Annotated in this window: 51 protein-coding genes and 1 pseudogene (1 of these 52 only partly in view); 11 read left to right on the top strand and 41 right to left on the bottom strand. The window is 60.0% G+C overall.

From position 1 onward, the window contains the following. Positions 1-204: 204 nt before the first annotated feature. From AC07VU_RS21765 to AC07VU_RS21745, 5 genes are all read right to left on the bottom strand, one after another. Complete coding sequence (locus AC07VU_RS21765) at positions 205-966, bottom strand: HvfC family RiPP maturation protein (RefSeq protein WP_495030462.1); 762 nt, start codon at positions 964-966, stop codon at positions 205-207. Beyond that, positions 959-1,843 carry an HvfB family MNIO-type RiPP peptide maturase gene (locus AC07VU_RS21760; protein WP_274306624.1) on the bottom strand — a complete coding sequence of 295 codons (885 nt, stop codon included), beginning with the start codon at positions 1,841-1,843 and terminating at the stop codon, positions 959-961. Before AC07VU_RS21760 ends, AC07VU_RS21765 begins: the two co-directional genes overlap by 8 nt. Positions 1,844-1,908: 65 nt before the next feature. Beyond that, positions 1,909-2,295, bottom strand: a complete 387-nt coding sequence (locus AC07VU_RS21755; RefSeq protein ID WP_101337749.1) for an EF-hand domain-containing protein — start codon at positions 2,293-2,295, stop codon at positions 1,909-1,911. 202 nt (positions 2,296-2,497) lie between these two features. Beyond that, positions 2,498-3,418 (bottom strand): GDP-mannose pyrophosphatase NudK, encoded by a 921-nt coding sequence (gene nudK, locus AC07VU_RS21750; RefSeq protein ID WP_495030461.1) that lies wholly within the window; start codon positions 3,416-3,418, stop codon positions 2,498-2,500. 37 nt (positions 3,419-3,455) lie between these two features. Next, positions 3,456-4,076, bottom strand: a complete 621-nt coding sequence (locus tag AC07VU_RS21745) for a TetR/AcrR family transcriptional regulator (RefSeq protein ID WP_053260883.1) — start codon at positions 4,074-4,076, stop codon at positions 3,456-3,458. Between the two features lie 153 nt (positions 4,077-4,229). On the opposite strand from AC07VU_RS21745, the gene AC07VU_RS21740 reads away from it, so the two are divergent. Continuing rightward, positions 4,230-4,670 carry a hotdog fold domain-containing protein gene (locus AC07VU_RS21740; protein ID WP_053260882.1) on the top strand — a complete coding sequence of 147 codons (441 nt, stop codon included), beginning with the start codon at positions 4,230-4,232 and terminating at the stop codon, positions 4,668-4,670. Between the two features lie 58 nt (positions 4,671-4,728). On the opposite strand, the gene fabV is transcribed toward AC07VU_RS21740, so the two are convergent. From fabV to AC07VU_RS21720, 4 genes are all read right to left on the bottom strand, one after another. Continuing rightward, on the bottom strand, positions 4,729-5,925 hold the full coding sequence (fabV, locus tag AC07VU_RS21735; protein WP_007921004.1) for an enoyl-ACP reductase FabV: 1,197 nt from the start codon (positions 5,923-5,925) through the stop codon (positions 4,729-4,731). A gap of 209 nt (positions 5,926-6,134) precedes the next feature. Further along, positions 6,135-7,424 (bottom strand): NAD(P)/FAD-dependent oxidoreductase, encoded by a 1,290-nt coding sequence (locus AC07VU_RS21730; protein WP_495030460.1) that lies wholly within the window; start codon positions 7,422-7,424, stop codon positions 6,135-6,137. After that, positions 7,424-9,013 carry an amino acid permease gene (locus AC07VU_RS21725; RefSeq protein ID WP_495030459.1) on the bottom strand — a complete coding sequence of 530 codons (1,590 nt, stop codon included), beginning with the start codon at positions 9,011-9,013 and terminating at the stop codon, positions 7,424-7,426. Before AC07VU_RS21725 ends, AC07VU_RS21730 begins: the two co-directional genes overlap by 1 nt. 436 nt (positions 9,014-9,449) lie before the next feature. Then, positions 9,450-12,041: an EAL domain-containing protein gene (locus tag AC07VU_RS21720; protein WP_495030458.1), complete on the bottom strand. Its 2,592-nt coding sequence runs from the start codon at positions 12,039-12,041 to the stop codon at positions 9,450-9,452. Between the two features lie 410 nt (positions 12,042-12,451). On the opposite strand from AC07VU_RS21720, the gene AC07VU_RS21715 reads away from it, so the two are divergent. From AC07VU_RS21715 to AC07VU_RS21695, 5 genes are all read left to right on the top strand, one after another. Beyond that, positions 12,452-13,393, top strand: coding sequence for a LysR family transcriptional regulator (locus AC07VU_RS21715; RefSeq protein WP_495030457.1), 942 nt, complete (start codon positions 12,452-12,454; stop codon positions 13,391-13,393). Positions 13,394-13,526: 133 nt separating this feature from the next. Further along, the gene (locus AC07VU_RS21710) at positions 13,527-15,176 is read left to right on the top strand and encodes a GMC family oxidoreductase (RefSeq protein WP_495030456.1); all 1,650 of its coding nucleotides are present in this window, start codon (positions 13,527-13,529) and stop codon (positions 15,174-15,176) included. A 16-nt stretch (positions 15,177-15,192) separates the two neighbouring features. Next, a complete protein-coding gene (locus AC07VU_RS21705; RefSeq protein WP_495030455.1) occupies positions 15,193-16,647 on the top strand; it encodes an aldehyde dehydrogenase family protein in 1,455 nt (484 codons plus the stop codon). Positions 16,648-16,703: 56 nt separating this feature from the next. Then, positions 16,704-17,696, top strand: a complete 993-nt coding sequence (locus AC07VU_RS21700; RefSeq protein ID WP_495030454.1) for an amidohydrolase family protein — start codon at positions 16,704-16,706, stop codon at positions 17,694-17,696. 177 nt (positions 17,697-17,873) lie between these two features. Then, positions 17,874-18,386 carry a nuclear transport factor 2 family protein gene (locus AC07VU_RS21695; RefSeq protein WP_495030453.1) on the top strand — a complete coding sequence of 171 codons (513 nt, stop codon included), beginning with the start codon at positions 17,874-17,876 and terminating at the stop codon, positions 18,384-18,386. 176 nt (positions 18,387-18,562) lie between these two features. Here the strand turns inward: AC07VU_RS21695 and AC07VU_RS21690 are convergent, their stop codons facing one another. The 3 genes from AC07VU_RS21690 to AC07VU_RS21680 form a co-directional block, all read right to left on the bottom strand. Further along, positions 18,563-19,453, bottom strand: coding sequence for an abortive infection family protein (locus AC07VU_RS21690; RefSeq protein WP_495030452.1), 891 nt, complete (start codon positions 19,451-19,453; stop codon positions 18,563-18,565). Positions 19,454-19,517: 64 nt separating this feature from the next. Continuing rightward, positions 19,518-21,383: a DUF7380 domain-containing protein gene (locus AC07VU_RS21685; protein WP_495030451.1), complete on the bottom strand. Its 1,866-nt coding sequence runs from the start codon at positions 21,381-21,383 to the stop codon at positions 19,518-19,520. Positions 21,384-21,900: 517 nt separating this feature from the next. Next, positions 21,901-22,803 carry a hypothetical protein gene (locus AC07VU_RS21680; protein WP_495030450.1) on the bottom strand — a complete coding sequence of 301 codons (903 nt, stop codon included), beginning with the start codon at positions 22,801-22,803 and terminating at the stop codon, positions 21,901-21,903. 410 nt (positions 22,804-23,213) lie between these two features. Here AC07VU_RS21680 and AC07VU_RS21675 point away from each other — a divergent pair, with 410 nt between their 5' ends. Then, complete coding sequence (locus tag AC07VU_RS21675) at positions 23,214-23,522, top strand: hypothetical protein (RefSeq protein WP_495030449.1); 309 nt, start codon at positions 23,214-23,216, stop codon at positions 23,520-23,522. A 171-nt stretch (positions 23,523-23,693) separates the two neighbouring features. Beyond that, the gene (locus AC07VU_RS21670; protein WP_495030448.1) at positions 23,694-24,266 is read left to right on the top strand and encodes a hypothetical protein; all 573 of its coding nucleotides are present in this window, start codon (positions 23,694-23,696) and stop codon (positions 24,264-24,266) included. A gap of 112 nt (positions 24,267-24,378) precedes the next feature. On the opposite strand, the gene AC07VU_RS21665 is transcribed toward AC07VU_RS21670, so the two are convergent. From AC07VU_RS21665 to AC07VU_RS21575, 19 genes and pseudogenes are all read right to left on the bottom strand, one after another. Next, on the bottom strand, positions 24,379-25,539 hold the full coding sequence (locus AC07VU_RS21665; protein WP_092422781.1) for an IS30 family transposase: 1,161 nt from the start codon (positions 25,537-25,539) through the stop codon (positions 24,379-24,381). A gap of 179 nt (positions 25,540-25,718) precedes the next feature. Then, positions 25,719-26,522, bottom strand: a complete 804-nt coding sequence (locus AC07VU_RS21660) for a hypothetical protein (protein ID WP_495030447.1) — start codon at positions 26,520-26,522, stop codon at positions 25,719-25,721. Positions 26,523-26,618: 96 nt separating this feature from the next. Beyond that, positions 26,619-27,566, bottom strand: a complete 948-nt coding sequence (locus AC07VU_RS21655; protein ID WP_495030446.1) for a hypothetical protein — start codon at positions 27,564-27,566, stop codon at positions 26,619-26,621. A 201-nt stretch (positions 27,567-27,767) separates the two neighbouring features. Continuing rightward, positions 27,768-28,388 (bottom strand): dihydrofolate reductase family protein, encoded by a 621-nt coding sequence (locus AC07VU_RS21650; protein WP_495030445.1) that lies wholly within the window; start codon positions 28,386-28,388, stop codon positions 27,768-27,770. A 195-nt stretch (positions 28,389-28,583) separates the two neighbouring features. Continuing rightward, positions 28,584-28,868: a DUF3077 domain-containing protein gene (locus AC07VU_RS21645; RefSeq protein WP_495030444.1), complete on the bottom strand. Its 285-nt coding sequence runs from the start codon at positions 28,866-28,868 to the stop codon at positions 28,584-28,586. Positions 28,869-29,304: 436 nt separating this feature from the next. After that, positions 29,305-30,102, bottom strand: coding sequence for a formyl transferase (locus AC07VU_RS21640; RefSeq protein WP_495030443.1), 798 nt, complete (start codon positions 30,100-30,102; stop codon positions 29,305-29,307). Between the two features lie 407 nt (positions 30,103-30,509). Then, a complete protein-coding gene (locus AC07VU_RS21635; RefSeq protein WP_150050710.1) occupies positions 30,510-30,794 on the bottom strand; it encodes a DUF3077 domain-containing protein in 285 nt (94 codons plus the stop codon). Between the two features lie 239 nt (positions 30,795-31,033). Beyond that, positions 31,034-31,444 carry a hypothetical protein gene (locus AC07VU_RS21630; protein WP_495030442.1) on the bottom strand — a complete coding sequence of 137 codons (411 nt, stop codon included), beginning with the start codon at positions 31,442-31,444 and terminating at the stop codon, positions 31,034-31,036. 24 nt (positions 31,445-31,468) lie between these two features. Further along, positions 31,469-31,858, bottom strand: a complete 390-nt coding sequence (locus AC07VU_RS21625) for a hypothetical protein (protein WP_274306603.1) — start codon at positions 31,856-31,858, stop codon at positions 31,469-31,471. Next, complete coding sequence (locus AC07VU_RS21620) at positions 31,855-33,315, bottom strand: PAAR domain-containing protein (protein WP_277588594.1); 1,461 nt, start codon at positions 33,313-33,315, stop codon at positions 31,855-31,857. The genes AC07VU_RS21625 and AC07VU_RS21620 overlap by 4 nt, the downstream gene beginning before the upstream one ends. A 188-nt stretch (positions 33,316-33,503) precedes the next feature. Further along, on the bottom strand, positions 33,504-33,743 hold the full coding sequence (locus tag AC07VU_RS21615; protein WP_274306601.1) for a pyocin S6 family toxin immunity protein: 240 nt from the start codon (positions 33,741-33,743) through the stop codon (positions 33,504-33,506). A gap of 87 nt (positions 33,744-33,830) precedes the next feature. Further along, a complete protein-coding gene (locus AC07VU_RS21610; RefSeq protein WP_274306600.1) occupies positions 33,831-34,070 on the bottom strand; it encodes a pyocin S6 family toxin immunity protein in 240 nt (79 codons plus the stop codon). 17 nt (positions 34,071-34,087) lie between these two features. Continuing rightward, positions 34,088-34,489: a pyocin S6 family toxin immunity protein gene (locus tag AC07VU_RS21605; protein ID WP_274306599.1), complete on the bottom strand. Its 402-nt coding sequence runs from the start codon at positions 34,487-34,489 to the stop codon at positions 34,088-34,090. Further along, positions 34,440-34,643: pseudogene (locus tag AC07VU_RS21600) on the bottom strand (pyocin S6 family toxin immunity protein). The gene AC07VU_RS21605 and the pseudogene AC07VU_RS21600 overlap by 50 nt, the downstream one beginning before the upstream one ends. Before the next feature lie 99 nt (positions 34,644-34,742). Continuing rightward, entirely contained in the window at positions 34,743-34,982 is a 240-nt protein-coding gene (locus AC07VU_RS21595; RefSeq protein WP_495030441.1) for a pyocin S6 family toxin immunity protein, read from the bottom strand. Between the two features lie 13 nt (positions 34,983-34,995). Then, positions 34,996-36,096 carry a colicin E3/pyocin S6 family cytotoxin gene (locus tag AC07VU_RS21590; RefSeq protein ID WP_495030440.1) on the bottom strand — a complete coding sequence of 367 codons (1,101 nt, stop codon included), beginning with the start codon at positions 36,094-36,096 and terminating at the stop codon, positions 34,996-34,998. A 139-nt stretch (positions 36,097-36,235) separates the two neighbouring features. Next, positions 36,236-36,739 carry an RES family NAD+ phosphorylase gene (locus AC07VU_RS21585; RefSeq protein ID WP_495030439.1) on the bottom strand — a complete coding sequence of 168 codons (504 nt, stop codon included), beginning with the start codon at positions 36,737-36,739 and terminating at the stop codon, positions 36,236-36,238. Beyond that, on the bottom strand, positions 36,739-37,335 hold the full coding sequence (locus tag AC07VU_RS21580; RefSeq protein ID WP_087087677.1) for an Xre family toxin-antitoxin system antitoxin: 597 nt from the start codon (positions 37,333-37,335) through the stop codon (positions 36,739-36,741). Before AC07VU_RS21580 ends, AC07VU_RS21585 begins: the two co-directional genes overlap by 1 nt. A 126-nt stretch (positions 37,336-37,461) precedes the next feature. Continuing rightward, positions 37,462-37,776, bottom strand: a complete 315-nt coding sequence (locus AC07VU_RS21575) for a hypothetical protein (RefSeq protein ID WP_495030438.1) — start codon at positions 37,774-37,776, stop codon at positions 37,462-37,464. Positions 37,777-37,976: 200 nt separating this feature from the next. Between AC07VU_RS21575 and AC07VU_RS21570 the strand changes: the two genes are divergently transcribed. Next, the gene (locus AC07VU_RS21570) at positions 37,977-38,810 is read left to right on the top strand and encodes a DeoR/GlpR family DNA-binding transcription regulator (RefSeq protein WP_023969102.1); all 834 of its coding nucleotides are present in this window, start codon (positions 37,977-37,979) and stop codon (positions 38,808-38,810) included. 18 nt (positions 38,811-38,828) lie between these two features. Here the strand turns inward: AC07VU_RS21570 and AC07VU_RS21565 are convergent, their stop codons facing one another. From AC07VU_RS21565 to ltnD, 6 genes are all read right to left on the bottom strand, one after another. Continuing rightward, positions 38,829-39,242: a hypothetical protein gene (locus tag AC07VU_RS21565; protein WP_274306595.1), complete on the bottom strand. Its 414-nt coding sequence runs from the start codon at positions 39,240-39,242 to the stop codon at positions 38,829-38,831. A gap of 166 nt (positions 39,243-39,408) precedes the next feature. Next, positions 39,409-40,191: a 2-oxo-tetronate isomerase gene (otnI, locus tag AC07VU_RS21560; RefSeq protein ID WP_007931860.1), complete on the bottom strand. Its 783-nt coding sequence runs from the start codon at positions 40,189-40,191 to the stop codon at positions 39,409-39,411. 19 nt (positions 40,192-40,210) lie between these two features. Beyond that, entirely contained in the window at positions 40,211-41,671 is a 1,461-nt protein-coding gene (locus AC07VU_RS21555) for a GntT/GntP/DsdX family permease (RefSeq protein WP_274306594.1), read from the bottom strand. A 193-nt stretch (positions 41,672-41,864) separates the two neighbouring features. After that, positions 41,865-42,515, bottom strand: coding sequence for a 3-oxo-tetronate 4-phosphate decarboxylase (otnC, locus tag AC07VU_RS21550; protein ID WP_274306593.1), 651 nt, complete (start codon positions 42,513-42,515; stop codon positions 41,865-41,867). Beyond that, the gene (gene otnK, locus AC07VU_RS21545; protein ID WP_495030437.1) at positions 42,512-43,804 is read right to left on the bottom strand and encodes a 3-oxo-tetronate kinase; all 1,293 of its coding nucleotides are present in this window, start codon (positions 43,802-43,804) and stop codon (positions 42,512-42,514) included. Before otnK ends, otnC begins: the two co-directional genes overlap by 4 nt. A 10-nt stretch (positions 43,805-43,814) precedes the next feature. Further along, complete coding sequence (ltnD, locus tag AC07VU_RS21540; protein WP_007931868.1) at positions 43,815-44,720, bottom strand: L-threonate dehydrogenase; 906 nt, start codon at positions 44,718-44,720, stop codon at positions 43,815-43,817. Positions 44,721-45,198: 478 nt separating this feature from the next. Between ltnD and AC07VU_RS21535 the strand changes: the two genes are divergently transcribed. Then, on the top strand, positions 45,199-45,552 hold the full coding sequence (locus AC07VU_RS21535) for a hypothetical protein (protein WP_007931870.1): 354 nt from the start codon (positions 45,199-45,201) through the stop codon (positions 45,550-45,552). 52 nt (positions 45,553-45,604) lie between these two features. Here AC07VU_RS21535 and AC07VU_RS21530 read toward each other — a convergent pair whose 3' ends face one another. From AC07VU_RS21530 to AC07VU_RS21515, 4 genes are all read right to left on the bottom strand, one after another. Continuing rightward, positions 45,605-46,642 (bottom strand): hypothetical protein, encoded by a 1,038-nt coding sequence (locus tag AC07VU_RS21530; RefSeq protein WP_277588585.1) that lies wholly within the window; start codon positions 46,640-46,642, stop codon positions 45,605-45,607. Continuing rightward, positions 46,639-47,628 (bottom strand): DUF2157 domain-containing protein, encoded by a 990-nt coding sequence (locus AC07VU_RS21525; RefSeq protein ID WP_495030436.1) that lies wholly within the window; start codon positions 47,626-47,628, stop codon positions 46,639-46,641. The genes AC07VU_RS21530 and AC07VU_RS21525 overlap by 4 nt, the downstream gene beginning before the upstream one ends. Positions 47,629-47,926: 298 nt before the next feature. After that, the gene (locus AC07VU_RS21520) at positions 47,927-48,199 is read right to left on the bottom strand and encodes a DUF4242 domain-containing protein (RefSeq protein WP_007931876.1); all 273 of its coding nucleotides are present in this window, start codon (positions 48,197-48,199) and stop codon (positions 47,927-47,929) included. Between the two features lie 108 nt (positions 48,200-48,307). Next, positions 48,308-48,586 carry a DUF3303 domain-containing protein gene (locus AC07VU_RS21515; protein ID WP_007931878.1) on the bottom strand — a complete coding sequence of 93 codons (279 nt, stop codon included), beginning with the start codon at positions 48,584-48,586 and terminating at the stop codon, positions 48,308-48,310. 358 nt (positions 48,587-48,944) lie between these two features. On the opposite strand from AC07VU_RS21515, the gene AC07VU_RS21510 reads away from it, so the two are divergent. Continuing rightward, on the top strand, positions 48,945-49,962 hold the start of the coding sequence (locus tag AC07VU_RS21510) for a hypothetical protein (RefSeq protein WP_495030435.1). It continues 2,540 nt past the right edge of the window; the window shows 1,018 of its 3,558 coding nt (coding positions 1-1,018); the start codon lies at positions 48,945-48,947; the stop codon falls past the right edge of the window.

The following is a 49,962-nucleotide window of genomic DNA, read 5'->3' as shown; positions in this document are numbered from 1 at the left end:
CACCGCCGATTGCTGCAAAACAGCCGCAGCTTGCGCTGCGGCTTTGGTGTTTCTGCACAGGGAACGTTCGATAACAGCCGCATATCCCCGCAGCCTGCGATCGGCTGCGCAGCAGACGCAAACCCGGGCAACGCGGTGTGCCAGGGACAACGTGCAATCAGGTTTTACGACGGCTACGCCGCCGATCGCAGGCTGCGCCAGCGGCTACACAGGGCCAATAACGCCCTGGCCGTGCATCTGTCGCAGCAGGCTCTGGCCATTGGCGAGAAAGGTGTCGAGGTCGTCGATGCCCGCTTCCAGGGCCAGGCCTTGCAACTGGTCGCGACCGTGGAGTTGGGGGAACGCCTCGATACGCTCCAGCAGGCGCCAGGCCAGCGGGCTGAGTTCGCAGAAGCGCACGCGGTAGCCGGCATCGCGGCAGATCAGCAACAAGGTAGGTGCTTCCCCGGGCTCGCTGGGACGCCAGGTCGGGCCCAGGCGCTGCACCGGCCAAGCGTAGGCCAGCGGCCAGGCCAGGGACGACAGGCGCAAGGGCTGGGTCAGCAGCCGTCGCGGGTCGCTGGCCGGCAGCGGTTCGGCCTCGGTCTGTTGCAGGGCCATTTCGATCCACTCGTAATGGCTCAGTTCGACCATGAAGGCCGGCCAACTGCCGTCCTGCAAACCGGCGGGCGTGGAAGCCATCCAGGCCACGAACTCGCCGGCGATCTCGCCGAACTTTGGCGTGGCGCAACGGTGCTCGCGCAGGAAAACCCGCAGCAGCCGGCGCCAGCCCGTCTCGCCGAGCACCGAACGCAGCACCGGAAAAGTACCGCTGAGCAACGACTGCAGGTTGTCGAACACCAGCTCGCGGTAAATCTCCACCCGCGCGCGGTCCATCCCGGCGGGCGGCGTCCGGTGCTCGGGGTCGCGCAGGTAGGCGGTCAGGGCCTGTTGCTGGGCGTCGAAGGCGATCATCGGCTTATCCATGGGCCAGCCTCCCCTGGGCCTGACAGGCGCTGGCCTGCAATTGGCGGATGCTGTCCAGCTCGCCCAGCAGCTCGGCGAATGGCGGGAAGTTGAAGTCCCGTTCCAGTAGCGTCGCCTGCACGCCGAACAACTCATAGGCCCGCGCCAGCAGCCCCCAGACCACCGGTTTGACCGGCGCGCCGTGGGTATCAATTTTCAGGCTTTCCGACTCGTCGTAATGCCCGGCCACATGCATCGCCACCACCCGCTCGGGCGGCAGGCCGGCAAGAAAGGCCTGGGGCTCGAACCCGTGGTTCACCGAGTTGACGTAGAGGTTGTTGACGTCCAGCAACAGGTCGCAATCGGCTTCGGCCAGCACCGCGTTGGTGAAGGCCAGCTCGTCCATGTCCTGGCGCGGCGCAGCGTAGTACGAGACATTCTCCACCGCCAGGCGCCGACCCAGCACCTCCTGGGCCTGGCGGATGCGCGCCGCGACATGGCGCACCGCCTCTTCGGTGAACGGCAGCGGCAGCAGGTCGTAGAGGTGCCCGTCGTCGCCGCAGTAGCTCAGGTGTTCGCTGTACAGCGGCACATTAAAACGCTCGAGAAACTGCCGCACTTCCCGCAGGAACCCCAGGTCCAGCGGTGCCGGGCCGCCGAGGGACAACGACAGCCCGTGGCAGGTCAGCGGGTAACGCTCGGCCAGGGCGCGTAACGCGGCGCCATGGGCACCGCCGATGCCGATCCAGTTTTCCGGCGCCAGTTCCAGAAAGTCAAAAGCGCCCGCTGGCGCCGTATGCAATGAGTCGAGCAAGGCACGACGCAAGCCAAGCCCCACGGTTGCCGAAACGGGCAGCCGCGGAGCCTGGGCAGATAACACGCTGTGAGAGGGTTGCATGGGCCAGTCTCCTGGTTGCCCCGGAAAAAACCGGGGGGCACCCGGGTGCCCCCCGCCACCGTCGATCAGGACTCGATCGCCGCGCCGCACTTGCCTTCGCCACATTTGCCTTCGGCCGAACCGGCCTTGGCTGCCAGGTACTGCTTGGCTTCGCTCAGGCTGATGGCGCCATCGTGGTTGGCGTCGATCTTGTCGAACTCGGCGGCGCGCTCGGGGGCGGCGGCGATGAACTCCTCGCGGGAGACCTTGCCGTCGTGGTTAGTGTCGGTCTTGGCGAACTTGTCTTCGCCGCACTTGCCTTCGGCCGGGGTCTTGACCCCGTCGGCCGCGGCCAGGGTGTAGCCCTGGGACAGCTCGGTCATGCTCAGCGCCGAAGCGGCGGTGGACAGGCCCAGGCCGCCGACCAGCGCCAGGCCGAGCGCGACGTTGGAAACATTGGAGAGTTTGAACATGCTGATACCCCTTCGATGGATTGATTAACGGTTCCCGCCACCGACACCGAGAAGCTCGGTGCTGGCGGGTGGGCGTAGTTAATCCTCGGGGTGTATCCGGGTTGTGTGCGCAACCGGCGCCAGAACAAGCAGGTGTATCAGCAGCGGGCCGATACACACTCCGATACAAGGCCGTCGGTCAGCCGGCCAGTTGAGCGCTGGCTCAACTGGCCGAAGTGCAACGCGGGATGTCCTGCAGCGAACGGTAGACCGGCAAGCCCAGGCGCTCACCCATGGCGACCAGGGCATCGGCACGGGCGCAGGCCCCGCCGATCCGCAGCAGCGCGTCGCAACGTTGCAACTGCTGCCGCGCACGCGCCTGGAACTCGTCGGCAGCGCTCGAAGCGTCCGCCGCCAACCCCAGCCACTGGCCGAACACGGGGCTGTGCCCGGCCTCGAACAACTGCGCGGCCCAGTCATCCAGGCTGGCGACCTGCTGCGCCAGCGCCGCCGCATCGTCGGTGGCCGAGTACCGAGGCGCGGCCACCAGGATCGTCAGGCGGCGCGGCGGAATCAGGCGCAGTTCCAGGTATTGCAGGAGCATGATGGTCTTGCCGTCGACGATCTCGCCGCTGCGCACCATGTCCAGCGCCTGCTGGTAACCCAGCTCCAGCACCTCGATGTCCTCGCCCTCTTCCTCCAGGCCGCCACCGTCGCCGATACGGTCGTCGGGGGAGTATTCGCCGATGAAAAAGTGGATGCGCTCGGTGACCGAGCCGGGGCTCATGAAGGCTTCATAGACCTTCTCGACCGCGCCGACGCGGTAGCCGGTTTCCTCTTCGGCTTCCAGGCGGATGCGCTCCTCCGGGCTGGCATTGTCCAGCAGGCCGGCGGCGGTCTCGATCAGGTAGCCGCTGTGGTCGTTGACGTAGGTCGGCATGCGGAACTGGCGGATCAGCAGCACCGTGCGCCGCTCGCGGTTGTACAGCAGGATGGTGGCGCCATTGCCGCGGTCGTAGACCTCGCGGGTCTGCGCCTGCCAGCTGCCGTCGCGGCGCTGCAGGTCGAAGCTGTATTTCTTCAGCAGGTACCAGTTGTCGGAGAGCATCTCCTCGGCGGTGATGCGCACGGGTGCGGCTTGCATGGTCTTCCCTCTTGGCAATGGGGTGTCGTTCAACTCGTCACTGATGGGTGCCGATCGAGCGCCAGGCAGCCTCGGCCAGTTCCTGGCGATAGCTGCTCGGGCTGCTCTGGACCCGGCCGGACAACCAGGCGCGGCAGTAGTTTTCCGCCTGCCCGACGATCAGCGACGGCAGCAACTCGGCCGGTATTGGCGGTAACTCGTCGGCCCGGGTGTGGGCTGTCAGCCATTCGCGTAACTGGCGGTTGCGTAGTTTGTTGCGGTTGACCAGCTCTTCGGCGAACGGGCCCTTGGCGACCGCATACCGCGCCTGGAACTGGAACCGCGCCCATTCGGGCTGGGCATCGACCCAATCCACATAGCTGTGCACCAGCGCCTGCACGCCCTGCTCCAGGGTCTGGGCGTCGCTCATGTAGCGCTCGCGCAGGCCGGCCTGATCGTCCAGCGCGGCGAAAAACAGCGCGGCCACCAACCCTTCCTTGTTACCGAAGTGGTGATAGATCGCACCGACACTGGTATCGCAGGCCGCGCGGATCATTTCGATGGTGGTGGCTTCGATGCCCTGTTCGTTGAAGCACGCCAGGGCTCGGCGGAGGATGTCGCGTTTGAGTTCGGCCCTGCGGCCGGGGTAGCAGCGTTCAAGCAGATCGATCGTGTCCATTGCCCATCACAAAACCAAGGTCCAGGGAACAAGGCGCGCACGCCTCAGTGAATGGTTGCGCCAGCTTGACATATTTCGCGAAAGCCGAATATTGTTCTTTTACAGAATATTATTCTGTAAATCCCAAAAACAATCCCGCTACGAGGCATCACCATGAGTCAGGTTCTCAGCATGTTCAGCGCCGCCGGCCCGGAAAAATTCACTCAGATGGCCTGCCAGATGGCCCCCTACTTCAGCACCATCAATCCGTTGATCGCCGAGCTGAGCGCGGGACGTTCGGTGGTGCAGGTGCCGTTTCGCAAGGAGATCACCAACCACCTGGGCACGGTGCACGCCATCGCCCTGTGCAACGCCGCCGAACTGGCGGCCGGGGTGATGACCGACGTGTCGATCCCGGCCGGCGCGCGCTGGATTCCCAAGGGCATGACCGTGGAATACCTGGCCAAGGCCAAGACTTCGGTGCGCGCGGTGGCCGATGGCGGCGCGGTGGACTGGAGCAGCAGCGGCGACAAGATTGTCGCGGTGGAAATCTACGATGAGGAAGACCTCAAGGTCTTCAGCGCGCGCATCACCATGAACGTGAAAACCGCCTGACGCAGAAACGACAACGCCCCTCATGGGAGGGGCGTTGGCGATGACGCGTTAAGTTCGCTTACACCTGGATCAGGTTGGCGATCTTCACGTCCGGATCGACATCGGCTTCATAGTCGACGCCGTCGATCTCGAAACCGAACAGGCGCAGGAATTCCTGCTTGTAGCCGGTGAAGTCGGTCAGCTGGTAGAGGTTTTCGCTGGTGACTTCATCCCACAGCTGCTTCACACGGTCCTGGACGGCAGGTTCCAGTTCCTTGTAGTCGGCACGCAGGCGGCCTTCCTGGTCGATGATCGGGTTCGGGTTGTACAGGCTGTCCTTGTACAGACCGTAGACCTGTTCGATGCAACCTTCGTGACTGCCCTGCTCTTTCATGACCTTGAACAGCAGCGACAGGTACAGCGGCATGATCGGGATCGCCGAGCTGGCCTGGGTCACCACAGCCTTGAGCACCGATACCCGCGCGTCGCCGCCCAGGTCCGACAGTTCCTTGCGGATGCCGATGACTTTCTGGTCCAGGTCCTTCTTGGCTTCGCCGATGGAACCGTTCCAGTAGATGTCGTGGGTCAGCTTCTCGCCCAGGTAGGTGAAGGCGGTGGTCTTCGCGCCTTCGGCCAGGACGCCGGCTTCGTGCAGCGCGTCGATCCACATCTGCCAGTCTTCGCCGCCCATCACGGCCACGGTGCCGTCGATTTCTTCCTGGGTGGCTGGCTGCAGGGTGGTTTCCTTAACGATTTCCTTGTCGGTGTCGACACCGCGCAGGGTCACCGATTTGCCCAGCGGCTTGAGGGTCGAGCTCAGGACTTCGCCGGTTTTCGGGTGGGTACGGCGCGGAGCGGCCAGGCTGTAGACCACCAGGTCGATCTTGCCCAGGTCGCGCTTGATGGTTTCGATGGTCTGGCGCTTGACTTCGTCGGAGAAGGCATCGCCATTGATGCTCTTGGCGTACAGGCCTTTTTCTTCGGCGAACTTGTGGAAGGCCGCGGTGTTGTACCAGCCGGCGGTGCCGAGCTTGCCGTCAACGCTGCCGCGCTCGAAGAACACACCCAGGGTGTTGGCGCCGCAACCGAAGGCGGCGGTGATACGTGCGGCCAGGCCGTAGCCGGTGGAAGCGCCGAGCACCAGTACGTTCTTTGGCCCAGCGTCGATGGTGCCTTGTTCGGTGACGTAGTCGATCTGTTGCTTGACGTTGGCTTCGCAACCGACCGGGTGGGTCGTCACACAGATAAAGCCGCGAACGCGGGGTTTGATGACCATACACAATCTCCCAATTTCAATATGCCAAGAGCCAATACGGGCTGCAGCAGCGTCACTTGTTCAAGTCGTAGACGCTCGGAACGTCCTCGCGTCACGCCTTGGGTTTTCAATGAGTACAGATTTGCCCGCCAGCATAAGTTCATTCCGGGGTTTGGGCCAGAAAACGCTGAGATTGCTCCATGGCCTGTACAGCCAGGGAAAAGCGGCGGTCATTTGTTCAAACGGTGGGCATCGTAGGCATCCAGGGCCTGATAGGCGCTGTAGGTCGCCTGCGCCGCAACCAGGCCGGCCAGGCCGAAGGTGGGCACCAGGCCGAACTGGCCGAACCCCTGGGGAATCGGAATGGCCTTGGCGATGGCATCCGCCAGCACCTCCCCCGCCACCGTGGTCGGCGCCATGCCGTGACCGCCAAACCCCACGGCATGCCACACGCCGTTATCGTCCCGACCGATCTGCGCCATCTGCTGGCGGCCATAGCTCATCAGCCCGCCCCAGGAATACTCGATCTCGACGTCGGCCAGTTGCGGGTAGACCGTGATCAGGTCGGCTTTGAGCAAGCCGGCGATCGCCTGCGGGCCACGATTGAGGATGGAGATGCGCCCACCCCAGAGAATCCGGCTGTCCGCCAGCGGGCGGTAATAGTCGAAGGCAAAGCGGGTGTCATAAATGGCCGACTCGCAGTCGATCGCTTCCCGCAAACGCTCGCCCAGGGGCTCGGTCGCCACCACATAGGTGGCAATCGGCAGCGTCGCCCGCTCCACCGGCCGGTACAACCCACGGGCGTAACCACCCGCGGCGAACACCACCTGTTCGGCCAGGACTTCGCCGCCAGCGGTCCTGACCAGGTACTTGCCGCCCTGCCGCTCGATCGCCAGGGCCGCCGAGTGTTCATGGATATCGATGCCGTAGCCGGCGACAGCCGCCGCCACGCCATAGACATACTTGAGCGGGTGGAAGTGAAAGGCATTGCTCTCGAACAAGGCGCCGAAATAGCGCTCGGTCTTGAGCTTTTCGCGCAACTCGCCTGGCGCCACATACTGCCAGTCGACGCCGTAGACCTCCTTCATCAGTTGCCGAGGTTTTTCCAGGCGCGCCGGGTCGTTGAACCAGTTGGCCAGCAGCACGCCCCTGTCGGTCAGTTCGCACTGGATACCGTATTGCCGGACGCGCTGGCGGATCAGGTCGACCGCGTCGATGGTCAGCCGGTAGAGCCGCCGCGCTTCCTCGCGGCCCAGGGTCTTGAGCAGCTCGGCATTGCCCAGGCAGTAGCCGCCGAATACAAAACCACCGTTGCGCCCCGAGGCGCCGTGCCCCACGGTGTGGGACTCCAGCACCACCACGTCGGTCACCCCGCGTTCGGCCAAACCCAGCGCCGTGGAAAGCCCGGCCAGCCCGCCGCCCAGAATGCACACTCGGGTCTCCACCCGGCCGCCGAGCGCCGGATAAGCGGTCTTTTCAACCGTGGCCTGGTAATAACTTTCGAGAAAATCCTGACTCATCACTTGGCTCCGACCTGGGTCATTCGCACAGGAAGACCCGCATTCTCATTCATAGCCGATTCCAGCGGCGGGCAAGTCTCGGACTTGTTGCGAATCATCGAAAAGCTCATGTCATCGAACCTGACAAACCTGGATCTACTGATGAGCTTGTGCGCCAGCCAGATCGCCAGGAACAGCACCAGGCCAATATAGGTGGCGGTCAGCCCGGCCCAATCGATCGAGTCGCCGAGCAGGGCTTGATAGTTCTGCCCCAGGGTGACGAACAGGCACAGGACAAAGGCAAAAATCGGCCCGAACGGAAAGAACCGCGACACATAAGGCAAGTTGCCCAGGTCATGGCCCTGGCGCACATAACCGCGACGAAACCGGTAGTGGCTGACCGCAATGCCCAGCCAGGCGATAAAGCCGAGCATGCCCGAGGTGTTGAGCAGCCAGTTATAGATCTGCCCCGGGCTGAAGATGAAGGTCAGGAAGCACAGGGCCGCCACCGTGGCCGTGGCCAGCAGCGCCCACCGCGGGGTGCCGGATGCGCTCAAACGGGCGAAGATCGCCGGCGCCTTGCCCTCCAGGGCCAGGCTGTAGAGCATCCGCGAGGAGGCGTACATACCGGAGTTCCCGGCGGACAGCACCGAGGTCAGGATCACCGCGTTCATCACCACGGCCGCGCCGAGCATGTCGGCCCGTTCGAAGATCAGGGTGAAGGGGCTGACACGGATATCGGACACCCCATTCCTCAACAGGCTCGGGTCGTTGTAAGGAATCAACAGGCCGATGATCAGGATGGTCAGCACGTAGAACAGCAGGATCCGCCAGAAGATCTGCCGCACCGCGCGCGGCACGTTTTTCCCGGGGTCCCGGGTTTCACCGGCGGCGATGCCGACGAACTCGGTGCCCTGGAACGAAAACCCCACGATCATCGCCACCCCGACCAGGGCCCCCAGGCCGCCGACAATCGGCGCATCGCCAATCAACCAGAGCCTGGGGCCGGCATTTTCGCCGCCGCTGAGAATGCCGAACAACATCAGAATGCCCACCGTGATAAACAGCAGGATAGTGATGACTTTAATCAGGGCGAACCAATATTCGGACTCACCGAACAAGCGCACCGAGGCCATGTTAAGTGCGGTGATGATCAATAGAAAACCCGCACTCCAGATATACCCCGGCACCTCCGGAAACCAATAAGCCATGATGATCTGCGCGGCCACCAGATCGACCGCAATGGTCACCGCCCAGGCATACCAGTAGTTCCAGCCCAGGGCGAAGCCGAAACTTTCATCGACATACTTCGAGGCATAAGTCGAGAACGAACCGGTGACCGGCATGCAGGACGCCAGTTCGCCGAGACTGGTCATCAGGAAGAACACCATGGCGCCGATGACCACAAAGGCCAGCAGCGCTCCGCCCGGCCCGGACTGGGCAATGGTCGAACCCGAGGCGACGAACAGCCCGGTACCGATGCAGCCGCCGATGGCGATCATGTTCAGGTGCCGGGACGTCAGGGTTCTTTTCAGTCCGCCGGCGGTTTTCTCATTATGAAAGTCGCCCGCTGTATCGCACGCAGCCGGCACTCTTGTGGAGTCTGTCATGGCTTACCTTCTTATTATATTTAAACCACCCATGATTGAATCATGCTGTTTGGAAGTGTTCGCGAATTGTTTTTCCACCCCCACTAAAGCCCACAAAAATACCGCTGACAAATGATTTTCCCGAATCACATCAGTCCCATACGGAATACGCCAACAGTTACAAAACCCAATAATCAGAAACACTAAACAGCCACAACTAAACATCTAACAAACCGTCAGGTTTAATTGGTTTTCGACGGCATAAAACAGAAAATCCCTACACACTAACAACTTGACTTAAAGAACAGAGTGTTTGAATGCCCACGCCCATGCCTGGCCCCGGGCAATGCCCGCAGCGGCCTTGGAAAGAAGGAAAAGAGAGGGTCGTGCGCAGGCCCGTCGCGGTCCACTTCGCGTCCGCCTGGAGGGCGGCGCTGGCCCCCCATCGACCGGCCGCCTAACTCTGCCAGCCCACAAACCACTGCCCGAACGCCCGGGCCGGCAACGGCGAGGAAAACAGCTGGCCCTGCCCCACGTCATAGCCCCGCGCCTGCAGGATGTCGCGCTGCGCGGGGTGTTCGATGCCCTCGGCGATCACCCGCAGGGACAGGCCCTTGCCGATGCCGATGACCGCCTCGCTCAAGGCGCGGCAGGAGGCGTCGTGCTCCAGCTCCTCGACGAAGCTCTGGTCCAGCTTCAGCTCATTGATCGGCAAGCGCCGCAGATAGCCCAGGCTGGAATAGCCCGCGCCAAAGTTGTCGATGGCCAGGCGCACGCCCAGGGTATGCAGGTCCTGGAGGGTCTGTTCGGTGGTCGGGCTGCTGCACAGGAAAACGCCCTCCGTGACCTCCACGCACAGGTCCGCCGGCTGCAGGCCGCAACGCTGCAACTGGCGGGCGATCAGGGCCGCCAGGTTGAGGTTGTGGAAGTTGATCGGCGACAGGTTGACCGAGATGGACGGCACCCTGATGCCCGATCGGCGCCAGCGCGCCAGTTGCTCGCAGGCCTCGCACAGCACCCACTGGCTGAGGTAGTTGATCAACCCGCACTCCTCGGCCAGCGCGATGAATTGCCCGGGCGGGATAGTGCCCAGGCTTGGATGCTCCCAGCGCGCCAGCGCCTCGACCCCGACCAGGCCGTTGCTGTGCAAGTCGATCTGCGGTTGATAGACCAGATGCAGGCCGTCGCTGGTCAGGGCCTGGCGCAGCGCCGTCTCCAGCTGCAGGCGCTGCTGGGCGAGCTGGTCCATCTCCTCGAGGAAGAACCTGAAACCGCCGCGCTCGGTACGCTTGGCCTGGTACATGGCGATATCGGCGCAATGCAGCAGGCTTTCCATATCCTGGCCGTCGCTGGGGTACAGGCTGACGCCGACACTGGCCGAAGGCACCACGGCGGTCCCGGCAATATCGGCCGGGGCGCCCAGGGTCGGCATCAGGCGTTCGAGAAAGGTCGTGACCCGGGTAGCGTTCATCCGGGGCAGCACCAGCACGAACTCGTCGCTCGACAGCCGGCCGACGATGTCCGACTCGCGCAGCACGCTGCGCAGCCGTTGCGCCATGAGCTGCAGCAGCTCGTCGCCCGAGGCATGCCCCAGGGCCTCGTTGACCTGCTTGAAGCGGTCCAGGTCGACATACAACACCGCCAGTTCGCCCTGCTCCAGGGCCACCTCGGCAATGCTGCGGTTGGCCTCGGCCAGCAGGGAACTGCGATTGGGCAAGCCGGTCAGGGCATCGGACAAGGCCATGTGGCGGATCGACTGGCGCGCCTCCTCGCGCTCCAGCGCCAGCATGCACAGGTGGGTCCCGGTCATGATCAGGTGGGCATGGGTGGTATCGGGCTTGCGGCTCTCGCGAAAGTACAGGGCAAAGGTCGCGCACACCCTGCCGGCGCTGTTGCGCAACGGGATCGACCAACAGGCCCGCACCCCGGCCTGCTGCGCCAGCAAACGGTAATCGGTCCACAGCGGATCGGTGTCGATATCGGTGACCAGCACCGGCTCGCCGCGAAAGGCCGCGGTGCCGCAGGAACCGGCGGCGGGCCCGATCGGCAGCCCCTCCATGTTCCTGGCGTAATCAAGCGGCAGGCTGGGGCTGGCCAACGGGTGCAGCAACCCCTGCGGGTCCACGCCGAGGATCGAGACGATGACCTCCGGCGCCAGGCGCTCGATTTCCTGGCACAGCAGCGTCAACACGCGTGCCAGGGGCTGCTCTTGCAACAAGGCGCCGATGACCTTGTCCTGCAGTACTTCGGGCAGCCTGGAACGGGTGATGTCGGTGAACACGATGACGATGTTGCCGATCCGCCCGCCGGCGTCGAACACCGGCGCCGAGCAGACCTGCACCCACAGCCGCTGGCCGTTGCGCTTGCTGACCAGGCCGCAGGCTTCATGGGGCTGGCCACTGAGGATGCTCTCCAGTTGCAGCTCGTCAGCCTGGACCTGCCCCGGGGTATCGGTGACGAAGAACATCTGCGGCGAGCGCTCCAGCAACTCCTCGCGGGAATACCCCAGCAAGCGCATCAGCCCGTCGTTGATGTAGATCAGCCGGCCGTCGGCGTCGACGATGCAGGTGGCCGAGCTACTGGCATTGACCGACATCGACAGCAAGCGCTGCTCGATATCCTTCAGCCGCGTCTGGGTCACGTCCTTGAAAAAGGCGGCATACAAAATGCGCCCCTGCAGGGTGATTTTCGAGATCGCCATCGCGCCCCAGCGCTCTTCGCCATCCTTGCGCGTGATGCAGACATCGCGGCTGGTGCCGATGATCTTGTTGACCCCGGTCTCGCCGTCGTTCCGCGAGCGGATGGGGATCGGCACCAGCGTGCTGACGTCGCTGCCCAGCACCTCGCACCGTGGACAGCCCCAGAAACGTTCGGCCGCCGCGTTGAAGAACACCACCTGGTTGCGATCGTCGATGATCACCACGGCATCGTTGGCCTGTTCCAGGGTCTGCACGAAAAAGTCCGCCGCCTCTTCTCCGGTCGTTGACCCGACGCTCATATCCATGGCCGCCACTGCATGCATGCCCTCACTGTCATCGTCCCTGATCACCGTAAAGCGCCATTAACCGCCCTCGAACTGGAGGGGCCCGTCCTCGAAGCAACACCCGATACGGCTCAGCAAGGCTGAGAAAAGCGTTTTTACCCGGGCGAGCAGGACATCAGGCCATCGGCATGGACATGGATCTTTTAGGCCATCGACCTGAAATTAGAGAATAGCCGCGAAGTGGCCGGCCCATGGAAAACCGTGCGATCCGCGCCAAACCTCGGCAACGCCAGGTAGCCCGGGCGTCTGTCCATCGGCAACAGCCCCCCGTCCGTCGCTCCGGGTGGCAACTTCATCTCTGGCCGGTTCGCCACTTGCGTTGTCCGATGCGCTTGGCTTCTCATGGCGCCCCTGAGCAGCACGCGAACCTGCGTGTTTCTTTTCAGCTTCCTCAACCCAGGGCAACAGGAGTGGCGGTGAATAAATTCTCGGACATGAGCACCTTCGTCGCGGTCGTCGAGGCGGCCAGTTTTTCCGAAGCCGGGCGACGCCTGGGGACCACCAAGTCGCTGGTCAGCCAACGCATGCAGCAGCTGGAAAAGCGCCTGGGCGTGGTATTGCTGACCCGTGGCCGGCCGCTGAAGCTGACCGAGGCCGGCCAGCTGTTCTACGCCGATTGCACACGCATCCTGCTGGACCTGGCGCGCGCCGAAGAGTCGGTGCAGGACCACCAGGCCAGCCTCGGCGGCACCCTGCGCCTGGCGGCGCCGATGGCCTTCACCCCGCGCTACCTGGCGCCGTTGCTGGCGCGCTTCGCCCTGCAATACCCGCAACTGTGCGTCGACATGGAAGCCCATGACCGGGTGGCCAACCTGCAGGATGGCCATTTCGACGTCGCCATCCGCCTGGGCAACCTCCACGACTCCTGCCTGGTGGCGCGGCCGCTGACCGAGAACCGCCACCTGATCTGCGCCAGCCCCGACTACCTGGCGCGCCAGGGCACTCCCGAGCACCCCGGCGACCTGCAGCGGCACGACGGGCTGATCTACTACAACCGCGAACCCAACGGCATGTGGAGCCTGCCCATGGACGGCGCGCAGCACTCGTTCCGCGTCCGCGTGCGCATGCGGACCGACTCCGGGCACCAGTTGCTCGAAGGCGCGCTGGCCGGCCTGGGACTGGCGATCCTGCCAACCTTCCTGGCCGCCGACGCCCTGCTCGACGGCAGGCTGGTGTCGGTGCTGGACGACTATGCGCCGTCCGGCGGGCAGATCTCGGCGGTGTACCTCAAGACCCTGAAAACCCCGCCCAAGGTCCAGGCGCTGATTCAATTTCTCGGCGAGGAAATCGGTCGCCCGGCGCCCTGGGACGCGGCGTTGATCGCTCGCGGGCTGCTGCCGGGCGGCGCCACCGCCTGAGCGCGCAGGGCCCGCCGCCTGGTCAAGCAATACTGAACCAGCGGTTCACTTTACAGTGGCTGTCGCTCAACCCGAGCGCACCTTAGCCTCAGCTTCCATCTGACAGGCATTCGCCTGCTATGGGAGATGAGCGATGAGTCACCACCAACCAGAAAATCCTTCGCGCCGCAAACTGCTGGCCCAGACAGTCGCCGGCTCGGCGACCCTGGCCATCGGTTCCATGCTGGGCGCCGGCCCCGCTTTCGCGGCAGCCCCGCAAGGCGCCAACGGCAAGCGCGACGGCAGTGCCGGCAACCCGGTGGACGTGCTGATCATCGGTGGCGGTTCGGCCGGCGCGGTCATGGCCCGGCGCCTGAGCGAACGCCGCGAGCGCAACGTGCTGCTGCTCGAAGCCGGCCACGTCTACGGCACCCGCGACTACCCGAAAGTCATCGCCAGCAGCGACAGCGTCGGCGGCGATGCCGGCAGCGACTGGGGCTACCAGACCTTGCCCGGCTATATCGGCCACCCGATCCACGCGATTCGCGGCAAGGTGTTGGGCGGCAGCTCGGCGGTCAACGGCGCGGTGGCGATCCGCGCCCGCAAGCAGGACCTGGTCAACTGGAACCTGCCGGGCTGGTCCTATGAAGAATTACTGCCGTCGTTCAAGAAGCTGGAAAAACGCAACACCGGCAGCAACCAGCTACATGGTCACGACGGCCCCCTGCCGGTGCACCAGCTGACCCGCAATGACATCAGCCCCATGCAGCGGGCCTTCGTCGACGCCACCGTCGCCAACGGTTTCCGCATGATTGACGACTTCGACGGCGCCGACGCCAAGGGTGTCGGTCCCTACCCGATGAACATCGTCGACGGCGTGCGGGTCAACACCGGCATCGCCTACCTCGACAACGCCGTGCGAGCCCGCGGCAACCTGCAGATCCGCGGCGACGTGCTGGTGGACAAGGTGCTGTTCGAGGGCCGCCGCGCCACCGGCGTGCGCCTGGCCAGCGGCGAAGTCATCCATGCGAACGAAGTCATACTCTCGGCCGGCACCTACGGCAGCGCGGCGATCCTGCTGCGCTCGGGCATTGGCCCGCGCGAGCACCTGGCGTCGCTGTCGATCCCCCTGATCGCCGCCCTGCCCGTCGGCCAGCGGCTCAAGGATCACCCCTTCTACTACAACGCCTACGCCGCCCGCCCCGAGCTGATCGGCAAGCAGTCCCCGGCCATCGGCGCCAAGCTCTGGACCCACAGCTCCACGGCGAAAAACGGCGACCTCGACCTGCACATCACCGCCACCCACCTGTTCCCCCACGACCAGAGCCCGACCCAGGTCGGTTTTGTCCTCGCCGTGGCCCTGACCCGCCCGCTGTCGGTGGGCAGCCTGAAACTGGCCAGCCGCGACCCGGCCCAGGCGCCGCTGATCGACCTCAACTTCCTGGCCCAGGCCGAAGACCGCGCCCGCCTGCTGGAAGGGGTGCGGCTGGCGCGCAAGATCGGCCAGACCGCGCCGCTCAAGGACCTGATCCACTCGGAACTGAATCCGGGCGCCCAGGCCACCAGCGACGCGCAGATCGAGCAGTCGATGCTGGCCACCCTCGACACCTACCACCACCCCACCTCCACCGCCCCCATGGGCCCTGCCGGCGACCCCGGCGCGGTGGTCGACCTGGAAGGCCGGGTCCACGGCGTGCAGGGCCTGCGGGTAGTCGATGCGTCGATCTTCCCGGACGCCATCTCGGTCGCCACCAACATCACCACCATCGCCACCGCCGAATACATCGCGCGTCGCTACAGCTAATGTGGAGAACACTGCCATGACCACGCAAAACACCGCTGCCCAACACTGGATCGACGGCGCCTGGGTTGATTCGACCGAACACCGCGATTCCATCGACCCGGCCACCTCCCGGGTCATCGGCCACTACGCCGATGGCGGCGCCGCCGAGGCCGATGCGGCCATCGCCGCGGCCGTGCGCGCCTTCAACAGTGGCTGGACCGACGACAGCGCGTTGCGCGCCCGGGTCCTCGACGAGCTGGCCGCCGCCTTCGAGCGCAATAGCGAGGCGCTGATCGAGCAACTGGCGCTGGAGAACGGCAAGATCAAGCCCGAAGCCCGCTTCGAAGTCAGCATGGTGCCCTCCAAGCTGCGCTACTACGCGGCCCTGACCCGCACCGAACGCGGCCACAGCGGTACCCCGCGCCCCGACGTGCTGTCCATCGTGCTGCGCGAGCCGATGGGCGTGGCCGGCATCATCGTGCCGTGGAACTCGCCGGTGGTGTTGATGGTGCGCTCGCTGGCACCGGCCCTGGCCGCCGGCACCACGGTGGTGATCAAGATGCCGGCGCAGACCGCGCAGACCAACGCCCTGCTGGCCAGCGTCATGTCCGAGGCGCCTTCCCTGCCGCGCGGGGTGATCAACCTGTTCACCGAGTCCGGCGGCGAAGGCTCGCGCCGCCTGATCACCTCGCCCCAGGTACCGGTCATCAGCTTCACCGGTTCCTCCGCCACCGGCCGCGCAATTTCCGCGGTGGGCGCGCAGTCGCTCAAGCGCTTCGGCCTGGAGCTGGGCGGCAAGACCCCGCACCTGGTGTTCGACGACGCCGACCTCGACGCCGCCCTGCCGGTCCTGGAAAAAGCCCTGACTGTGTTCGCCGGGCAGTTCTGCATGACCGGCTCACGACTGCTGGTGCAGCGCGGCATCGCCGAGCAACTGCGCGAGCGCCTGGCCGCACGCCTGCAAGCGGTGCGGGTCGGCCCGGCGTCCGACCCGCGCAGCGACATGGGCCCCTTGATCGACAAGGCCAACGTGCAGCGGGTCGATCAAACGGTTGAAGCGGCAATCGCCGCCGGCGCCAAGGTCATAGTGCGCGGCGGCCCCATCACCGAAGGCGAGCTGGCCAACGGCGCCTTCTACCGTCCGACCCTGCTGCAAGTCAGCGACTCGAAGCTGGATATCGTGCAGAAGGAAACCTTCGGCCCGGTGCTGACCCTGCAAGTCTTCGATACGGAAGCCGAAGCCGTGGCCCTGGCCAACGACAGCGAATACGGCCTCGCGGCCGCCATCTGGACCCGCGACACCAAGCGCTCGCTGCGCGTGGCGCGCAAGGTGCAGGCCGGCACCGTGTGGATCAACGACTGGGCCAAGGTCTACGACGAATTCGAGGAAGGCGGTTATCGCCAGTCCGGCCTGGGCCGCCTGAACGGCGTCGCGGCCATCGACGATTTCATCGAATACAAGCACATCAGCCTGTCGACCGCCGAGGCCTAGGCCCGGCTGAGTCAAAGCGCTACGTACCTGTTTATCCTTAAAGAGGCTACATCAGCATGAAAGGCAAAATCGTACTCGAGGAACACGTCAGCACCGAGCTGAACAACAGCCTGTGGGATGCTTCCGGCGAAGCCACGCGCAATGGCCGGACCTATATGGCGGATGTGGAAAAACGCCTGCTGGACAGCGACCAGCGCATCGCCGATATGGACCGCAATGGCATCGACCTCGCCATCCTGTCCCTCACCTCCCCCGGCGCCCAGTCGCTGCTCGATCCGCGCCAGGCCATCGCCTTCGCGCAACGCACCAACGAGCAGATCACCGAGCAGTTCGTCGCCCGCCACCCGCAACGCTTCAAGGCCTTCGCCACGGTGGCCCTGCAATCGCCCAGGGCCGCGGCGGACGAACTGGAACGTGCGGTAAAGGATTACGGCATGGTGGGGGCACTGATCAACGGCTACACCAACATCGGCAACGCCGATACCGCGCAGTACCTGGACGAACCGCCGGTATGGGAATTCTGGGAGCGGGTCGCGGCGCTCAACGTGCCGGTCTACCTGCACCCGCGAGAACCGCTGCCAAGCCAACGGCGGATCTACGAGGGTTACCCATCGCTGGTCGGCTCGGCCTGGGGCTTCGCCCATGAAACCGCGACCCACGCGATCCGCCTGATGCTCAGTGGCCTGTTCGACCGTTTCCCCAACCTGACCCTCATCCTCGGCCACCTCGCCGAAGGCCTGCCGCTGATGCTGCCGCGCCTGGAACACCGCCTGCACATGCAACGCGAAGGCGAAGGCCTGGGCAACGCGAAAAAACCGGTCAGCCACTACTTCAGCCACAACTTCTACCTGACCACCGCCGGCCACTTCCACACCAAGGGCCTGCTGGATGCCATCAGCGAAATCGGCGTCGATCGTGTGCTGTTCTCGGCGGACTACCCGTATGAAAGCATGGCCACGGCGAGCAACTGGTTTGATCAGGCGCTGATCAGTGAGAACGATAGGGAGAAGATTGGGCGGGGGAATGCGCGAAGATTGTTTGGTTTGTAGAAATCAAGAGCCGGGTATCCGGGTGGCTTGCTGGCTGCCCGGGTATCCGCGCTCTGCTTCAACTGCCCCACCAACCTTGAGTCGACAAGCGCCATAAATCCGCGTCCTAGACTCCAGGAAGCGACACAGCAAGAACTTCAATTCACCCCTGAAACACTTCATTGAGCAGGCAATAAAATGGCCAATCTCGCCGCAATCGAAAAAGCACAAAAAACCAAAGCCCCGATCGACGTCGTCAGCGCCTTCCTGGCCAACACCGCCAAGGACAGCGTCGCACACGCCGCCGCCCAACTGGTCAGCGAAGACGCCACCTATGTCTCGCTGAACTTCGACAACCCCGAACTGCAACAGATCGAACCCTGGGCCGGCACCCGCAAAGGCCGACAGATCTACGTCGACACCTTCTCCAACGTCGGCACCTACTGGGACATCAACGACTTCTCGGTCACCGATATCTTCGGCGAAGGCGAAAAAGTCGCGGTCTTCGGCAGCTTCACCTACACCTCGGTCGGCGTGGGCCATCGCTTTACCTCGCCGTTCTCGATTCTTGCCAAAGTCATCGACGGGAAAATTGTTTATTTCCAGTTTATGGAAGACACCTATGCCTCAGCGAAGTCGTTTCGGGTGAGTGGGGAATGGGTGATTCAGTCGACGAAGGGGGGGCAGACGTTCGAGGTGGGGGCGGATTAAAGCTGATTTTGAATCGTTACTAGTTTGGTAGAGGTTTGAGTGTGTGCTTTTGGCCGAAAGGAACCGCTCATGGCAGGCGGCTTTCGGCCAATACTGAACGTTCAGCCTAGATGTGCGGTTGGTCCAAAGTCGATTCCCTTCTGCATGTAAGTAGCAACAGACGGAAAACGATCACATCATCGAGCCTGTACGATGGCCGTTTGCTTCATCACGTAGACAGATACGACTCCAGCAAGATGGTTTGCGAGTTGAGCAAGATCAGTTGAAGGCGGTATATACCCTTCGCTTTTTCCGTGCGATGAACTTTTGAAATTTCGAGTTTCACCAATAGATTTACTGATTGTAATCGCGCCCTGGATCATTTCCGCAGTCACGGAGTCGAGAGTATTTTCAGCTTTCAGTATGCCCAAAGTCTTTCTAATTAGCTTTTCAATTGGGAGAGTCTCGTACTCGGTCGCACGTAGCGATTTGAGGCAACCTTTCAATACCGTCTCAATGTGGGAGCAACTCAACGTTATCGACTGCTCAGGGTCAGTGAGCACCGTATTTCGAGCCTTCAACCAAGAATCCAGCAGCATTGAATTACGGCTAAACATGGCATCGAGATCCGAATCAATTTCAGCCTTCTCAATAGTCAAAAACTGGCTAAGCGACTGGACCACTGACGTAGTTTTTTTGAACTCTCTTTCGAGATTTTTCCCAATGTCAGCAACGAGTGAATTCAGAACATTTTGATCACTTAAACGCCGCTGCATATCTGTGCCCGCTTTCTCCAATGAGCAGAGATGCCAGTAATCATCATCGCTTGGACGAGGCACTTCCCTCCAACCAATCATTAGCTCTTGGCTATTGAATGCTAGGTAGCAGGCTGTATGACCAATGGGGTCGCCTTCAAGATCTAGGATTTGGTCAAACGCGACGGTTTCGCTGTTTCCTCCAACCCCAAGACCGCCTACTAAATCCAGAATTTTTTGCTCGAAAACTCTTAATCCTTGCAGTAATTGCAGGTTCTCATTTTTGACCTTTGCTGATTGGGCAGCCAACTCTGCAAATCCATCATTACTCATATTGTTTTACAACCATGTTGAGAAATAAATCAGCCCCCTTTTTCGTAGCCGGGGCCTGTCATTTTTAATGAGCTACTTCTTGGATTGCCGGCTGAATGTGAGTTTTCCAAATTTTCACAACAGGGCTGCAAGTGATGTGAAATATTAGCCAGCATGCATAGATACATGGGGCGCTGTAGCAGTTACTTGCAGTGAGTTTGCCGTGAGCCATCTCGTGCCTCAGCATAGGCCCGCCTTTTAGGTTGAAAAGCAGATGGAAAATGTATGTTATGTCCTTGCCAAATGCCTGCTCTAATTCATCTTTACGGTTCGAGTACATTTGACTGAGAGACTGGTCTTCCTGTGTAAGATCAACATTGAGCTTTGCTGTTCTGGCACCTCGGTTAGTAAGCACGTATCGGAGAGAATTTTCCAATTGAGGAATAAGAGCATGAACAGCAGAAACCATATCTCCTTGAATCATTCGAGCGAAGCCTAGTGCAAAAATTGCTTCGTGCCCTGGTGGTACAAAAGCGCTGTGTGAAACGAGTGGCTCCAAATGTCTCTCGTCGATGCACTCGTACTGGGTCATAGTAATGCATGAAGGCTTAATGAAGGCTTCGGTTTCAACATGATAGTGAAACCCAACTTCTATGAGGGCTTCATGATCAAACCACTCTTCAGAAGGCTTGTCTCCGAAACCAGCTGATGGAGATTGAGCAATCATCTTTCCTTGCTGGTCTGAATAACTTTTCCCCATGCTTGAAGATAGAAAGTATTTATTTTTCTTTTGAAGGCAGTTTTTATGTAGCGCAATTTTCTCTGGCGGCCTCGAAGCAAATGCAAATTGGTACAGCATTTCGTGAACTTCCAGACCCTCGAAATCATCAATCGTTGCCTGTCGTGCGTCAGTTAGGTCTAAGGGGATGCTGAACTCACCCAGTTCCGATAGCGAGTCTTCCTCAAATTGCTGTAACTCTACCTTTAGCTCATTGATTCGCTGATTCATTCCACCAATAGATCTGAGCTCGCCAATCGCTTCTCTTGTCCATGACGCCTTAGCCATATTTGAGTCGACTGCATCTCTCATCCTTAGTGTCTGGTCAACAGCGGTTACCTTGCACTTGGCTGAGGCTTCTTTTTCACCTATTTTGGAATATGCATAAGCGGCCTGTAGCCAAATTTTTTTCACTGCTTCCGCGTACTGTTTGTCCTTGGTAGCGTTAGCCATTGACTCTGCATCCTTGGCTACATCTCTCCAGCCAAACAAGCCGAAGCTCTGACCTAGGGAGGAAAGTCTATAGAAAGAAATTAAATTTAATTTTTCTTTAGTAATCTCATAGGCTTTAGCGAACGTCTCTTGTGCATAATCCGGAATAGCCTTTCTCTTTCCGATTGACGCGTATATCGCAAACGCTCGCTCAATAAGATCAACAACCTTTGAGGGGACTTCGAAATCTGACTCGTATTGGTACAGCAGATCTCCAGTAAAGAACAGATTCACGGCATCGAGGTACGAGGTCGAAGCAATCTCTGCCATTCTGTGAAGCTTTTTATTCGTGTACCAGCAACTGTCTGCGATTCGTGCACGAAGCAATGGATGGTCGATATGGTCAACCACTTGCGTTAAGGCGTCCTGCTGCTCACCTATGTAGTCACTCGGTATCAGTGTTCTCCGACCATCCATGATCATTTGAGGACTGAACGCGTCAGTCCTATTGGGTTTGAAGTGGTAACTGCAAATCACCGCAAGCACACTGTAAGCGCGTCCGGCAGCGCCATCTCCCAACTCTTTGGCAGCTTGAGCCGCCCTTTGAAATACATCCTGCAATGTATGGAAGTGGAGGCTGTTCGTCATGGTAAGGATGGAAGAAAGATTGACGTGCTCAAAGTCATCTACGGTCGCCACGTCCATCACGGGTTGGGTTCCCTTTTGCTCCTGCTCACCCACATTCAAATCCTCCACGATTCAAGGTGGAGTCAGCTTATCCGAATTCGCGCTGATAGCCACATGCTACTGGACGGCCCTCTGTAGGGGTCTATAGGCAGTGGCAGTCGTTAGTATCAGGGCGGAAGGGGGTCAGCAGGCTATTGAGGGCTTCTGTCTAACACCAGTCATTCCACGAATCTCCGCGAAGGGACGTTAGCAGCCATTGACGAACAGCTACATTCGATGCATTGCATGAGTTCGCGAGAGGCCGCTACTGGCCGTCAGCGATCGCTTGCCGATGTCGGCTTCTGGCCGATTTTTGCCCTTGGAGAAGGACGGTTCACGACCCAAAGTCGACTTTCTCGATGGACGGAAAGCGGTCAATTATGGACATTGCAGATCGTTTCAACAGCCGGGACGACACATTCTGAACCCGACCGAAATAAAGTCGTCTGTATTGCCAAAGAAATGACATTTACCGTTGGCAAACATCATCGTTAAAAAATCAGAAATGTGTCCAGAAAAGGTGCTCACTGGCCTACTTCTCTTTGTTATCACGTAGGAAGTCATACGCGCTCGGGATGTTGTCTTTGCCCCCGTCGACGAACTTTACCGACCAGTAAGAGTAACCGTACAGCTTAGGGTGCTGCACCTGAAGCGCCTTCACCGCGGACAACGCGAGCGTCATGGCCTCCTTCCTCGTATGGCTCGTTCCCTCCCACAACTGGCCGTATGCCGCCAACCCCAGGATTACTGGCCCGCCATATCCCTTCAAACGAGCAAAAGAGGCTTTCTGCCGGTTCCCAGACCCATACTTGCGGTCATCAAAGGCCTTGCACTCTTTCGCGGTGCATTTGCTGTAGGCCTGAAGGCTGACAAAGGCGGCCTTGGACAAAGGAATTTTTGGATCGTTCAAGTGGCTTGCATGTGTGGTTATACCCACTTCAAAGCCTAAGGCGTTGGCTCTGGCCTTGAAGTCATCGAAGGCTTCCACATGTGACTTGTACCCGCAAGGTGGGTGTTTTTTCCATCCGCCTTCGAGGTCTAGTTCAAACGCGGAAACGATCCCCTGCTTGGCCATCGCCCTCACAGGTCCTTCCTTGGGATCAAACAGGGAGTTTACGGCGTCCTTGGTTGGCGGCAGATAGACCGTGCTAATCACCACCTTGGACCTATCTGAAAGTTTCTTCGCCAAGGCCAACTGAGACTTAACGTCACCTATTACCTCGGCTTTTGCGGGATTCGCGCAGGTCCCAGCCGCCGGCGCATGAGTGAGCATGATATGGACGCGCCTAATAGATGCGTCATCTAAGCGCGACAGCATGGCGAGCTCAGATGCATTGTCCCACCAGATCCCCCGGCCAGAGAGCACATCAGGTAGGTCTGCAGCACTTGCAGCACTGGTGAGCAGACTCAATGCAGTGGCGTGTAGCAGGTGCATTTTGGATACCTCTCTGTAGGTATATCAGGAGCGCGCTCTATAAGGCCAATGGTCACTTCAGGATCATAGTCAGAAAATTACTGTTCTGCTGGGCACTATTCCCCAGCCAGGTGGTAGGCCCGCAGTAAGCGCGCTCTGGTCGCACACAGGCTAGATGGGACACAGGCGGAGGTGATAGTGATGAGGAGATAGTGTGCGTGGCGCACGCAAAATCGATTATGGGAGTACGAGCCATCCTAGCCAGTCTCAATTACTAGCGCAGCTATCTTCATCCTCGGCCACTCTCCTGACATGCAATGGGCATCTTGAACTCCGGAAAAATCATAACTGCGGGACTGCCACAGGGTGATTTGCCATGGAGGGCAATGCCGACTATTCCTATGGACTACGACACATTCCATGGAGAATTCATGAGCACACGACTGGGACGCACTTTATCGACGATCGTTTTCCTATTAACTATCGCGTGCCAAGTGGAAGCCCGCGCCTACCACAGGGACAACATCGAAGGCGGAGGGCTGATCAATCTGTGCAACGGAGGGCGTGTCTATCCTGCCGGCCAGGCCTTGTACAGTGGCTCGGCATCAGAAACGAACTGCGCCCGTTTTAACAGGGACTACCAGGCCATTCGAGCCGCAGGCTGGAAAGCAACGTCGGTTGGTGCCATCCATTGGTTCGGCGTGCTAGGGGAAGACAAGTTCCCTAACGCAGGGCCCTAATCGGTTCCTGCGTTAGGGACGGCTCAGCCAACTTTGTGCACCGTTTTAAAGTTACAGGTAACTGATCACCACGCAAAAGCGTCAGTGCCATCTGCACAGAGCGATATGTGCTAGCAATTTGCCAATACTTTGCTAAACCCAAAGCATTGCCCAAAATTCAGGGACGTTGCGATGACTCCTAGCCGACTATATGTACTTGTTTTCGTTTCCTCTCTTGCTGCCTGCACGTCCCCCCCCGAGAAGCCAGTTCTCCTTGTAGACGCGGTCAAAGCTGAAGGCGGTGAACCAGCACCATTAGATAACGACGAGTTCCGTCGACTGTTCGAGGAAAAGCTGAACCAAGCCCTAGAGTTTTGTTCTCCTATTCTCTCCGGGATGGAAGCCGACTCTACGGACGGCGCAAGAAAGGCATTTTGGCTGTCTATGGGTGGACTCCTAGCTGGATCAGTAGTCGCCCCCGGCCTGACCGCAGCAAATGCCTCAGCAAATGCTGGCTGGATAGGGGCATTTAGTGGCTTTGGCGGGGCAGCCGGATTTGCTGGGAAGAACTATGAATCCCTTGGTTTGAATGGCCGCGGTCAGGCAAGTCAGCGAAACGACATTGTTGAGCGCTTTCGAACCCACATAACAACTGCACTGGATGTTCAGCAGGACAAACAGACCCGGCTAAATGCTTTGTATGGGGCAAAGGTCGAGTGCGTAATATACCGAGCATTCACCCCCCAGCTAAGCGTTGAAAAATGAAGCGCCTAAGATCGAGGCAGTAGTAAGTGGCATATTCGAACCGCTACAGCCGCCGTTGCGGATCTAGTTGTATATAGTATTAGGTGGGCAATGACGGCTTTTGACTGTGGATTCAACCGGTCGACGCAACAGATTGGCTAAATCGTTCAGCGGGTGTTTCGTAGTCTAGTGTTTTCCGAGGGCGGCTATTTAGCTGCCTTGCGACTTCATTGAGCGTGGCTTGCGAGTGATCCGCAAGGTCGGTTCCTTTCGGGAAGTACTGCCTTAACAACCCGTTGGTGTTCTCATTCGATCCCCGTTGCCAAGGACGATGAGGATCGCAGAAGTAGACCTTGATGTCGGTAGCCACCGTAAAGCGCTTATGGTCAGCCATCTCTTTTCCGCGATCCCACGTCAGCGATTTGTAGAGTTCTTGGGGTAAGTTGCGGGCGCTTTCGATCAGGGCGCTGATGACCGTCTCGCTATCCTTACCGTCCAATTTCACCAGCATTACGTAGCGGGTATGACGCTCAACAAGAGTGGCAATTTGGCTGTTCCTGCTACCGCACAGCAGGTCGCCTTCCCAGTGACCTGGCACCGCCCGATCCTTAGCCGCGGCCGGGCGTTCGCGGATCGATACCGCGTCAGTGATTCGACCGTGATTTTCTTTCTTCTGCGTGTGATGGCGCGAGCGACGCATGGCCCGCGTGCGCCGTAAATGCTCAAGCAACTCTTTCTTCAGAGCCCCGCGAGCCTGTATGAAGAGTGTGCGATAGATCGTCTCGTGTGACACCTGATAGCTCGTATCGTCCGGGTAGGTACGCTTCAACCAACCGGCAATTTGTTCCGGTGACCACTGCAATTGAAGCTTGTCTGCAACAATTTGCGCCACCGTTCGGTTCTCAACAAGTTTGCAGACCTTAGGTCGATGCGCACGATCCCAGGCAGCCTGATCAGCTTGATTAGCCCGGTAGCATCCTTGGCCACCGTTGCGTTTGATCTCACGACTGATCGTAGAGGCTGCTCGCCCTAGCAGCGCGGCCATGGAACGGATCGAGTTACCTGCCACCACTGCACGCGAAATCTCTTCGCGCTCAGCCAACGTCAGCGCCAATCTGGACCTGCGGCGTACAGCGGGTCTGATACCGCCTGTTTCCGCCAAGATGCGCTGTATCGATGAATGGTTTCGATCAAATAGTTGGGCTATGTGCTGGAGAGAGTCGCCTTTCTGCCAGTGATCCCACATCAGTTTTTTCTGGCTTTCGGTGTAATAGATCCGAGGTCTCTGCTTCATCTGCAACACTCCTTCTGCTTACACAGAATTTAGTTGTGTTGCATCGACCGGTTGAATCCACAACCGATTTCTGCCTTCCACGACCGGCTGAAACCGACCCTTTGCAGGCATTCATAACATTTGTGCTGACCGGCTCTAGCGCGCCCCCAATGAGCAAAGTGAACGACTTGAAGCGCTTATTATGTGCTCCTTATGATCTCTTTGGTTGAATATGTAATAAAACTTAATAAAGAAAAACATTTCAGCGAATTTATTTCTGTGCCGTAGTCCAAGTGTTTTCGGTGACCATGAAGTATGCCATTTCTATTTGGGGCTTTGTTTTTAGCTTGGGCGGTGGTCTTCGATATTCCTGCGTTGTGGTGATTTTTTAGCTTGAATGGCTCAAGAAATATATTTGTGAGCATGTTTATTTCGATCTGCCCGTTATCGATTAGATCTTTTATTCTCTCCTCTGTTTCATTCTTGGCAAATAGAAAGCTTTTCAGTGACTCGCAGCAAATTCCGTCGGCCTGAGCAAGAAATAGCGGTATAGAAGCTATGTAGTTTCCCGACTTATGCAGATCAAAAGCGGTTTCTAATATGTGCGTGCGATTTTGGCAGAGCTCCAGTATTTTTTGTGTTATGTCTTCCCAGTTTTTATTTAAGTGCATACTCATTAGCTCATCGATTGAGCTTGGTTCTGTTTCGGGTGCGTAGAAGAAAGTAAACCAGTTTGGATACCAGCCGTTATCTGCCATCACTGTTACATCTTCTTTCCTTGCCTCTTGCCAGAGCTGCGCGGCTTCTACCACTTTTGCGAAAGTGGTATTAACTTGCTCAAATAATGGTTGGTAAGCCGTGGAGATGTGTTTGACGGCGGATCGCATGACCTCGTTGTGCCTTTGAATATACGGAGGCATGGCCATGTTTAGGTGCTTAGTTATCTGCCGTACAGGTGCTGTAATTCGATCAATTCGTTCAAGGAGATTTTCAAGATTTTTCATGTTTTAAGATACATAACAGTTAGGTAGAGGGAGCGGGCTTTAGTCCGTTCCGAGTGAGTGTATCGAACGACTTGAACCGCTTGTTATGAATGCTTGCTAATTGCTGGATTTCGGTATTATTTCGAAGGTGTATTCAAATTGAGAATTTATGATGCTGTCGAGGATTTCATAGTTACCGTTATCTAGCTTAATGACAGGGAGCTTGATTGAGATCGGGCCGCTTTCACTGTTATGCGCCACCTCAAAAAGCCACGCCAATGCGCCATGCTGATCTTGCTCGTAGGAGGCGACAGACATTGGGATTTCGGTGTGCTCGGATTCCCATTCAAACTCGCAATCCAGACCGATACGTACAAAATCATCATTGTGATAACAGTAAATAGTATCTTCGCCGACAATGCTAAACGATACATTTCCCACACCATGTTTGATGGTCGACTGGCTAATAAGTAAGTTCTGGTTGTTTTTAATTGAAGCCCTGCATATCTCCAATAATGAAATCATGTTTATTTTATCAAGAGACCATATTTTGTCTCCAAGCTCATATTGTAGTGATTTTAGCCCTAGCTTTGCAATTTGGCCTGGCCCAACATATGACCTCATACTTCGAATGTGCTTGATGCTTATATGTTGATACTGAAAGATGAATTTTATAAAATCCAAGGGGATTTTTTCCGGTGACAGATCCTTTAATGTGACAAGAAATATTTTTGAGCCGGATTGTCCAGCTTTCTCCTTGATACTGGAAGCAAAGTCCTTCCTAGAAACACATATAAGATGTTGGGCTCCAACATCTTCAATTTTTCCTAGCCAGCCACGGAAGGTATTAATGTCGACTTTAGAGTTGCGATCTTGTACTTCGACAATTGTAAGTGTCTCTCTGGGAGGCGATCCATTTCTTATCACAATGTCACACTGAGCAGTGTGGCCTTGTGTTGAAGTCAACACCGGAAGAAATACGTTTTGTTCTATTCGTGCTGTAGGTGAGATAGAGCGCTCAATTATCTCTACAATCTTTTCAAGGTCATCACCTGGCTTGCTCATTCTTGCTTCTCAAAAGAATATCTGTGGGCAGTAGAGATTCAGCACAGCAGGTCGACGCTACCGATTTGCCACTAGTTTGTCCACAGGCTGCTTTTGGCCGTTAGCAATCACTTACAACCGATCGCTTCCCCCTAAACGAACACCTAGGAACCTCTACTCCCCCAGGTACCGGAAGTAACTGTCGGCTAAAGCACTGGCTTTCTATTCTTCAAACGTTCCTGTACGTACCTCGCCACTATGAACGTAACGGGTAATCAGCACCCCGCCAGTCGTACTGGTCGACTTCACCAACGTGAAGGCCGACGCTTGTGCATGATCATCAAACAACCGCTTGCCGCGTCCCAATACGATAGGAAAGATCATCAGCCGCAACTCATCCACCAATCCGGCCGTAAGCAGTTGGCGCACCAGTTCGCCACTGCCCTGGGTCAACAAGTGGGCACCGTCCTGCTGCTTGAGGGTATGTATGGCGTCGGCAAGGTTTCCTTGCAGCGCATGGCTGTTGTGCCAATCAAGCGTCTCGGGACTATGGGTGGCCACATGCTTGGGCACGCGGTTGAACAGGTCGGCGATGGCGCTGTTGTTTGAGCCGGCCTGTATGTGCGGCCAATACCCGGCAAATATGTCGTAGGTGCGCCGCCCCAGCAGCAAGTCGAACGGCTGCGAGAACAGCTCCTGCATGGCCTGGCCGAAGGCTTCGTCGGCGTAGGGCACTATCCAGCCGCCGAAGCGGAATTCGCCGCTGGTATCTTCTTCAGGCCCGCCGGGCGCCTGGATAACGCCATCCAGGCTCATGAAAGCGGCAACGATTAGCTTGCGCATGGTCTTCTCCTGGTTCGTCCGCGTAAAAGTGCTCAGGTAGGGGGCGCCGACGCTCATTGCGACCCATCGGCTTCGTTCCCTGAAAGATAGTCGAACCAGACTCTGGGAAATCGACAGTGCGATGCGGGGTAACCACCCTAAAAAACGCCGCTTCCCTGCCACCCAGAAACGGCGCTCTGCAACATCATCCCTCCACTAAACCTTCAGCACCTCCTCTTCCCTCAAGCCCAATCCCACATCATCGATCACCGCCTTGCCCATCTCCGCCAGAAAGTGCGCGGCCCAGGCGTAACGTTCGCCCTGCTCTTCCATGGCGGCATCGAGGGCGAGCTTCTTGGCGTAGTACAGCAGGATCGACGCGTGCTCCAGGGCTTGGTGCAGAGGCACGTCGGCGTTGACGCGAAACAGGGTTTGATCGGCATCGCCGCAAGGGCCGAAGGTGACGAAGCCGAGGGTTTTGACAGAGGTCGAGATGCTCATAGCCCACCTCCCTTTGCTCTTGGAAAGCGGGAGTAATTGGGCAGGGAAAGGAGATTAGAAAAACAGCGATCTGCAAGTGTTTTGCCAGCGCGCATGATTGAACTCCATATCGTTGCGCCTGTATCAAAGTCGGGCGACCAAACCCGATCACTGCGTTTGCAGCGACGATCAAAAGGCTAGTCTCGGGCTCTATACAGGGCAACGACAAAGGCGTGGCAGTTTATGTCTAACCCCGTCGTCTTGGAAATATCTGGAGTGCGGTCACTCAGGACGGGCTGCGCTCTGCGCGGGGTATCGAGGAGTCGGCCTATCCGGCCAGGGTCGCAACTGGAAACACAGCCATGCAGCCGCTCACGCGAGACGGTCAGATTCAACGCTGGAAAAACGCCAGATCAATGCCTCGCCAGCCCGGTGAACCTCTTCCTTCGTTCAACGCTCAAAGCGTGCGCGTGCGCAACGGAAAGCCGTACGACTCGAAAAGATCCCAGACGTCCTCGCGATCGAAGAGCCGCCACCCCAGTGTGGTGAAGCGCATCAGGTCATCTTCGCTGGGAAAGGAGTAGTAGGCCCCTGCCGATGGATCCTGAGGCGCCCCCGTCATGGACTCGCCGCGCTCCAGGCGTCTGATTGCGTCCAGGATGAGGCCCGCGCCTGGTTGATAAAGTGCAAGGATGTGCCACAGCAAGGAGCGCTCCTTTTCGACCGCCACCCGCGCCGTCTCAATGATGCGACCCACATCAATGCCGGGACTGTCTATCCAATGGAGCGTACAGCCGATCTCCGGGTCACCATTGAGCAGCGCCCGGAACGTCGCGAGAACGCCTCGATAGTGAGGCAAGAGGCCAGAGTGAAGGTTGAGGACGCCGCGTGACGGAATGACCAACGCGTCATTGGAGAGGATTTGACCAAAGCGGATTGAGACAAACAGATCTGCTCCCGCCTCCCGCAGCATTTGCAGGCCCTGCGGTTCCCGCAAGCTGGGCAATACCCGCACAGGCACCCCAAAGCGTTGCTGCAGTTCTGCAAAACCGAATCGATGCCCGCTGCCGACCTGGTCGCTCGATCCGATCAACCCCGGAGCCAAGGCATTGAAGAAGTCCTGCTCGATCAATGCGAGTTGTCCGAGCATGCGGGGTACCTTGCTGCCCGTTCCCACTTTCTCCGAGAGGAAGATCCCCACTGTGCTCTCGTGAATCTCGGGCAACAGGAAGTTGAGAGTGAGGTTGCTCTCCACGTCTCGGTTCACCAGAAAAGCGATTCGCAACTTCAGACCTCCAACAGACCGACCTTGAGAGGCAGCGACGGTCAATTCAACCCAAGCGGATCGATCCCATTCCCATTGCTTTTACACGACGTAAGGACGCAAAGCCCGATCTGCTCAATCAATTTCGGCATCAGACCTAGCATAGTTGCTCTTTGTCATCGCTACGTCCCCGGGCAGCTCCCGACCGATACGACGCCCCAGCAGCAAATCGAACGGCTGCGAGAACAGCTCCTGGATAGCCCGGCCGAAGGGAACGCCGACGATCATTGCGATCCATCGGCTTCATTCCCTGAAAGATAGTCGAACCAGACTTTGGGAAATCGACGCCGCTTCCCTGCCCCCCAGAAACGACGCCCTGCCCAACATCCCCCTACCTGTTAAGCCTGCAACACCTCCTCTTCCCTCAGCCCCAACCCCACATCATCGATCACCGCCTTGCCCATCTCCGCCAGAAAGTGCGCGGCCCAGGCGTAACGTTCGCCCTGCTCTTCCATGGCGGCATCCAGGGCGAGTTTCTTGGCGTAGTACAGCAGGGTCGAAGCATGCTCCAGGGCTTGGTGCAGAGGCACGTCAGCGTTGACGCGAAACAGGGTTTGCTCGCCGTCGCCGCAAAGACCGAAGGTGACGAAGCCGAGGGTTTTGACAGGGGTGGAGGTGCTCATAGTGCACCGCCATTTGCTCTTGGGAAGCAGACGTAATTGAGCAGGAAAAGGAGATTAGAAAAGCCGCGATCTGCGGACGACTTGTCGGCGCACATGATTGAACTCCATATCGTTGCGCCTGTATCAAAACGGGTTACCAAGCCCGATCACTGCGTTTGCAGCGACGATCAAAGGCTAGCTCTGGGCTCGATACGGGGCAACGACAAAGGCGTGGCAGTTTATGTCCGAACCTCGGGGCCTTAAAGTCCGCCTTTTTTTACATAGTTCCAACACACAACCATTGCTCCGCCGACCAAAAAACCACCCACGGCCAACGCAATATTCACGATATGCAACAGGACCAGCTTGCGCTTCAGGGGCGATGGAAAAGCGTCCAAGTCCGCCTGACTGACTCCGCCGTGACGAAGATAGATTCCGGGAAATGTCATGATTCCCGCAATCGACGCCGTGAGCATGACTGTCCCCCACGGCCCGACGTGCATAAGAAACCTTCTTTGCTGTATTGCTTGGCAATTCTCAAGATGGCCCAGCATTTCCTCCATACGTGAATACCCGACATACAGAAAAACACCCATCAGGGCAAAGGCACCAACAAGTATTCCGGCAAATGTGAATGCAAGCACAACTGCCGCCAGGTTAAGCAGGCCCAATTGAAAACCTCATAACGCCACTTATCACGGTCTGATCAACTTCAGAACAACAAACTCAACTATTAGACAGACCAGGAATACTAACTGCATGTTAAACATTACAATCAGTCTCCGCTTGAGCGGCTCAGGAAAATTAGCTACATCGCCAGCATCCATCAGTCCTTTTCTAATTTGATAGCTAGAGTATGCCAAGGCACCCGAAATCATCCCTATCATTAAAAAGCGCCCCCAAGCGCCCATATAAAGATAATACCTTTGATTATTTACTACCTTGCAGTTTTTTACATACCCCAAAATTTCATCCATTCGGGTGCAGCTCAGATAGAAATACACCCCAGCAGTAATTCCCCCGCCCAAAAACGTGGCCACACCCAAAAAGGTAAGCACGTACTCCGCCGTACTTAACTTACTCATTGCCCGACCTCATAAATATTTTCTCCGAGGAGCTCTCCAAAGGCCCCTCCGCCCTTCCCTGCCAAATAGCTCCCCGCTCCAACCACCACCAAGCCACAGACAACACCGCCCATCCCCCCTGTAGGAACAGCAACTGCAGCACAGATGGAAGTCATAGCCTGGGTTAAAACCGGGCTGGCAATTGCCCCTCCGAACACCCCACCAACAAAACTCCCCACCTCAGTAAACTTCACCTTCTCGCAAGCCTCTTTATTCCCCGCAGAACAAACATCCTGAACCTTCACATAAGACGCGCCACCGCCCAAAGCCGTCCCAATCCACCCCCCATACTTGAGCACCGTGGAAGCCTTCGACACGCCCTCGATATGCGTTGCATACCCCGGTATCTGCCCCACTGCTCCCGCTTTGGTCCAATGATGGACCAGGCTGCGGCTGGAAATCCCCAGGGCGGTTTTCAGGTCCGGGTGGTCGGGAAAGGCGATGCTCATTTTCGTGATGGCGGTGAGGTTTGCGTCCAGCCGGGCGAGCAGCGTCCGCCGTTCGGCGAAGAACTGGACGCTGCGTAGATGCCCATCCCGCAGGAAGTAGGTTTGGTGGAGGGATTCGATAGCCTGCAAGGTTCTTTTAATGCCGTCCAGATGGTTGCCCGCGGCAGCGGTCGCGACCCCAAGGTTGGTTGAGCCATAAGACAGCACGGACTCGATCTGCTGCCGGTACTGGACCATAAAGGCCGCCTCCTCGGCCGTGAGGGTGTCCAGCGCGGCGCTGACCTTTTGCGCTGCGTCCATCAGCAGTGCTTCTTCACGGCTGCACTGTTGGTTTTCAGGATGGCTGAGGACCACCATCTGGCCGGGTTTGGCGGTGTCCGTCAGTTGGGGGTTGAGCCGACGAAACTTCTCCAGGAGGGCCGCGTCGGGCCGACCGAAAAGCACCACTTCGAGGGCTGCACGGCTCATCGGGGACTGAACGATATAGAAGCCCGGCTCTACGCTTTGTTGCAACAACTGAGCGGGCTCTGACAGAGCCGTTTCGCTTATGGGCTCCAGCCCCTTCACCTGATCACGCGGCAGCGAATCGGCGAATTCGTTTTGCGGATAGCCCCGCCTGATCGCTTCGGCCCATTGCTGGGTATTCGCCACAACTTGCGGCACCAAGGCGGCGGGAACAGGGACCGCTGGCTGATTATCCGAGAGGACAGAATATTGAGTGGCGACAAGACGGTTAGAACCTACAGGGCAGCCACACTGAACGGCGCACCCTTCTACCGCGATAGCCTGTTGGTTATCCAGCCATGTGTCATGGCCCTCCGCGATATACCCCACCGACTGGCACACCGGGCACCACACCGGGTCGGTAATGCGTGCAACTTTGCGGTACTCAACGATGGTCGTTGACGAACCTGCGATAACCTTTCCACCGGTCGTGGTCGGGTCTCCTTCCCTGATGACATAGGCCATGAGTACATCCTGAGTGTCTGAAAAATTCAGGCACCGACCCTATCAATGCAGAAAAGTCGTAAATATCAGAGCTTTCCCAAACCTCCGTACTAAAAACCTTTGCTAATCGTAGGGGACGAGAAGAACGATCAGAACTTCCTGATTTCGCCCTTCAATGGGTCGACAGGGATCACGGATGATGGGTGGAGCTAAGCCACCACACCAATAAACAAATCGAGGTGATCGGGTAAGGATTCTTTGATGGCTGCGGCTATCTGTCTGACCTGCTCCTTGGTGAGCGGCAACTCGCCATCGGCTTCGGCCGCCAAGCTCTGCCAACCCAATATTTCCATTACGGCCTGTTCAAACTCAGATGAGACTTTCAGCTTGTACTGCAATGAGTCGTCGTTAGCTTCGTCAGGTAGAAAGCCTGTGATGCGCAAGTACATAAAACGCCTCTTCATTTGAGTGTGGTTCTTCCCTGCGCAGAGCGTCCTACTCATAAACGTTCCTGAGCTATCGCCCCAACAATGGCGCTACGCGACGACACCAATAAATAAATCGAGGTGATCGGGTAAGGACTCCTTGATGGCTACGGTTATCTGACTGACCTGCTCCTTGGTCAGTGGCAACTCACCATCAGCCTCAGCGGCTAGGCTTTCCCAGCCCAAGATGTCCATGACCTTCTGTTCAAATTCTGGAGCGACGCCCAGCTCATATTTTAATGACGTGCCATCAAAGCCATCGGGTAAAAAGCCGGTGAGGTACAGGTGCATAGGCCGCATCCCAATTTCTAGGCAAAAACGCTAATACAGATATCCAGATCACTCGGTATGGGTTTTCCAAGCACATTCTCAATCTGCCTGACTTGTGCTGAGGTTAACTCCATAACGCCATGTCTCACGCCCTCTTCGAGGGAGCCCCAGCCGACCAGATCAAGCACGGTCTGATTGAATTCCGGTGCTACGTCCAGTTCAAATTGCACAAATTCATTTTCGTGACCATCGGGGAAAAAGCCTGCGATACATAAAAACATAAGGGTCTGCTGGCCTCGTTCATTCCGTCGCTGCAGAGTCGAACTCCCTGCCTTTTTGTCATCCTCACCCGCACCGTACCGAGTGCCCCACTCATCGATGTTTCCTGAACTATCGACCCAACAGGGACGCTTCAACCCCAATAAAAATATCCAGATCATCAGGAATGGGTTCTTTGATCAAAACAGCGATCTGCCGAGCCTGCTCCACCGTCAACAACCACTCCCCGCTTGCCATTGCGTTGAGGCTTTTATGGCCCAGCAGAGCTACGATCTGCTATTCGAATTCAGGCGCTACGTCCAGCTCGTATTTCAATGAGGTGTCGCTGAAACTGTCTGGCAAAAAGCCGGTGATACACAGATATATAAAGCACTCCTATTTTTCTGCTGTTCGTCCAGACATGATTCACCCGCTCTACGCAGTTACGCCGATGAACAAATCCAAGTCTGCTGGAAGAGATTTGCCAATAATCTTTGCAATCTGCTGTACCTGCATCGTGTTAAGCAGCCAATCGCCCTCGGGGCTGTTTTCCAAGTCTGTCCATCCAAGAGTATCCAGGACTTTTCGTTCAAACTCGTGAGGTACATTGAGCTCGTACTTCAGTGAGTCGTCTTCGTTATCGCCTGGCAAAAAACCGCTAATCCATAAAAACATGCTGATAGCCTCTCTATTTTGGGGTTGTTCTACCGGCTTTGGCAGGTTTGGTTTGCTCGCCTGTTTCAGGGTCGAACTCACCAAAATGTATGGTTCCTTGCGAGTTGAAAATTTCAACTCTTCCGTGCTGGCTGTCCCATTCGTAAATACGGCCTTTACGATCCTTCCAGCGTCGTCGCATGCCGCCGCCTCCTTGGACAGGTTTTTTATCCTTTGCTGGTTTAGCGTCTGGAAAAGCAGCAAGTTCTTTTGGAGGTTTGTGGTACTTAAGGTCTCCGCCGCCCTTGGCGCTTATCGATAGGTAGATCGGAGCAATCTGGGGCTTGTCAGGAAACCAGATAATCGCATCCCGGTAGTCAGGCGGATGTTCCGGGTTGACCAGTATCTTATCGGCCTGTTCGGTCGGCGGGTACACCCATACCCCAGGCTTCAACGAAACACCTTCCAAGGCAGGGATTCCTAGCACAGCCTTTGGGTCAGCTGCCGGGGTCCATATGACCTCTAGTCCATTCCCAATGTCCGCTACCAGTTGGTCGCCCCGCACTTTCGCTTCGATGACAGGCACCTGCTGCCACTCTGCCTTGGTCCCGGTATAGAACCCATACACGCTCACAGAGCCATCCGGCAGGTGTTTTACGTTGACCCGTACACGGGTGTTCCCTTGGCTCAACTGCGCGTATTGCTCGGAGGTATAGAAGGCGCTGTCGGCCGACGTATCGTCAGGCAGCAATAACGCGGCGAAGCCCACAGCCGTGGAGCCCGCCAAGGCCAGGCTGCCTCCCAGTCGGGCTGCGAGGGCTGAAGCACTCGCTGAACCACCAATCCATTGCAGTGGAGCAGCGCCTGCGGCTATCGGCGAGCCGGTGCTCAATACCGCAAAGGTGCCGTACTGTTTCAACGACTCGACGGGCACAAAACCACCGGGGTTGCTGTGGTTTATCACCCCATTGGGCAAGGTGCAGGACTTGGCGAAGACACAGCCAACAGAACCAGGTTTTGCCTCTGGTTTAGCTGGCAGGTCTTTGTATTCGGCCCAACGCTGTTCACCGATATCGACAGGCTCCACGCCTCTATTGCGATAGCCCTTCGGGGCGTTGGGTACATAGCCGCTCATCCGTGTCCACTTCCACATCGTCCATAAAAAAGCCCCCATCAGGATGGGGGCAAGTTTGGTTGCAGTTGGCAACGGAACGTTACGCTAAGTGGCGACAGCCGGGGTGTAGGAAGATTCTGAAATTGCTCGCACTGCTGCGCTACACGACATGCTCCGGCGGACTCAACCGCCCATCCAGCGCAAAGCGCTCCTGCAACACCAGCTCATACAACCCCGTGGCCAGCAAGGGGTTGATCAGCAGGTTCCAGCTATGGCGCGACACGCTGGAGGGGATCAGCACGAAGGCGTGCTGCTCCAGCAGGCTGGCGCCGAAGGCTTGTTGGCTGTGGCTGGGGGTGCCGGGGATCAGCCAGTTGGGGTTGGGGATGTCTTCGGGGCGGACGGTGTGGACCCGCGACGGGTCCAGCACCCGGGCCGCGGTCAGGGTGTGGGGCAGGCAGTCGAGGGCCTTGAAGCCCTTGTGCACCGCCACTTCCAGGATGGCGGTCGAGGCGTCCAGGCTGGCGTACACCACTTGCACCCCCTTGGGGTTCCAGCGCCCGCCGCTGCCTTCGGCGCCAATGCCGCTGTTCCAGGTCGAGGCATGCCGGGCCTGGTCGAGGCGCCAGAAATGCAGGGCCGAGGCCAGGGGGTCGGTGAGCATCAGTAGACCCCGAACTCGAGCCGGTGCAGAAAGTCCGTCACCAGTTCATAGCCCACCGGGTTGGCCAGCAGGTCGATGGGGACTTCGCCATCCAGGCCCAGCGCCGGCTGGGTCATCCAGTCTTCGGCCAGCGCCCGGGAGCCCAGCACCGCCTCGGCCTTTTCCAGCACTTGCGCGTAGTGCAAGGCGCGGGCGCTCTGTTCGGGGGTCAGGGCCTGGTCCTGGTTCTTCAGGCGCCGCGCCAGGGTGCGCTCGGAAAACCCAACGATCTTCGCCAGCACGTTGTAGCGCTTGAAGGCCTCGACCGACTCCACCAGCTCGATCACCGCGCCCAGGGAGAACCCCAGCTGGGTGGCCCTGAACACCGCCATCGGGTCATCGGCGTCAGTGCCCGGCAGCAGCCCGCGCACCATGGGCGAAGGCAGCGCATAGACCGCCGCCTCTTCGCGCAGCAGGTTGGCCTTGGGGCCGCGGATGCGGCTGGCGGAGGGCTTGCGGGGTTCGACCTTGGCGATGGCCTTGGGCGCACTGCCCTTGGCCTTCTCAGCCTCGGCCGAAGGTTTCACGGTGGCGGTTTTCTTGGCGGCGGCGGTCATGATCATCTCCCGGCCTGATGACAGATGGCATTCACTTTAATGCCATTTGGCAAAAGAAAGAACCGCCAGCTTACCAACGGTCGTCAGGCCCCGGTGACGCTTCGCCGGCATGAGTCACGGCGCGGCTCAGCCATGCGCCCTCTCCAACGCCCCCTCGATATTCTCGGTGGCAACCGCAGTGCCCTCCAGCCACAGGCTGTTGTCGGCCAGGCGAATGCTCAGGCAAATTGCCTCACGCTCTCCGGGGTACTTGCGCAACAGCAGCTCCACCGCCGCCGTCGATGGGGAGCAGGACACCAGGTCCCACGGCCCGCCACTCAGGTCCAGCAGCACCCGGCCATCGCGAGCATCCACCACCCTGGGTGCATACACCCAATGGCTCATGCGCATTTCATGGGGCTCGACGCTGATCGTCAGGTGTTCATAACGTCTGGGGTCCATGACCGCTCCTTGGTAACTGCTTGCCGGTCGATAGCCGTCACGCGCAATGCAGGAATATCGCGTCATCGTTCTTCGCGCGCAAGCTGCGCTCCTACAGAAGCAGAGCCATGCGGCCCTATACGGGTTCTCGTCCACGCCTCGCGGATTCGCTACTATGTCCGCCAGTTACCTGCCTTCTGCCCAGCCACTGCGGAGCCTCAATGCCCAACCCCAAGGACATCGCCAGCGATAGCGGCGCCCCGATGATTCCCGAGCAGCGTCGCGAGCTGATCCTGCGCCAGTTGCGCAAGCACCAGGTGTTGAGCGTGCATCAGTTGATGGAGATGTTCGACTGCTCGCACATGACGGTGCGTCGCGACATTGCCCTGCTGGAGCAGGAAGGCCGGGCCTATTCGGTGACAGGTGGGGTGCGCATCGCCAGCCAGTTGCACAGCGAGCCGAGCCACCAGAGCAAGGCGGTGGTCGAGCTGCCGCAGAAGCAGGCCATGGCCCGGCTGGCGGCGCGTTTACTGCACGCGGACATGACGGTGTACCTGGACGCCGGCACCAGCACCCTGGAGATCGTGCCGTACATCAAGGCGCTGTCGGGCATGACCGTGGTGACCAATGACTTCGGCATCGTCCAGGCGCTGATGGAGGCGCCGCAGGTGACGGTGATCCACACCGGCGGCCAGCTCGACCACGACAACCATTCCTGCGTCGGCGGGCTGGCGGTGGCGACTCTGCGTCAGGTGGTGACCGATATCGCCTTCATGTCCACCAGCTCCTGGGACCTGCGCCGCGGCATCACTACGCCGTCGGCGTTGAAGGTCGAGGTCAAGCAGGTGGCGATGCAGTCGGCATCCCAGGTGGTGCTGGTGGCCAGCAGTTCAAAGTACGGCACCTTCAGCATGTACCGCATCGCCGGGCTGGAGCAGTTCGACGTGATCATCAGCGACGACGACCTGGCCCAGGCCGCGGCGGACGGGATTCGCAAGCAGGGAGTGGAACTGCTGCTGCCCTCCGACCCGGAAGTCAAGGCGGCCAAGGACTGACAGCCAGCCGAGCGCGTCTCAGCGGTGTTTTTTTCTGAACCACAGCACGCAGGCGATATCCCGCAGGTCTTCGCTCAAGCCGTCGAGGGCCACCCGGGTAGTGCGGCGAATGCGCCGCAGCCACTCCACCACCGCGCACAGGCTGGCGAAAAAGAACAACAGCACGAACAACTGGCGCAGGCCAAAGCCCTGGTCCAGCCCCTGGGCGCGGAAGTGGTTCCACAGCCAGAGACCGCAGGCGGCGCTCAGCACCACCAGCAGCACGCTGGCGATATTGATCCACTGACCAAGAATGGTGGTACGCCGGGCACGGCGGTATTCACGCTCGATGCGCTCCAGGGTCACGGTGGGGATCTGTTCCCAATGCAGATCGTGCGGGCGACAAGGCGCGTCGTCCAGGCCCGACTGATCGACGAATATCGACTTTTCCATGCTCCCCGCTCCCATTGATGGCACCAGTGATGGCCCTGGCGACAGGGAGCCAATGTACCCGCAGCTGGGGAGCGAAGGCCGACACCTCCAGAAATGTTCAGATTCCCGCAGAATCACGGCTAGCGGGCGGCACGCACTGACCAGCGCCACCGCCCTGCCCGCCCCCTCAGAAGGCTTTCCAGTCCCGTAGCCATTGCAGGCCGGCCGAGGTGTCGCCGCGCGGTCGATACTCGCAACCGACCCAGCCGTCGTAGCCCAGCTGGTCCATCAGCGCGAACAGGTAGGGGTAGTTCAACTCGCCCAGGTCCGGCTCGTGGCGGTCCGGCACGCCGGCGATCTGGATATGGCCGATGCCGGCGAAGTCGCGGCGCAGCTTGGTCGCCAGGTCGCCCTCGACGATCTGGCAGTGGTAACAGTCGAACTGCACCTTGAGGTTGCTCGCGCCGACTTCCTTGCAGATCGCCTGGGCCTGGTCCTGGCGGTTGAGGAAGAAGCCCGGCATGTCGCGGGTGTTGATCGGCTCCAGCAGCACGGTGACCCCGACCTTGGCCGCCTGGGCGGTGGCGTAGGCCAGGTTCTCCAGGTACACCGCGTGATGGCGTTCGCGCAGCTCTTCCGAGGGCAGCAGGCCGGCCATTACATGAATCCGCGAGTTGCCCAGCACCGCGGCGTATTCCAGGGCGCGCTCGAAGCCGGCGCGGAACTCCGCCTCGCGCCCCGGCAGGGTCGCGGTGCCCCGCTCGCCCGCCGCCCAGTCGCCGGGTGGTGCGTTGAACAGCGCCTGGACCAGGCCGTTGTCGCTCAGGCGCTGCTTGAGTTCCTGGGGGCTGTAGTCGTAGGGGAACAGGTATTCCACCGCTTCGAAACCGTCGGCCGCCGCGGCGGCGAAACGCTCGAGAAACCCGTGTTGCGGGTAGAGCATGCTTAGGTTGGCAGCAAAACGAGGCATGTTGGCTCCTAAAAACGGCTCAGACAAAAGGCCAGATCAGCAAGGTAATACAGAAACCCAGGGTACCGAGCAAGGTAGTGATGACCGTCCAGGTGCGCAGGCCGTCGGCGACGTTGAGCCCGGCGAGCTTGGTAAAGATCCAGTAGCCGGCGTCGTTGATATGCGACATCGCCAGCCCGCCACCGCCCATGGCCAGGCACAGCAGCGCCATGTGGTTGGGGGTCAGGTCAAGGGTGGCGATCAGCGGGCTGATGATCCCGGCGGTGGTCACCAGGGCCACAGTGGTCGAACCCTGCACCGCGCGCAGCAGCATGGTCAGCAAAAAGCCCAGGGCCAGCACCGGTAGGCCGGTGGTGCGCAGCAGGTCGGAGACCACCGCGCCGATCCCGGTGTCCACCAGCACCTTGCCGAACACCCCGCCGGCCCCGGCGATCAGGATCACCATGGCCACGCCCGGCAAGGCCGAGCCGATCACGTCCGACACCTGATTGCGGCTCCAGCCACGGCGCGAACCCAGCAGCCAGGCGCACAGCAAGGTATCGATCAGCAGCGCCACCAGCGGCGCGCCGAGTACGGTCATGACACCGCGCAGGGCCGACTCGGCCGGCAGCAGCGAAGTGGCCAGGGTGCCCAGCAGGATCAGCACGATCGGCAACAGGATCAGGCTGACGATCAGGGCGAAACCGGGCGCGGGCGCCGGTGGTAGCTTGGCGACTATGGCGCTGGTGGACTCTTCCAGACCCATGTGGGACGCCGCCACCGCGGCCTGTTGCGGGTCCTTGGCATTGCCGTTGGTCCAGGCCAGCAGGTCCTCGTTGGTCACGTGAGGGCCGTAGACTTCGGCGCGGATGTCGTCGGTCATCGGGTAGAAGCGCCGGGTCATGCGCCCAGCCACGCGGTAGCCGACGTAGCACAGGAAAGCGGTGATCGGCAGGCCGAACATCAGCACCCGGCCCAGGTCGGCGCCCAGCTGGCTGGCCGCGGCCACAGCGCCCGGATGGGGCGGCAGGAACGCATGCACGGTGAGCAGCGCCGCGCACATCGGCAAGGCGAACACCAGCAGCGGCTTGCGCGCCCGGCGGGCCACGCCATAGGCCAGCGGCATAAGGATGATCACCCCGACTTCGAAGAACACCGGTACGCCGATGATGAACCCGGCGATGGTCAGCGCCAGCGGCGTGCGGCGGTTGCCGAAACGCTCGATCAGGGTCTTGGCCAGGGCCTCGGCGCCGCCGGACAGCTCGATGATCCGCCCGATCATGGCGCCGAGGGCGATGATGATCGCGATATGGCCGAGGGTCTTGCCCATGCCGCCTTCGATGGTCGCCACCAGGTCGGCCGGTTTCACCCCGGCCACCAGCGCCACCAGGATGCTCACCAGCATCAGCGCGACAAAGGGCTGGAACTTGTACTTGAGCACCAAAAACAGCAGCAGCGCAATGCCCGCGCCGGCCGTCAACATCAGGATAAGCGGGCTCATTGCGCGGGCCCTCCCTCATAAGAGAAAGAAGCGCCGGTGAAGCCAAAACAGCTGCAGTCAGGGAACGTCATGCGGGGATGTCCTGTTGTTATTGTTTTTTAAAGGCAAGCCGGGGCCGTCGAGAGCCTGACGACGGCTCCCGGGCAGTGCTTGCAATGTCGGTTTACAGTTTCGAGTTGCAGCGGCGCGCTACCTACCAGTGCGCGCCGAAGGTCTCTCGCAGCTCATCCAGGGCTGCCTGATCCAGCGGCGCGGGCCTGGGGTTGCTCATCAGCCAGAGCCGCGCGGTTTCTTCCAGTTCTTCCAGGGCGTAGCTGGCCTTGGCCACCGAGCTTTCCCAGACCACCGGCCCCAGGCGTTCGAGCATCACCCCGCGCACGCTGTTGGCCAGTTGCGCCACCTGCTCGGCGACCTTGGGCGAACCCGGGCGCTGGTAGCCGATCAGCGGAATGTGCCCGACCTTCATCACCTGGTACGGCGTCAGCGGCGGCAGGATGTCGTCCGGCCTCCATACCCCGGCCAGGGTCAGCGCCACCAGGTGGGTGGAATGGGTGTGCACCACGCCGCCGACGCCCGGGTTGCGGTCATAGACCTGGCGATGCAGGGCCAGGGTCTTGGACGGTTTGTCGCCGGACACCCACTCCCCCGCCAGGTTGACCTTGGCGATGGCCGCCGGGTCGAGGCGGCCGAGGCAGATGTCGGTCGGGGTAATCAGCCAGCCATCGTCGAGGCGCGCACTGATGTTGCCGGCGCTGCCCACGGTGTAGCCGCGCTGGTAGAGGCTGCGGCCGACGTCGCAGATCTCTTCGCGCAGGGCCTGTTCCTTGTTCGCCGCGGCGCTCATTGGCCACCTCCGGCCAGTTGCTTGAGGGCCTTGGCAAAGAAGTCGCGACTGCCGAAGTTGCCGGACTTCAGGGCCAGCGCCAGCGGTTCGCTGGAGTTGCTGATTGTGGCCGGCACGCCCGGGTCGATCTGCGCGCCGATCTGCAGCAGGTTGACCCCCAGCGCCTTGACCACCGCGCCGGAGGTTTCGCCACCGGCAATCACAAAACGGCGCACGCCGTTCTGGCGCAGGCCCGCGGCGATCTCGCCCAGGGCGTTCTCCACCAGCGCGCCGGCGCGTTCGACGCCGAGCTGCTGTTGCACCGCCTTGACCTCCGCCGGGGTGCTGGTGGCGTAGATCAGTACGGTTTCGTCGCTGTCGCGGGCAAAGGCCAGGGCGTTCTCCACCACCGGCTCGCCCGCGGCCAGAGCCATGGGGTCGATGCGCAGGGCCGGACGGTCGGCCTCCAGCCAGGCCGCGACCTGGCCAATGGTGGCCACCGAGGCGCTGCCGGCCAGCACCACTTCGCCGCCTGCAACGGTCGGCAGCGACGCCGCGTCGAAGTCGCGCAGTTTGCCGGCGCGGCGGAAGTTGCCCGGCAGGCCCAGGGCCAGGCCCGAGCCGCCGGTGAGCAGCGACAGGTCGGCGCAGGCGCTGCCCAGGGTATAGAGGTCCTGATCGGACAGCGCGTCGGCGATGGCCATGCCGACGCCCTGCGCGCGCAGTTCGGCGATCTTCGCCCGCACCGCCTCGACGCCCCCGGTGATGCTGTCGTAGCGCAGCAGGCCGACTTTCAGTTGGGTCTGGGCCTGCAGCACGCGCACCAGGTTGGCGTCGGTCATCGGCGTCAGCGGGTGATGCTGCATGCCCGACTCGCTGAGCAACTGGTCCTGGACGAACAGGTGGCCGCGGAAAATGGTCCGGCCGTTTTCCGGGAACGCCGGGCACGCCAGGGTGAAATCACTGTTCAGGGCCTTGAGCAGGGCCTCGCTGACCTGGCCGATATTGCCGGCGGCGGTGGAGTCGAAGGTCGAGCAGTACTTGAAGAAGATCTGCTCGCAGCCCTGTTCGCGCAGCCAGCCGAGGGCCGCGAGGGATTCCTCGACTGCGTCCTGGACCGGCGTGGTGCGCGACTTGAGGGCGATGACGATGGCGTCGGCATCCAGCCCGGCCGCCACTTCGCGGCTGGGGATGCCGATGCTTTGCACCGTGCGCATGCCGCCGCGCACCAGCATGTTGGCAAGGTCAGTGGCGCCGGTGAAATCGTCGGCGATGCAGCCCAGCAACGGGCGTGCGGTGGAATGGGTCATGGAGCGTTCCTCAGACAGGCTCGGGCTTGGCGGTCGGCAGGTCGATGCCCGGGAAAATCTTGATCACCGCCGAGTCGTCCTCGCGGCCGAAACCAGCGCTGGAGGCCTGCATGAACATCTGGTGCGCAGTGGCCGACAGCGGTAGCGGGAATTTGCTGGCGCGGGCGGTATCCAGCACCAGGCCCAGGTCCTTGACGAAGATGTCCACCGCCGACAGCGGTGTGTAGTCGGCCTTGAGGATGTGCGGCACGCGGTTCTCGAACATCCAGGAGTTGCCGGCGCTGTGGGTAATCACTTCGTACAGGGCGTCGGCGTCCACCCCTTCGCGCAGGCCCAGGGCCATGGCTTCGGCGGACGCGGCGATGTGCACCCCGGCCAGCAGCTGGTTGATGATCTTGACCTTGGAACCCAGGCCATGGGCGTCGCCCAGGCGATAGACCTTGCCCGCCATGCCGGCGAGGATCGCTTCGGCCTTGGCGTAGGCCGCAGCCGGGCCGGAGGTCATCATGGTCATCTCGCCGGCGGCGGCCTTGGCCGCGCCGCCGGAGATCGGCGCGTCGAGGTACAGCAGGCCCTGTTCGGCCAGGCGCTCGCCCAGCTCCACGGCGTAGGTCGGCGCCACGGTGGCGCAACCGATCACCAGGCTGCCGGCACCCAAGGCCGACACGGCGCCCTCTCCACCGAACAGCACGGTTTCGGTCTGCTCGGCGTTGACCACTACGGTGATGATCACATCGCAGGCCTCGGCCATCCGCGCCGGCGACGCGCAGGCCACTCCGCCTTCGCTGGCGAACTGCTGGGTGACCGCTTCACGCACGTCACAGGCATGCACCTTGAAACCCGCGCGCAGCAGCGAGCGGGCAATGCCCAGGCCCATCGCGCCCAGGCCGACAACACCGACATTCTTGTTATTCATGGGGTACTCCAGGGGTGACAGCAGCCTGGTCCACACCGGCAAGGCGCGGGCGGCGGGCCGCAGGATGAATGGGAGCACGGGCGGCGGGGGCGACAGGGTCGCCTGGCGGGTGAATCGAGACCTTGTCGGACATCGAGGGCCGTCCTGTGATTTGTTGTTATCAGGTTGTGGCCGATCATCCACCAATGAACAGATTATGTGAAGTATTTTTTCAACCTAACATTTATTAACATTGTCAAACATGAACACCAGGCAGCTCGTGACAGCCTTGCAGCCCGCGCAAAATCAAACGGACGAGCGGTAGCCCATTGCGACCAGCGCACTGATCTGCGTCAACCAAGCGTCTACACTCGAGACCGATGCTGTTAGGCGCAACATCACCGATCAGTGGTACCGCCCTTCATCGCCCCCTCATTGACGGTGGGCACGGGACGGCGCTGTATGGTCAATCCGCAATGCTTGAACAAGGATATTCAACATGGCAAAGATCAATGTATTGGCTGGTGATTTTCTACAAGGGAATGGCGAGTACCGACAGGGCGTCTTCAAGTTGCCGACCGTGACCAACCCCTCGCCGGGCGTCGAGGTCAAAGCTTCCGCATTCAAACACCTGGAAATCGCGACACAGGACAGCATCACCAACAGGGACGCCATTGGCTACGGCATCGCCGGGGCCATGCTGCTGGGTCCGGTGGGTGCGCTTGCGGGCTACCTGATAGCCGGCAAGGAAACCGAGGTGACCTTCATCGGCACCTTCAAGGATGGCCGCAAACTGCTGGCGGCCACAGACAGCGAAACCTACCGGGATATTGAAAAACGACTGACAGCCTAGGGTCCGTCGCCTGCCCATGCCCGCAACCTCAGGCATGGGCTTCTCCCCTTCCCTACACCGATCCGGCTTCGCCCGGCACAGCCCGGCGTTGCTGGCGTTTGCCTTCCAGCCAGATCACCAGCCCCAACAGGCTGCCGCCGGCGATCAGCAGGCTGACGAACCAGCCCAGGGTGTCCGCCAGTTGGGTGAAGAACAGCGTGTACAGCTGGATGATGAAGAAGGTCGCGCCATAGCCCACCAGCATGGAAAAGCGCAGGCGAATGCCCAGTGCCAGCAAGCCCAGGCTGAACGCCGCCCACAGCCCATTGAACAGCACCAACTCGCCGGACTCGGCCAGGTGCCACGGACCGTCGATCAGGTCGTAGCTGCCGAACAGCGACAGCAGCCACAACGACATTTGGGCCATGAATAGCCCGGCGGAAATCCACACCTTGGCAAAGCCACGATAACGGGCCAGCGTCGAGGCCTCGCCCCACAGATGAACAAAGCCGAACAGCACCATGGCCAGGGCCGCGCCGAGGAAGCGCAGCGGGTAGTTCATACCGAACCAGTAGGCGCCCCACCCCGACTCATAACCGCTGCGCCCGCCGAACCAGATAAAGAACAGCACGCTGCACAGGGTCAGCAGCAAGACGTTGTTCAGCACATAACTGAGCGCCAGCAACAGCAGCAGGTCCACCAGCAACAACGCCGGCCAGTTGCCCGAACCGTCGGAGTAGATCATGCCCAGCACCAGGCTCAAGCCGATCAGGGCAAAACCACCGAGCAACTCCAGGGTCGCGCCGAGCAGCTTCAGCTGTTTGCCCAGCAGCCAGCGCCCGGCGACAAACAAGCCGACCATCAACAGGCCAAGGCCGCCCGCCAGTTTCGGCAAGGTGAACGTCAGGTGTTCATGCAGCAGGATCAGCAAGCCCGCCGCCAGGCTGATGGCGCCGAAGGTCAGGAACCAGCGCCCCAGGGAACGCCAGTCCCAGCGGGTCTGCGGGTACAGCTCGGCGAGCCGCGCGTGGGCCTGGGTGTCGATCAGGCCGTCGCGCAGCCATTGGTCCAGGGCGTTGTGCACCTGGCGATTACGGCGATCCGGGTTCATTGGCCAGCCTCCCCGGCGCGCAGCGCGGTGCGTTCGAACAACCAGCCCAGGAGCATGCCGAGGGCGCCGGCCACGGCAAAAAACACCGCGGCGCTCAACTGTTCCCAGGCGTACTCATAAAAGCGCGTGTACAGGTCGATGCCGAGGAACACCACGCCAAAACCGGTGAAGCTGGGGTGCTTGAAGCGCGCGCCGAGTACCAGTTGAACGATGGCGCCCAAGGTGAACAACAGGGTCCAGGTCAGGGTCTGCCGGTAAGCTTCTTCCAGGCTGAGGAACCACAGCGAACAGTTGAAGTACAACAATCCGAAGATCACATACAGCCGTCCGAAGCCACTGAACCGGCGCAAGGCGTGATCCTCGGCGCGCTGGTGCCAGAGCCCCAGGAGCGCAGTCAACGCAGCGATCACGGCCATGGAGCGCGGGTCCTGGATGCCAAAATAGTACGTGCCGGAACCGCCATACCACTCCCACGAACCCAGGCCGTGGAAGACGCAAAGCAGGCCCAGCAGCAGCGGCCAGCGCAGGCGATAGCCATAGGCGGTGGCGATGCTCAGGGCGGCGGTGACCAGCAGCGCCAGGGGCAGGTTGCCGAAGTCGCCGGTCTCGCTGTCGGAGCTGCCCAGCAACAGGCTGGCGCCCATCAGGATCAGGCCAATGGTCAGGATCGCCACCCCGGTGACCGGCATGCGCCGCGCCGGGTCGCGGGCCAGGCGCGCGCCGATCAGCCACAGCCCGACACCGGCGGCGAAAAACAGCACCGCCCCCACCAGCACCGACTCGGCCAGCAGGCCAATGCCGCCCAGCACCGCCATGCCGATCAGCAGCACCGCGCCGATGCCCAGCCATTGCAGGACCGTGGACAAGCGGTGTTCGGGACGTTCGTACAGGGCGCCGAGCCGCTGCTGCGCCTCGGCATCGATCAGGCCACGGTGGCGCCAGTCGGCGATTTCGTGGAGCAACATCTGCTGGTTGGTTTTTCTCATGGCGCTCTTGGGGCTGGGGACATGGGGACCGGCTGCATACCGGCTATAGACTCGACAGCATAGCCAAGCGCTGCGCAGCCGTTTGTCTATCAAGACGCCCAGCGGACCGCCGCGCGGCACGCCGTGACCACAAAAAAAGCTGATCCCAGCTCGTTACTGTATGAGCGAAGCTTGCTCGCGATAGCCGTTAACGATAACGCCCACTGACTGGGTAAACGCGGCGCTCTCACGTTCATCGCGAGCAAGCTCGTTCCTACAACCTCCTTAGCTGTTGGCGCGCGAACCTCGGCGGCAGCCCCTACTCCGCCGTCGTCGGATCGATGATTGACGTGACTCGCGATACCCGGTCCGCCGGAAAACCGCCTAGTCTGGCGTGCTCCCTGACGAGTTCCTCGTCCGGGGAGATATAGACACAATAGATCTTGTCGCCCGTGACGTAGCTATGCAGCCACTGCACTTGCGACCCCAGCTCACTGATAACCTTGCAGGACTTTTGCGAGATCTGTTGCAGATCCTGCGGCGTAAGCGCCCCGGCTTCCGGCATCTCGCGCTCGATGACGAACTTCGGCATGACAACCTCCACTTCGTGAATGGCCGGGGCACGCCGACAAACAGCGTTACCCCGTATATTGGCCGAGGCAGACAGCCCTCGGCGGATCGCCAACGGTCTGCTTGCCCGTTACCTGCCAAGCGCTGCCGCCAATAGCGGCGCGGCCTGTTCATCGGTCAACGCCGGATGCACTTCCATGCGCAGCAGGTCGCTCCACTCAAGCACCCATTTCTGCATCAGCGCGAGATCGCTGGTTTCCGCGATCCCAAACCCCGTCATGCCGCCAACGGCATGCCAGCGCCCCAACATGCTCACCCCTGCGGGTGGCGCCCCACCGGTCTTGAGAAATCGCTCGATCGCACTGTTACGACGCTCGGGACTGATTGACCAGCTGACAATGAATAACATTTGCCACCTCCAGCGAAACTGGCGCCCGTTGTTCTGCGCGCGCACCTGGCAGGCACCTTGACCACGGCCACGCATCGGTATCGACCCGCATTCCGTCTGGTCTGAAACGATTGTCCCAAGGGAAGGAATAGCAGCCTTGCGCCCCCGCCGCATGACCGCCGATCCTGTTCCCGCCCCCAGCATGAAGCCACCGGTCAGCGGCCCAATTGCTCGCGCGCCCCAGGCCGCTTGAAAGCACGCTCGTTTGGCCCAGCGGCGCCCTCCCTACAGGGTCGGGAGGCCGGTAGATAAAGCCTGATCCGGGGGCTATACCTATGCATAGCGGTCGGCCCTACACCTAAGGAAGGGGGAAAAGACCATGGACAACAGCAATGGCTCAGGTAACAACCTCGTCCTCTGGTTACCCGGTAGCGCCCTCATCCTCAGTCTGGTCGTCTCGACCTTCGCCCTCACTCGCGAGCCTTTCCTCGAACCACGCCCCATCGGCGCGCAATTCCAGGCGCAACCACCGATAGAAGCGCGCCTGTGGCAGGACCCGTTCGATGCGCTCGAGCGTTATCGCAAAAAGTTCAAGGAGGGTAACAAGCCCCCAAGTAATGACTTTGAATGCAGCCCCCAGCTTGTAGTCAGCAAGCCATTGGTACTGGACGCCGAACTGCAGCAACCACCGCCAGAGCCTCCCCAACTCATAGTGGCGCTGGTCGAAGGCGGCCCCTATGCCGATGAAGTGGAGCTGCGCCGGCGCATTCGCTATGCAATCCTGGCCGGGTTCAAAAACTCGCGCATGGTGCCCGAGGACGAGCAGCACATCCGCTGCCTGGCCCTTGCCGACGACCTGTCAGGTACGCCAATAACGTCGCAAGCCGGTCAGCAAGGAAAGTCGAAGTACGCAGAAATCCCCTATGAAGCCTTCATCGCCAATCCATTCGACCCACCCAGGGACATGCAGGACAAACAGCGCCCATCCGCCCGGACCATACTGCTCTGGGTAAAGCAGGAGCATCTGGGCTCACACCCGCTACAACAACTCGAAGCCTTGCGCCTCACCCTGCAGAGCAGGCTTCATTCGGATTGCGGCCCCCCCCAAACTTGTCCGGGGGTATCCAACCAGACACTGCTGAAAGTCATCGGCCCCTCCACCTCGAAAGTCCTGCTCGATATGTATCGGGACGAAGCCAACGGCCACGCCAAGCCCGATATCGAGATTTACTCCCCCCTGGCCACCGCTGATTACGCCACATTGATGCATGCCTTGGGCAAGCCCTCGCCCGGCGAAGCAATCTCCCAGCAGCAAACACCAGCGACGCCGAAACCCTCCATGAAACTGCTGCGTACTGTCAGCGACGACGGCGTCATGACACGCCTGCTGCTGGAGG

This window comes from Pseudomonas sp. GW821-FHT02B10, from assembly GCF_059421865.1.
The sequence above is the reverse complement of the archived record's forward strand: the minus strand, read 5'-3'. Positions and strand labels throughout refer to the sequence as shown.

Excerpts from the sequence above, each read along its gene's own strand:
- AC07VU_RS21765 (WP_495030462.1), bottom strand. The coding sequence starts at position 966 with ATGGATAAGCCGATGATCGCCTTCGACGCCCAGCAACAGGCCCTGACC.
- AC07VU_RS21760 (WP_274306624.1), bottom strand. The coding sequence starts at position 1,843 with ATGCAACCCTCTCACAGCGTGTTATCTGCCCAGGCTCCGCGGCTGCCC.
- AC07VU_RS21755 (WP_101337749.1), bottom strand. The coding sequence starts at position 2,295 with ATGTTCAAACTCTCCAATGTTTCCAACGTCGCGCTCGGCCTGGCGCTG.
- nudK (WP_495030461.1), bottom strand. The coding sequence starts at position 3,418 with ATGCAAGCCGCACCCGTGCGCATCACCGCCGAGGAGATGCTCTCCGAC.
- AC07VU_RS21745 (WP_053260883.1), bottom strand. The coding sequence starts at position 4,076 with ATGGACACGATCGATCTGCTTGAACGCTGCTACCCCGGCCGCAGGGCC.
- AC07VU_RS21740 (WP_053260882.1), top strand. The coding sequence starts at position 4,230 with ATGAGTCAGGTTCTCAGCATGTTCAGCGCCGCCGGCCCGGAAAAATTC.
- fabV (WP_007921004.1), bottom strand. The coding sequence starts at position 5,925 with ATGGTCATCAAACCCCGCGTTCGCGGCTTTATCTGTGTGACGACCCAC.
- AC07VU_RS21730 (WP_495030460.1), bottom strand. The coding sequence starts at position 7,424 with ATGAGTCAGGATTTTCTCGAAAGTTATTACCAGGCCACGGTTGAAAAG.
- AC07VU_RS21725 (WP_495030459.1), bottom strand. The coding sequence starts at position 9,013 with ATGACAGACTCCACAAGAGTGCCGGCTGCGTGCGATACAGCGGGCGAC.
- AC07VU_RS21710 (WP_495030456.1), top strand. The coding sequence starts at position 13,527 with ATGAGTCACCACCAACCAGAAAATCCTTCGCGCCGCAAACTGCTGGCC.
- AC07VU_RS21705 (WP_495030455.1), top strand. The coding sequence starts at position 15,193 with ATGACCACGCAAAACACCGCTGCCCAACACTGGATCGACGGCGCCTGG.
- AC07VU_RS21700 (WP_495030454.1), top strand. The coding sequence starts at position 16,704 with ATGAAAGGCAAAATCGTACTCGAGGAACACGTCAGCACCGAGCTGAAC.
- AC07VU_RS21695 (WP_495030453.1), top strand. The coding sequence starts at position 17,874 with ATGGCCAATCTCGCCGCAATCGAAAAAGCACAAAAAACCAAAGCCCCG.
- AC07VU_RS21690 (WP_495030452.1), bottom strand. The coding sequence starts at position 19,453 with ATGAGTAATGATGGATTTGCAGAGTTGGCTGCCCAATCAGCAAAGGTC.
- AC07VU_RS21680 (WP_495030450.1), bottom strand. The coding sequence starts at position 22,803 with ATGCACCTGCTACACGCCACTGCATTGAGTCTGCTCACCAGTGCTGCA.
- AC07VU_RS21675 (WP_495030449.1), top strand. The coding sequence starts at position 23,214 with ATGAGCACACGACTGGGACGCACTTTATCGACGATCGTTTTCCTATTA.
- AC07VU_RS21670 (WP_495030448.1), top strand. The coding sequence starts at position 23,694 with ATGACTCCTAGCCGACTATATGTACTTGTTTTCGTTTCCTCTCTTGCT.
- AC07VU_RS21665 (WP_092422781.1), bottom strand. The coding sequence starts at position 25,539 with ATGAAGCAGAGACCTCGGATCTATTACACCGAAAGCCAGAAAAAACTG.
- AC07VU_RS21660 (WP_495030447.1), bottom strand. The coding sequence starts at position 26,522 with ATGAAAAATCTTGAAAATCTCCTTGAACGAATTGATCGAATTACAGCA.
- AC07VU_RS21655 (WP_495030446.1), bottom strand. The coding sequence starts at position 27,566 with ATGAGCAAGCCAGGTGATGACCTTGAAAAGATTGTAGAGATAATTGAG.
- AC07VU_RS21650 (WP_495030445.1), bottom strand. The coding sequence starts at position 28,388 with ATGCGCAAGCTAATCGTTGCCGCTTTCATGAGCCTGGATGGCGTTATC.
- AC07VU_RS21645 (WP_495030444.1), bottom strand. The coding sequence starts at position 28,868 with ATGAGCATCTCGACCTCTGTCAAAACCCTCGGCTTCGTCACCTTCGGC.
- AC07VU_RS21635 (WP_150050710.1), bottom strand. The coding sequence starts at position 30,794 with ATGAGCACCTCCACCCCTGTCAAAACCCTCGGCTTCGTCACCTTCGGT.
- AC07VU_RS21625 (WP_274306603.1), bottom strand. The coding sequence starts at position 31,858 with ATGAGTAAGTTAAGTACGGCGGAGTACGTGCTTACCTTTTTGGGTGTG.
- AC07VU_RS21620 (WP_277588594.1), bottom strand. The coding sequence starts at position 33,315 with ATGGCCTATGTCATCAGGGAAGGAGACCCGACCACGACCGGTGGAAAG.
- AC07VU_RS21615 (WP_274306601.1), bottom strand. The coding sequence starts at position 33,743 with ATGTACTTGCGCATCACAGGCTTTCTACCTGACGAAGCTAACGACGAC.
- AC07VU_RS21610 (WP_274306600.1), bottom strand. The coding sequence starts at position 34,070 with ATGCACCTGTACCTCACCGGCTTTTTACCCGATGGCTTTGATGGCACG.
- AC07VU_RS21605 (WP_274306599.1), bottom strand. The coding sequence starts at position 34,489 with ATGATCTGGATATTTTTATTGGGGTTGAAGCGTCCCTGTTGGGTCGAT.
- AC07VU_RS21595 (WP_495030441.1), bottom strand. The coding sequence starts at position 34,982 with ATGTTTTTATGGATTAGCGGTTTTTTGCCAGGCGATAACGAAGACGAC.
- AC07VU_RS21590 (WP_495030440.1), bottom strand. The coding sequence starts at position 36,096 with ATGAGCGGCTATGTACCCAACGCCCCGAAGGGCTATCGCAATAGAGGC.
- AC07VU_RS21585 (WP_495030439.1), bottom strand. The coding sequence starts at position 36,739 with ATGCTCACCGACCCCCTGGCCTCGGCCCTGCATTTCTGGCGCCTCGAC.
- AC07VU_RS21580 (WP_087087677.1), bottom strand. The coding sequence starts at position 37,335 with ATGACCGCCGCCGCCAAGAAAACCGCCACCGTGAAACCTTCGGCCGAG.
- AC07VU_RS21575 (WP_495030438.1), bottom strand. The coding sequence starts at position 37,776 with ATGGACCCCAGACGTTATGAACACCTGACGATCAGCGTCGAGCCCCAT.
- AC07VU_RS21570 (WP_023969102.1), top strand. The coding sequence starts at position 37,977 with ATGCCCAACCCCAAGGACATCGCCAGCGATAGCGGCGCCCCGATGATT.
- AC07VU_RS21565 (WP_274306595.1), bottom strand. The coding sequence starts at position 39,242 with ATGGAAAAGTCGATATTCGTCGATCAGTCGGGCCTGGACGACGCGCCT.
- otnI (WP_007931860.1), bottom strand. The coding sequence starts at position 40,191 with ATGCCTCGTTTTGCTGCCAACCTAAGCATGCTCTACCCGCAACACGGG.
- AC07VU_RS21555 (WP_274306594.1), bottom strand. The coding sequence starts at position 41,671 with ATGAGCCCGCTTATCCTGATGTTGACGGCCGGCGCGGGCATTGCGCTG.
- otnC (WP_274306593.1), bottom strand. The coding sequence starts at position 42,515 with ATGAGCGCCGCGGCGAACAAGGAACAGGCCCTGCGCGAAGAGATCTGC.
- otnK (WP_495030437.1), bottom strand. The coding sequence starts at position 43,804 with ATGACCCATTCCACCGCACGCCCGTTGCTGGGCTGCATCGCCGACGAT.
- ltnD (WP_007931868.1), bottom strand. The coding sequence starts at position 44,720 with ATGAATAACAAGAATGTCGGTGTTGTCGGCCTGGGCGCGATGGGCCTG.
- AC07VU_RS21535 (WP_007931870.1), top strand. The coding sequence starts at position 45,199 with ATGGCAAAGATCAATGTATTGGCTGGTGATTTTCTACAAGGGAATGGC.
- AC07VU_RS21530 (WP_277588585.1), bottom strand. The coding sequence starts at position 46,642 with ATGAACCCGGATCGCCGTAATCGCCAGGTGCACAACGCCCTGGACCAA.
- AC07VU_RS21525 (WP_495030436.1), bottom strand. The coding sequence starts at position 47,628 with ATGAGAAAAACCAACCAGCAGATGTTGCTCCACGAAATCGCCGACTGG.
- AC07VU_RS21520 (WP_007931876.1), bottom strand. The coding sequence starts at position 48,199 with ATGCCGAAGTTCGTCATCGAGCGCGAGATGCCGGAAGCCGGGGCGCTT.
- AC07VU_RS21515 (WP_007931878.1), bottom strand. The coding sequence starts at position 48,586 with ATGTTATTCATTGTCAGCTGGTCAATCAGTCCCGAGCGTCGTAACAGT.